Source organism: Variovorax sp. AC103, from assembly GCF_979254005.1.
In genome coordinates this window covers 1-55,316 of the sequence record NZ_CEEDFC010000023.1, presented here as the reverse complement: position 1 = coordinate 55,316, position 55,316 = coordinate 1, and the positions used below count along the sequence as shown (strand labels likewise).

At 68.4% G+C, this 55,316-nt stretch carries 52 protein-coding genes and 1 pseudogene (1 of these 53 running past the window's edge); 22 read left to right on the top strand and 31 right to left on the bottom strand.

Features of this window, described 5'->3' with window-relative positions:
• The 5 genes in view from ccmE to AC0IYU_RS27325 are tightly spaced (each overlapping or abutting the next) and all read left to right on the top strand, a layout consistent with a single transcriptional unit that may run on beyond the window.
• On the top strand, positions 1-108 hold the final stretch of the coding sequence (gene ccmE / locus AC0IYU_RS27345; RefSeq protein ID WP_472123519.1) for a cytochrome c maturation protein CcmE. Its footprint begins 342 nt before the window's first position; 108 of the gene's 450 nt are visible here — the last part of the coding sequence; its start codon lies off the left edge, out of view; its stop codon occupies positions 106-108.
• Complete coding sequence (locus AC0IYU_RS27340) at positions 105-2,174, top strand: heme lyase CcmF/NrfE family subunit (protein ID WP_472123517.1); 2,070 nt, start codon at positions 105-107, stop codon at positions 2,172-2,174. Before ccmE ends, AC0IYU_RS27340 begins: the two co-directional genes overlap by 4 nt.
• Positions 2,171-2,695, top strand: coding sequence for a DsbE family thiol:disulfide interchange protein (locus AC0IYU_RS27335; protein WP_472123514.1), 525 nt, complete (start codon positions 2,171-2,173; stop codon positions 2,693-2,695). The genes AC0IYU_RS27340 and AC0IYU_RS27335 overlap by 4 nt, the downstream gene beginning before the upstream one ends.
• A complete protein-coding gene (locus tag AC0IYU_RS27330) occupies positions 2,688-3,095 on the top strand; it encodes a cytochrome c-type biogenesis protein (RefSeq protein WP_472123511.1) in 408 nt (135 codons plus the stop codon). The genes AC0IYU_RS27335 and AC0IYU_RS27330 overlap by 8 nt, the downstream gene beginning before the upstream one ends.
• Positions 3,092-3,973 (top strand): c-type cytochrome biogenesis protein CcmI/CycH, encoded by an 882-nt coding sequence (locus tag AC0IYU_RS27325; protein ID WP_472123508.1) that lies wholly within the window; start codon positions 3,092-3,094, stop codon positions 3,971-3,973. The genes AC0IYU_RS27330 and AC0IYU_RS27325 overlap by 4 nt, the downstream gene beginning before the upstream one ends.
• A gap of 214 nt (positions 3,974-4,187) precedes the next feature.
• Here the strand turns inward: AC0IYU_RS27325 and AC0IYU_RS27320 are convergent, their stop codons facing one another.
• From AC0IYU_RS27320 to AC0IYU_RS27270, 11 genes and pseudogenes are all read right to left on the bottom strand, one after another.
• Positions 4,188-4,757 carry a hypothetical protein gene (locus AC0IYU_RS27320; protein ID WP_472123505.1) on the bottom strand — a complete coding sequence of 190 codons (570 nt, stop codon included), beginning with the start codon at positions 4,755-4,757 and terminating at the stop codon, positions 4,188-4,190.
• A gap of 161 nt (positions 4,758-4,918) precedes the next feature.
• Positions 4,919-5,068 (bottom strand): annotated as a pseudogene (locus tag AC0IYU_RS27315) (response regulator); the annotation flags it as partial.
• 12 nt (positions 5,069-5,080) lie between these two features.
• Positions 5,081-6,694, bottom strand: coding sequence for an AMP-binding protein (locus AC0IYU_RS27310; protein ID WP_472123502.1), 1,614 nt, complete (start codon positions 6,692-6,694; stop codon positions 5,081-5,083).
• Between the two features lie 39 nt (positions 6,695-6,733).
• Complete coding sequence (locus AC0IYU_RS27305) at positions 6,734-7,936, bottom strand: acyl-CoA dehydrogenase family protein (protein WP_472123499.1); 1,203 nt, start codon at positions 7,934-7,936, stop codon at positions 6,734-6,736.
• 15 nt (positions 7,937-7,951) lie between these two features.
• Positions 7,952-9,082 (bottom strand): acyl-CoA dehydrogenase family protein, encoded by a 1,131-nt coding sequence (locus AC0IYU_RS27300; protein WP_472123497.1) that lies wholly within the window; start codon positions 9,080-9,082, stop codon positions 7,952-7,954.
• Positions 9,083-9,129: 47 nt separating this feature from the next.
• A complete protein-coding gene (locus AC0IYU_RS27295) occupies positions 9,130-9,834 on the bottom strand; it encodes an ABC transporter ATP-binding protein (RefSeq protein ID WP_472123494.1) in 705 nt (234 codons plus the stop codon).
• Complete coding sequence (locus AC0IYU_RS27290; RefSeq protein WP_472123491.1) at positions 9,827-10,600, bottom strand: ABC transporter ATP-binding protein; 774 nt, start codon at positions 10,598-10,600, stop codon at positions 9,827-9,829. Before AC0IYU_RS27290 ends, AC0IYU_RS27295 begins: the two co-directional genes overlap by 8 nt.
• Positions 10,597-12,564 (bottom strand): ABC transporter permease, encoded by a 1,968-nt coding sequence (locus tag AC0IYU_RS27285; protein WP_472123488.1) that lies wholly within the window; start codon positions 12,562-12,564, stop codon positions 10,597-10,599. The genes AC0IYU_RS27290 and AC0IYU_RS27285 overlap by 4 nt, the downstream gene beginning before the upstream one ends.
• 2 nt (positions 12,565-12,566) lie before the next feature.
• Positions 12,567-13,820, bottom strand: a complete 1,254-nt coding sequence (locus AC0IYU_RS27280) for an ABC transporter substrate-binding protein (RefSeq protein ID WP_472123485.1) — start codon at positions 13,818-13,820, stop codon at positions 12,567-12,569.
• 19 nt (positions 13,821-13,839) lie between these two features.
• Positions 13,840-15,099 carry an ABC transporter substrate-binding protein gene (locus AC0IYU_RS27275; protein ID WP_472123483.1) on the bottom strand — a complete coding sequence of 420 codons (1,260 nt, stop codon included), beginning with the start codon at positions 15,097-15,099 and terminating at the stop codon, positions 13,840-13,842.
• 203 nt (positions 15,100-15,302) lie between these two features.
• Entirely contained in the window at positions 15,303-16,205 is a 903-nt protein-coding gene (locus AC0IYU_RS27270; RefSeq protein WP_472123480.1) for a LysR family transcriptional regulator, read from the bottom strand.
• 131 nt (positions 16,206-16,336) lie between these two features.
• Between AC0IYU_RS27270 and AC0IYU_RS27265 the strand changes: the two genes are divergently transcribed.
• On the top strand, positions 16,337-17,407 hold the full coding sequence (locus AC0IYU_RS27265) for a phosphotransferase (protein ID WP_472123477.1): 1,071 nt from the start codon (positions 16,337-16,339) through the stop codon (positions 17,405-17,407).
• A 4-nt stretch (positions 17,408-17,411) separates the two neighbouring features.
• Complete coding sequence (locus AC0IYU_RS27260) at positions 17,412-18,170, top strand: hypothetical protein (RefSeq protein WP_472123474.1); 759 nt, start codon at positions 17,412-17,414, stop codon at positions 18,168-18,170.
• 5 nt (positions 18,171-18,175) lie between these two features.
• Here the strand turns inward: AC0IYU_RS27260 and AC0IYU_RS27255 are convergent, their stop codons facing one another.
• Positions 18,176-19,495, bottom strand: a complete 1,320-nt coding sequence (locus tag AC0IYU_RS27255; protein ID WP_472123472.1) for an enoyl-CoA hydratase-related protein — start codon at positions 19,493-19,495, stop codon at positions 18,176-18,178.
• Between the two features lie 159 nt (positions 19,496-19,654).
• Between AC0IYU_RS27255 and AC0IYU_RS27250 the strand changes: the two genes are divergently transcribed.
• Both AC0IYU_RS27250 and AC0IYU_RS27245 read left to right on the top strand, forming a co-directional pair.
• The gene (locus AC0IYU_RS27250; RefSeq protein WP_472123469.1) at positions 19,655-20,113 is read left to right on the top strand and encodes a MaoC family dehydratase; all 459 of its coding nucleotides are present in this window, start codon (positions 19,655-19,657) and stop codon (positions 20,111-20,113) included.
• Positions 20,114-20,155: 42 nt separating this feature from the next.
• A complete protein-coding gene (locus tag AC0IYU_RS27245; protein WP_472123466.1) occupies positions 20,156-21,400 on the top strand; it encodes an acyl-CoA dehydrogenase family protein in 1,245 nt (414 codons plus the stop codon).
• Between the two features lie 40 nt (positions 21,401-21,440).
• Here the strand turns inward: AC0IYU_RS27245 and AC0IYU_RS27240 are convergent, their stop codons facing one another.
• The 6 genes from AC0IYU_RS27240 to AC0IYU_RS27215 form a co-directional block, all read right to left on the bottom strand.
• Positions 21,441-23,102: an AMP-binding protein gene (locus AC0IYU_RS27240; protein WP_472123463.1), complete on the bottom strand. Its 1,662-nt coding sequence runs from the start codon at positions 23,100-23,102 to the stop codon at positions 21,441-21,443.
• Positions 23,103-23,290: 188 nt separating this feature from the next.
• Positions 23,291-24,070, bottom strand: coding sequence for a GntR family transcriptional regulator (locus AC0IYU_RS27235; RefSeq protein ID WP_472123460.1), 780 nt, complete (start codon positions 24,068-24,070; stop codon positions 23,291-23,293).
• A 102-nt stretch (positions 24,071-24,172) separates the two neighbouring features.
• The gene (locus AC0IYU_RS27230; RefSeq protein ID WP_472123457.1) at positions 24,173-24,994 is read right to left on the bottom strand and encodes an enoyl-CoA hydratase; all 822 of its coding nucleotides are present in this window, start codon (positions 24,992-24,994) and stop codon (positions 24,173-24,175) included.
• A 55-nt stretch (positions 24,995-25,049) separates the two neighbouring features.
• Positions 25,050-25,820: an SDR family NAD(P)-dependent oxidoreductase gene (locus tag AC0IYU_RS27225; RefSeq protein ID WP_472123454.1), complete on the bottom strand. Its 771-nt coding sequence runs from the start codon at positions 25,818-25,820 to the stop codon at positions 25,050-25,052.
• 15 nt (positions 25,821-25,835) lie between these two features.
• Positions 25,836-26,645 (bottom strand): enoyl-CoA hydratase-related protein, encoded by an 810-nt coding sequence (locus AC0IYU_RS27220; protein ID WP_472123451.1) that lies wholly within the window; start codon positions 26,643-26,645, stop codon positions 25,836-25,838.
• A 40-nt stretch (positions 26,646-26,685) separates the two neighbouring features.
• Complete coding sequence (locus tag AC0IYU_RS27215; RefSeq protein ID WP_472123448.1) at positions 26,686-27,870, bottom strand: CaiB/BaiF CoA transferase family protein; 1,185 nt, start codon at positions 27,868-27,870, stop codon at positions 26,686-26,688.
• A gap of 90 nt (positions 27,871-27,960) precedes the next feature.
• Between AC0IYU_RS27215 and AC0IYU_RS27210 the strand changes: the two genes are divergently transcribed.
• Together AC0IYU_RS27210 and AC0IYU_RS27205 are read left to right on the top strand one after the other, a co-directional pair.
• The gene (locus AC0IYU_RS27210; protein ID WP_472123445.1) at positions 27,961-28,797 is read left to right on the top strand and encodes a VOC family protein; all 837 of its coding nucleotides are present in this window, start codon (positions 27,961-27,963) and stop codon (positions 28,795-28,797) included.
• A gap of 18 nt (positions 28,798-28,815) precedes the next feature.
• The gene (locus tag AC0IYU_RS27205) at positions 28,816-30,012 is read left to right on the top strand and encodes an acyl-CoA dehydrogenase family protein (protein ID WP_472123443.1); all 1,197 of its coding nucleotides are present in this window, start codon (positions 28,816-28,818) and stop codon (positions 30,010-30,012) included.
• Positions 30,013-30,150: 138 nt separating this feature from the next.
• Here the strand turns inward: AC0IYU_RS27205 and AC0IYU_RS27200 are convergent, their stop codons facing one another.
• Complete coding sequence (locus AC0IYU_RS27200) at positions 30,151-31,812, bottom strand: FAD-dependent oxidoreductase (RefSeq protein ID WP_472123440.1); 1,662 nt, start codon at positions 31,810-31,812, stop codon at positions 30,151-30,153.
• 13 nt (positions 31,813-31,825) lie between these two features.
• Positions 31,826-32,830, bottom strand: a complete 1,005-nt coding sequence (locus tag AC0IYU_RS27195; RefSeq protein ID WP_472123437.1) for a Bug family tripartite tricarboxylate transporter substrate binding protein — start codon at positions 32,828-32,830, stop codon at positions 31,826-31,828.
• Positions 32,831-32,922: 92 nt separating this feature from the next.
• On the opposite strand from AC0IYU_RS27195, the gene AC0IYU_RS27190 reads away from it, so the two are divergent.
• Positions 32,923-33,837, top strand: a complete 915-nt coding sequence (locus tag AC0IYU_RS27190) for a LysR family transcriptional regulator (RefSeq protein ID WP_472123434.1) — start codon at positions 32,923-32,925, stop codon at positions 33,835-33,837.
• Between the two features lie 83 nt (positions 33,838-33,920).
• Here the strand turns inward: AC0IYU_RS27190 and AC0IYU_RS27185 are convergent, their stop codons facing one another.
• From AC0IYU_RS27185 to metC, 4 genes are all read right to left on the bottom strand, one after another.
• Positions 33,921-34,271, bottom strand: a complete 351-nt coding sequence (locus AC0IYU_RS27185) for a hypothetical protein (RefSeq protein ID WP_472123431.1) — start codon at positions 34,269-34,271, stop codon at positions 33,921-33,923.
• Between the two features lie 526 nt (positions 34,272-34,797).
• Positions 34,798-35,568, bottom strand: coding sequence for an amino acid ABC transporter ATP-binding protein (locus AC0IYU_RS27180; RefSeq protein WP_472123428.1), 771 nt, complete (start codon positions 35,566-35,568; stop codon positions 34,798-34,800).
• Positions 35,565-36,215: an amino acid ABC transporter permease gene (locus AC0IYU_RS27175; protein WP_472123425.1), complete on the bottom strand. Its 651-nt coding sequence runs from the start codon at positions 36,213-36,215 to the stop codon at positions 35,565-35,567. The genes AC0IYU_RS27180 and AC0IYU_RS27175 overlap by 4 nt, the downstream gene beginning before the upstream one ends.
• A 10-nt stretch (positions 36,216-36,225) precedes the next feature.
• Positions 36,226-37,383: a cystathionine beta-lyase gene (metC, locus tag AC0IYU_RS27170; RefSeq protein ID WP_472123422.1), complete on the bottom strand. Its 1,158-nt coding sequence runs from the start codon at positions 37,381-37,383 to the stop codon at positions 36,226-36,228.
• 109 nt (positions 37,384-37,492) lie between these two features.
• Between metC and AC0IYU_RS27165 the strand changes: the two genes are divergently transcribed.
• The 8 genes from AC0IYU_RS27165 to AC0IYU_RS27130 all read left to right on the top strand — a co-directional run bounded on the left by AC0IYU_RS27165 (position 37,493) and on the right by AC0IYU_RS27130 (position 44,913).
• Entirely contained in the window at positions 37,493-38,446 is a 954-nt protein-coding gene (locus AC0IYU_RS27165) for a LysR substrate-binding domain-containing protein (RefSeq protein WP_472123419.1), read from the top strand.
• 122 nt (positions 38,447-38,568) lie between these two features.
• Complete coding sequence (locus tag AC0IYU_RS27160; protein WP_472123416.1) at positions 38,569-39,405, top strand: transporter substrate-binding domain-containing protein; 837 nt, start codon at positions 38,569-38,571, stop codon at positions 39,403-39,405.
• On the top strand, positions 39,402-40,226 hold the full coding sequence (locus AC0IYU_RS27155; protein WP_472123413.1) for a transporter substrate-binding domain-containing protein: 825 nt from the start codon (positions 39,402-39,404) through the stop codon (positions 40,224-40,226). Before AC0IYU_RS27160 ends, AC0IYU_RS27155 begins: the two co-directional genes overlap by 4 nt.
• A complete protein-coding gene (locus tag AC0IYU_RS27150) occupies positions 40,223-41,236 on the top strand; it encodes a succinylglutamate desuccinylase/aspartoacylase family protein (RefSeq protein WP_472123410.1) in 1,014 nt (337 codons plus the stop codon). Before AC0IYU_RS27155 ends, AC0IYU_RS27150 begins: the two co-directional genes overlap by 4 nt.
• A gap of 148 nt (positions 41,237-41,384) precedes the next feature.
• Positions 41,385-42,281 (top strand): SDR family oxidoreductase, encoded by an 897-nt coding sequence (locus AC0IYU_RS27145; protein ID WP_472123407.1) that lies wholly within the window; start codon positions 41,385-41,387, stop codon positions 42,279-42,281.
• A 61-nt stretch (positions 42,282-42,342) separates the two neighbouring features.
• Positions 42,343-43,140, top strand: a complete 798-nt coding sequence (locus AC0IYU_RS27140; protein ID WP_472123734.1) for a LysR substrate-binding domain-containing protein — start codon at positions 42,343-42,345, stop codon at positions 43,138-43,140.
• A gap of 124 nt (positions 43,141-43,264) precedes the next feature.
• Positions 43,265-43,570, top strand: a complete 306-nt coding sequence (locus tag AC0IYU_RS27135) for a helix-turn-helix domain-containing protein (RefSeq protein WP_472123404.1) — start codon at positions 43,265-43,267, stop codon at positions 43,568-43,570.
• 2 nt (positions 43,571-43,572) lie between these two features.
• Entirely contained in the window at positions 43,573-44,913 is a 1,341-nt protein-coding gene (locus tag AC0IYU_RS27130; RefSeq protein ID WP_472123401.1) for a type II toxin-antitoxin system HipA family toxin, read from the top strand.
• Positions 44,914-44,952: 39 nt separating this feature from the next.
• Here AC0IYU_RS27130 and AC0IYU_RS27125 read toward each other — a convergent pair whose 3' ends face one another.
• From AC0IYU_RS27125 to iaaH, 5 genes are read right to left on the bottom strand one after another with little or no spacing between them, the layout of a single operon-like run.
• On the bottom strand, positions 44,953-45,648 hold the full coding sequence (locus tag AC0IYU_RS27125; RefSeq protein WP_472123398.1) for an ABC transporter ATP-binding protein: 696 nt from the start codon (positions 45,646-45,648) through the stop codon (positions 44,953-44,955).
• Positions 45,645-47,453 carry a branched-chain amino acid ABC transporter ATP-binding protein/permease gene (locus AC0IYU_RS27120; RefSeq protein WP_472123395.1) on the bottom strand — a complete coding sequence of 603 codons (1,809 nt, stop codon included), beginning with the start codon at positions 47,451-47,453 and terminating at the stop codon, positions 45,645-45,647. The genes AC0IYU_RS27125 and AC0IYU_RS27120 overlap by 4 nt, the downstream gene beginning before the upstream one ends.
• Entirely contained in the window at positions 47,431-48,285 is an 855-nt protein-coding gene (locus AC0IYU_RS27115) for a branched-chain amino acid ABC transporter permease (protein ID WP_435439585.1), read from the bottom strand. The genes AC0IYU_RS27120 and AC0IYU_RS27115 overlap by 23 nt, the downstream gene beginning before the upstream one ends.
• A gap of 7 nt (positions 48,286-48,292) precedes the next feature.
• Entirely contained in the window at positions 48,293-49,441 is a 1,149-nt protein-coding gene (locus AC0IYU_RS27110) for a substrate-binding domain-containing protein (protein WP_472123392.1), read from the bottom strand.
• 48 nt (positions 49,442-49,489) lie between these two features.
• Positions 49,490-50,896, bottom strand: a complete 1,407-nt coding sequence (gene iaaH, locus AC0IYU_RS27105) for an indoleacetamide hydrolase (protein WP_472123389.1) — start codon at positions 50,894-50,896, stop codon at positions 49,490-49,492.
• 161 nt (positions 50,897-51,057) lie between these two features.
• Here iaaH and AC0IYU_RS27100 point away from each other — a divergent pair, with 161 nt between their 5' ends.
• A complete protein-coding gene (locus AC0IYU_RS27100) occupies positions 51,058-51,846 on the top strand; it encodes a helix-turn-helix transcriptional regulator (RefSeq protein ID WP_472123386.1) in 789 nt (262 codons plus the stop codon).
• Positions 51,847-51,886: 40 nt separating this feature from the next.
• Here the strand turns inward: AC0IYU_RS27100 and AC0IYU_RS27095 are convergent, their stop codons facing one another.
• Together AC0IYU_RS27095 and AC0IYU_RS27090 are read right to left on the bottom strand one after the other, a co-directional pair.
• On the bottom strand, positions 51,887-52,999 hold the full coding sequence (locus AC0IYU_RS27095; RefSeq protein WP_472123383.1) for a BMP family ABC transporter substrate-binding protein: 1,113 nt from the start codon (positions 52,997-52,999) through the stop codon (positions 51,887-51,889).
• A 107-nt stretch (positions 53,000-53,106) separates the two neighbouring features.
• Positions 53,107-54,666: a sensor domain-containing diguanylate cyclase gene (locus AC0IYU_RS27090; RefSeq protein ID WP_472123380.1), complete on the bottom strand. Its 1,560-nt coding sequence runs from the start codon at positions 54,664-54,666 to the stop codon at positions 53,107-53,109.
• Between the two features lie 260 nt (positions 54,667-54,926).
• Here AC0IYU_RS27090 and AC0IYU_RS27085 point away from each other — a divergent pair, with 260 nt between their 5' ends.
• Positions 54,927-55,214, top strand: coding sequence for a hypothetical protein (locus AC0IYU_RS27085; protein WP_472123377.1), 288 nt, complete (start codon positions 54,927-54,929; stop codon positions 55,212-55,214).
• Positions 55,215-55,316 lie beyond the last annotated feature (102 nt).

The window sequence follows — 55,316 nt, the reverse complement described above, 5'->3', positions numbered from 1 at the left end:
CGGGCCGACCAGGTGCTGGCCAAGCACGACGAGAACTACATGCCGCCCGAGGCCGCCCACGCGCTGGAGACAGCGCGCCAGGGCAAGCTGGAGGTGGCCGAGCCGTGATCCCCGAACTCGGCCACTTCGCGCTGGTGCTCGCGCTCGCGATGGCGCTGGTGCAGGCATCGCTGCCGCTGGCCGGCGCGGCGCGCGGCCATGCGGCCTGGATGGCGCTCGCCGGCCCGGCGGCGCTGGCCCAGTTCGTCTTCATCGCCCTGGCCTACCTCGCGCTCACCCGGGCCTTCGCGCTGAACGACTTCTCGGTGCTCTATGTGGCACAGCATTCGAACTCGGCCTTGCCCATGGTCTACCGCATCACCGCCGTCTGGGGCGGGCACGAAGGCTCGATCCTGCTGTGGACGCTGATCCTCTCGGGCTGGACGCTGGCCGTGACGCTGTTCGCGCGCGGCGTGGACCCGGCGATGCGCGCCCGCGTGCTGGGCGTGATGGGCTTCGTGAGCTGCGGCTTCCTGCTGTTCACGCTGTTCACCTCCAACCCTTTCGAGCGCCTGCTGCCCGCGGCGGCCGAAGGGCAAGACCTCACGCCGCTGCTGCAGGACCCGGGCATGGTCATTCATCCGCCCATGCTCTATATGGGCTATGTCGGCTTCGTGGTCGCCTTCGCCTTCGCGGTGGCCGCCTTGATGTCGGGCAGGCTCGACGCGGCCTGGGCGCGTGCCTCGCGCCCGTGGACCACCGCGGCCTGGTGCTTTCTCACCTGCGGGATCGCGCTGGGCAGCTTCTGGGCCTACTACGAGCTCGGCTGGGGCGGCTGGTGGTTCTGGGACCCGGTGGAAAACGCGTCGCTGATGCCGTGGATGGCCGGCACCGCGCTCATCCATTCGCTGGCCGTCACCGAAAAGCGCGGCGCCTTCCGCGCCTGGACCGCGCTGCTCGCGATCATGGCGTTCTCGCTCTCGCTGCTGGGCACCTTCCTGGTCCGATCGGGCGTGCTCAGCTCGGTGCACGCCTTCGCGTCCGACCCGACGCGCGGCGTGTTCATCCTGGTGTTCCTGGCGGTGGTGGTCTGCGGATCGCTCGCGATCTTTGCCTGGCGCGCGCCCAGGCTGGAGGCCTCGGTGCGCTTCGAACTGGTCTCGCGCGAGTCGATGCTGCTGGCCAACAACGCGCTGCTGCTGGTGGCCTGCGCGGCGGTGGCGCTGGGCACGCTGTACCCGCTGGCCGTCGATGCGCTGGGCCTGGGCAAGCTGTCGGTCGGCCCGCCCTACTTCGAAGCGGTTTTCGTGCCGCTGATGGCACCGGCCCTGTTCCTCATGGGCGTCGGCCCGCTGGCGCAATGGCGCCAGGCGCGGGTGGGCGACCTGGCGCGGCGGCTTCGCTGGGCCATGGGCGTGAGCGCGGCCAGTGCCGTGGTCGCGCCGCTGGCGCTGGGCCGCTGGACGCCGATGATCGGCTTCGGCCTGATGCTGGCCGTGTGGATCGCCAGCACCTGCGCGCTCAACCTCGCGGGCAAGCTGCGCGGCCATGCGCCCGGCGCATGGGGCGCTCGGCTGGCGGCGCAAAGCGGCAGCTACTACGGCATGCTCTGCGCGCATTTCGGGGTGGCGGTGTTCGTGGTGGGCGTGACCATCGTCGGCGGCTACTCGGTGGAGCGCGACGTGCGCATGGGACCGGGTGACACCGCCACGCTGGGCGCCTACGTCTTCCGCTTCCAGGGCGTGAACGAACAGCGCGGCCCCAACTACATCGCCGCGCGCGCCACGCTCGCGGTGACGCGCGACGGCGAGCCTCTGGCCATGATGGCGCCCGAACGGCGGCTGTACATCGCGACCCGCACGCCCATGACCGAGACGGCGATCCACCGCCATTTCACGCGCGACCTGTACGTGTCGCTCGGCGAGCCGATCGGCCCGATGCAGTGGAGCGTGCGCATCCACTACAAGCCCTTCGTCGGCTGGATCTGGGGCGGTTGCCTGCTGATGGCGATCGGCGGGCTGATGGCGATACCTGCGCGGCGGCGGCGGCGCGCAGAGGACTCTGCGGGTGCGGCGCACGCGGACGCACCACCGCAACCGCAACCGCAGCCGCAGCCGCAGCCGTTGCCTGGTTTGACGGCCCAGCCCATCATGAAAGGGGTGGCGACCTTCATGACCGAAACGAGGCATCCATGAGACGCGCCGCGATTCCTCTGCTGGCCGCCGGCGTGCTGGTCGCCTTCATGGCGGCCGGCCTCACGCTCAAGCCGCGCGAGGTGCCCTCGCCGCTGATCGGCAAGCCGGCGCCGGGTTTCACGCTGCCGGTGCTGGAACAGCCCGGCCGCACCCTGTCCGTGCAGGACATGCGCGGCAAGGTCTGGCTGCTGAACGTCTGGGCCTCGTGGTGCGTGGCCTGCCGGCTGGAGCATCCGCTGGTGCTCGATGCATCCCGCACCGGCGAGGTGCCGATCTACGGCCTGAACTACAAGGACGCGCCGGCCGACGCGCAGCGCTGGCTCGATCGCTACGGCAACCCCTATGCGGCCTCGCTGTCGGACCGCGAGGGGCTGGTGGGCATCGACTTCGGCGTGTACGGCGTGCCCGAGACCTTCGTGATCGACAAGCAGGGCGTGATCCGCCACAAGGTGATCGGCCCGCTCACGCCCGAGATCCTGCGCGACACGGTGATGCCGCTCGTGAGGAAGCTCGATGGCTAGGCGCACCCTCCTCGGCTGCGCGTGGGCGCTCGCCGCCTCTGCCGCGTTGGCCGGCGAAGCGCAGCCGCTGGCCGCCGACCCGCAGCTCGACGCGCGCGTGCAGGCGATCGCGGCCGAGCTGCGCTGCCTGGTGTGCCAGAACGAGACGCTCGCCGCGTCGCAGTCGGCCCTGGCGATCGACCTGCGCGCGCAGATCGGCCAGCAGCTCGCGCAGGGGCGCAGCGCAGACGAGGTCAAGGGTTACATGGTCGAGCGCTACGGCGACTTCGTGCTGTACCGGCCGGCCTTCAACGCCACCACCGCGCTGCTGTGGATCGGGCCCTTCGCGCTCCTGGCCGGCGCCTTGCTCGCGCTGGTGCGCATCGTTCGCCGCCATGGGCGCGGCGCACCCGCGTCATGACGGCCTTCTGGATCGCCGCCGCCGGGCTCGTGGGCCTCGCCTGGCTGATGTTGTCGGGGTCGGGAGCGGGGCTGCAGGCCGCCGCAGGCCCGGCCGTCGCGCTGTCGCGGCGCGCGCGCACGGGGCTCGCCGCCGCGATCGCGGTCTTCGCGTTCGGCGTCTACGGCTTCATCGGCAACATCGACGCGCTGCAGATGACGCCTTCGCCGGCGGGCGCGTCCGTTGCCGCCGGTGCGCCCGCCCGGGCATCGGCCACCGACAACGCGACCGAGCCTTCGGCCGAAGCGGTGCAGGAGATGCTCGACAGCATGGTCGTGCGCATGCAGGGCCAGGCGCCCGGCACCATCGATGTGGCGGGCTGGACGCTGGTGGCGCGCTCGTACGCATCGATACAGCGTTTCGACAGCGCGAACCGCGCCTATGCGCTGGCGCTCGCCCTGGCGCCGGACGACGCGGTGCTGAAGGCCGAGCAGGCCCAGGTCCAGAAGTCCCTGCTGGCCAGCCAAGCGCCCCGCGCCGGCGCGCCGCGGTTCGCAGACACGGTGAGCGGCACCATCGGCCTCTCACCCGAACTGGCCGCCGCGGTGCGGCCGACCGACACGGTCTTCGTCTTCGCGCGAGAAGTGGGCGGCGTCGGCATGCCGATTGCGGCCGCGCGCTACAGCGCAGCGCAATTTCCGCTGCGCTTCAAGCTGGACGACACCTCGCCGATGAACGGCGGCAAGACGCTGTCGCAGGTGGCGCGGCTGATCGTCACCGCGCGCGTGTCGCGCAACGGCGAGGCGATGCCCCAGCCGGGGGACCTTCGCGGCGAGTCGGTGCCGGTGGAGGCCGCGCGCGACGACGTCCAGGTGCAGATCTCGTCGACGCAGCCGTAGCGAGCGCTCAGCGCTCAGCGCTTGGGCGTGCGCATCCAGTCGAAGATCAGCCAGATGAAGGGTGCGCCGATGATCCAGATGGGCAGAAGTGCTTTCATTGCTTGCTCCTTGGGGAGTAAAGGAATTGCGGAGTGTCTGCCTGTACCGGATGCCGGGCGTACGCACGGCTGCAAAAATCCTGTAGGCGGGTGGCGCGGTCTGCGCCCCGTCGCAGTCAATGACGCTGGAACAACTGCTGCGTGCAGGCCGAGAAGCCGTCGACGGTCGCATGGCTGCGCATGCGCACCATGCCGTCGCCCGAGATCCGCGCGCTGGTCACCATGAGGTCGATCACAGCGAAGAGGGGGTCCGCGCCGGCGCGCCGGTTGAAGCGAAGGGTCAGCCTGTACTTTCCGACGATGTCGCCGTAGGCGGCGGCCATGTCGTCGTCGAAGTCGCCCAGGTAGAGCGCAAAGCCCGGCGCCGACTCTTTTCGGATCGGCGGAGAAGGCGCCCGTCCATCGGGTGCCAGCACCAGCGCCTCGGTGGGCGCCAAAGGCACCTCCCGGCCGCTCACCTCATCGACGAGGCCCAGCTTCAATGCATAGAACACCATGCCGTCGGTGGCTCTGCGCAAGACAAAGGTGCCGCCGATCTTGACCAGCGCATCGTCGCTGCCGGGGACGTCGCGCACCAGCGCCAGGAAGCTCAGTTCACACGACGCCAGCGCGCCGCCCGAAAGCGTCTTCGACGATCCGGCAAAGAGCGTGCCTTCCAGCGCTTCTTCGGGTGCAGGCGGTCGCACGGCGGCCAGGCAAGACCCGGACAAAGCGCCGGTTGCCAACATGACCAGACATGCCTGCAGAAGCTTGAACACGGTTGACTCATGGAGGGTGTGCCGCTGAATCAGGTCATGTTTCGTGCACGATGTCAATTGTCTAGCCGCAGCCCACGAGCCGTTCCTTCTCACGCTGTAGGCATGATCACCGGCACCGCATGGTGCTGCTGAATCCGACGGCAGAGGTCGAGGCCGCTTTCGTCTGGCCGCATCAGGTCGCGCACCACCACGTCGAAGGTCGCGCCCGCCATGCAGGCACGCACCTCGCGGCCATCGGCAGCCGCCGAGACCTAGCCCGTTGCCGCGTCCCGCAGCAGCCGCCGCAGCACCTTGCCTGTGCCGCTTGCGGGCAGCGATTCCCGTAGCTCGACCTGTCGGGGCACCTTGTAGTGCGACATGTTCTCGCGCGCCCAGCGCAGCAACGCTTCCTGGTCGAGCACGCCGTTGCGAGGCACGACAAAGGCCTTGATGACCTCTCCCTTGTCGGCGTCGGCCACACCGATCACAGCCACCTGCTGCACGTCGGGGTGCAGGATGAGAATGGCCTCCACCTCCTCCGGGAACACGCTGAAGCCCGACACCTTGATCATTTCCTTCACCCGGCCGATGAAGGTCAGGTAGCCCTGGTCGTCCATGCGGCCGATGTCGCCGGTGTGCACCCATCCGTCGTGCAGCACCTCGGCGGTGGCGTCGGGCCGGTTCCAGTAGCCATGGAACACACCACGGCTGCGCACCGCGATTTCGCCGCTCTCGCCGGCGGGCACGATGCAGCCGTCGCCGTCGATGATCTTCAGCTCCACCCCCCGCCCGGGGATGCCGTTGGTGCCCCAGCGCACGGCGTCGCGCGGCATCAGCACGTCGTTGGTGTGCGTCTCCGACAGGCCATAGCCGGCTTCGTACACGAGGCAGCCATTGGCGAAGGCGCTCCAGCGCGCGGCCAGTTCCTCGGTCAGTTTGATGCCGAAGCTGGTGCCCATGGTGGTGTGCAGCGACGACAGATCGAATCGCCCGGCGTCCGGCTCGTTCATGGCCGCCACCAGCATCGGCGCCATGGCGTACCACCAGCTCACGCGGTTGCGCTCTATCGACTGCAGCACGGCCAGCGCGTCCATGCGATTGAGCAGCACCACCGTCGCGCCGGTGTAGGCCAACATGGTCACGCCGCAAATCATGCCGGCGATGTGGTACAGCGGCGCCACCGCCAGCAGCACGTCTTCGCCGCGGATGCGGAACATCTCCTGCCCCACCGCCGTCTTGTACAGCGCGTTGCGGTAGCTCAGCATCGCGCCCTTGGGCATGCCGGTGGTGCCCGAGGTGTAGGTCATGAGCGACACGTCGTCCATCGACAGCGCGACAGTGGGCGCGACAACATCGGCGCGCTTCACGATGGCATGGAAGTCGAGCGTGCCCTCGGGCAGCGGCCGGCGCGCGGCCACCTCGTCGGGCACGCGCACGTCGGGCTCGGCCGGCAGGAAGTCTGCGTAGCGCACGCTGAACACGTGCGGCACCTGCACCCGCTCGGCCACCGACTGCACGATGGGCACCAGGTGGTCGGCCACCACCAGCGCCTTGGCGCCCAGGTCGCCGACCTGGTAGGCGAACTCGTGCGACTTGAACATGGGGCTGCACGGGCTGACGATGGCGCCGATCTTCTGGATGCCGAAGTGCGCGATGAGGTACTGCGGGCAGTTCTGCATGAACAGCGCCACGCGGTCGCCCTTGCCCACGCCGCGTTCGTGCAGTGCCTGCGCGAAGGCGTCGCTGCAGCGGTCGAGCTCGGCGTAGCTGATGGCGCGGCCGTACCAGACCAGCGCAGCCTTGCCGGGGTGGTTTCTTGCGTGGCCGCGCAGGTACTCGTGCAGCGGCTTCTCGCCCTGCAGGTAGTCGATGTCGTCGTCGTTCATGGTCGGAAGGGGGTGGAGCGTGAAGTTGTCTGGTTTTGCCTAGAGGCCGAGCACGTGCTTGGCCATGATGTTTTTCTGTACTTCGGTGCTGCCGCCGTAGATGGTCATGGCGCGGCAGAACAGGTAGCTGGCCACCGGGCCCAGCGCGTGCTCGGGGCCGAGCAGCGCTTCTTCACGCCCCTGGCCGAACAGCAGTCCGGGCTGGTAGCGCAAGGCATCGGGCCCGCTCGCCTGCACCAGCAGCTCGGTGATGCGCTGCGCAATCTCGGTGCCGCGTATCTTGATGAACGACGACTTGCCCGCCCCCACCGGCGCGCCGGCCTGCATGTCCGACAGGGTGCGCAGCAGCCCGACCTCCAGCGCCTTGAACTGCACCTCGACCGACGCGAGCTCTGCCATGAAGCCCGGGTCGTCCGCCAGGCGGTGGCCGCCGCTGCGCACTTCGCCGGCCACGCGGCGCAGCTTGCGCAGCTCCTGGGTGATGAAGCGCAGGTTGGCGTTTTCCACTCGCTCGTGTTCGAGCAGGAACTTGGCGTAGGTCCAGCCGCGCCCCTCCTCGCCGATGAGGTTGCGCTTTGGCACCCTGGCGTTGTTGAAGAACACGGCGTTGAGGTAGTGGCGCCCGTCCATCATGCGAATGGGCTGCACCTCGACGCCGGGCGTCTTCATGTCGATCAGCAGGAACGAGATGCCCTGCTGCCGCTTGCCCTCGCGGCCGGTGCGCACCAGGCAGAACATCCAGTCGGCATGGTGGGCGAACGAGGTCCAGATCTTCTGGCCATTCACCAGGTAGTGGTCGCCATCGTCTTCGGCGGCCGTCTGCAGTGCCGCCAGGTCGGAACCCGCGCCGGGCTCCGAATAGCCCTGGCACCACCACACCGACGAGTCGCGGATGGCCGGCAGGTGCTGCGCCTTCTGCGCCTCGGTGCCGAAGGTGTAGATCACCGGTCCCACCATCGCCGGGCCGAACACCTGCAGCTCGGGGCCGTGCAGCTCGCCGGCCACGCGGTTGAAGATGATGGTCTGCATCGGCGTCCACGCGTGGCCGCCGTGCGCGCGCGGCCAGGCGCCGGTGAACCAGCCCTTGCGCCCGAGGATCTGCTGCCAGCGCATGTAGTCCTCTCGGCCCAGGTGATGGTCGAGCCGCACCTTCTCGCGGATGTCGTGCGGCAGCTCGCGCGCGATGAACTCGCGCACCTGCGACTCGAAGGCCTGCTCGTCGGCGGAAAGATCGAGGTTCATTGCCCTGCCCCGCCTTCAGGACTGCGCGTGGCGCTGCAGGTGCCAGCTGCTGTCGCCAAAGCTCACGCCGATCATCGAAAGGCGCTTGAAGTAGTGACCCACGGCCAGCTCCTCGGTCACGCCCATGGCGCCGTGCAACTGCACGGCCTCCTGGCCCACGCGGCGCGCCGTGCGGTCGATCTCGATCTTGGTGGCCGACAGCGCCTTGCGCCGCACTGCGGCATCGGGTTCGGCGAGCATCAGCGCGCCGTACAGCGCCATCGAGCGCGCCTCGTCCAGCGCGATGTACATGTCGACCATGCGGTGCTGCAGCGCCTGGTTGGTGCCGATGGGGCGGCCGAACTGCTGGCGCGTCTTGAGGTAGTCGAGCGTCATGTCGACCAGCGTGGCCATCGCGCCCACGGCCTCGGAAGCGACGGCGGCAATGGCCTGGTCGATGACGCGTTCCAGCGCGGGCAGCGCGCCGCCCTCGGAGCCCAGCAGATTCGCCGCGCCCACGCGCACGCCGTCGAAGTGCAGGTCCGCCGCGCGGCTGCCGTCGTGCGTCGCGTAGCCCCACACGCCGAGCCCGGCGGTCCTGGCATCGACCACGAAGGCGCCGAGCCCGTCCGCGTCAGCCACTTTGCCCGACGTGCGCGCCACCACCACGACGAAGTCCGCCGCCGCGCCGCCGTGCACCAGCACCTTCTGTCCGTCGATCACCCAGCCTTCCGCGTCGCGGCGCGCGGTCGTGGCGCACTGCGCGATGTCGTAGCGCGCACCCGGCTGCGCATAGGCCAGTGCCAGCTTGTGCGTGCCGGCCATCATCGGCTGCAGCCACTGCGCTTTCTGCTGCGCGCTGCCCAGCGCGGCGAGCATGCCGCCGGCGAGCACCACGTTGGCCAGGTAGGGCTCCAGCAGCAGGCCGCGGCCCACGCCTTCCATCACGATGCCGGTGTCGGTGGCGTCGCCGCCGATGCCGCCGTCTTCCTCGCTGAAGGGCACAGCGAGCCAGCCGAAGTCGGCGTAGCTGCGCCAGTGGCGCTCGTCGTGGCCGCGGTCGCTGGCCACGAGCCTGCGACGGTGCGCGAAGTCGTATTCCTCGCGCACGAAGCGCTCCACGCTTTCGCGCAGCTGGTTCTGTTCGGGGGTGTACTGGAGGTCCATGGGAGGTCCGCGAAAAATGGGCAGTTGAAAGAAGGAGGGGATGCGCGTCAGAGCGCGAGGTAGCGCTGCTGCACTTCGGGCTGGCTGTCGAACTGCGCCCAGTCACCCTCGAACACGATGCGGCCGGTGTCGATCACGTACACGTGCTGCGTGCAGCGCCGGGCGAACCAGATGTTCTGCTCGCACAGCAGCAGCGCCACGTTGCCCTCGGTGCAGGTGCGCACCACGTCGCGCGCCATCTCCTCGACGATGATCGGCGCCAGGCCCTCGGTGGGCTCGTCGAGCAGCAATAGGCTGGGGTTGGCCGCCATGGCGCGCGCCACGGCCAGCAGCTGCTGCTGCCCGCCGCTGAGCTGGCCGCCGTAGCGCTGCAGAAGCGGCGCGAGCATGGGAAAGCGCGCCACGATGTCGGGCACCGGCACGGCCGCTCGCGTGGGCGAGGCCCCGTAGCGCGCCATGGCGATGTTCTCGGCCACCGTCAGGTGCGTGAAGATGCGCCGGTCTTCAGGAACCAGCGACAGGCCCATGCGGGTGCGCTGGTGGGTGGGCATGTCGCGCAGGTCGCGCCCGTCGAAGCGCAGCGTGCCGCGCACGCGCGGCCCGGCGTTCATCACGCTCTTGAGCAGCGTCGACTTGCCCGCCCCGTTGCGCCCGAGCAGCGCCACGCGCTGGCCGGGTTGCACCGAGACCTGCGCGCCGAGCAGGATGTGGCTGTCGCCGTAGAAGGCGTCGAGTTCGCGGACTTCAAGCACCGACCATCTCCTTGCCGAGGTAGACCTCGCGCACCTTCGGGTCGCGGCGCACCTCGTCGACGCTGCCCGTGGACACCACCTCGCCGTAGTTCATCACCATGATGCGGTCGGCCAGGCCGAAGACCACGTCCATGTCGTGCTCGGTCATCACCACCGTGATGCCGCGCTCGCGGCGCGTGCGCGCCACCAGCTGTGCGATGTCCGCGCGGTCGCTGGGCGACATGCCCGCGGTGGGCTCGTCGAGCATCAGGATGCTCGGGCGCCCGGCCAGCGCGATGACGAATTCCAGCCGCTTCTTGTCGCCATGCGACAGAAAGCGCGCGGCCTCGCGCGCCATGGGGTGCAGCCGCACGTCTTCCAGCAGCGCCATCGCCTCGTCGCGGGTGTCGGCCGAGGGCGCGCAGCGCCAGCGCGAACCCAGCGGTTCGCGCTTGCAGGCGCGGCGCGCCTCCACCGCGGCGATCACGTTGTCGAGCACGGTGAAATCGTGGAACACGCGCGCCACCTGAAAGGTGCGACCGAAGCCCTCGCGCACGCGCTCGTAGGCCGGCATGCGCGTGACGTCCTTGCCGTCGAAGCGGATGGTGCCGCCGTTGGACGGCACCTCGCCGGTCATCACCTTGAACATGGTCGTCTTGCCGGCGCCGTTGGGCCCGATGATGGCGAACACCTCGCCGCGCCCCACCGACAGGCTCACGCCGTGCAGCACCTCGATGGGGCCGTAGTTCTTGCGCACGCCGTCCACGCGCAGCAGTTCGGCGCTCATCGTGCGCCTCCGGCTTCGAGCTTGACACCGGCGGGCGGCATGCGCGCGTCCTTTGACGGGTTTGCAGGCGGTGCGGCCCTGCGTCCCCAGACGCGCTCCTCCAGGTTGCGCCACAGCCCGACCGCGCCGTTGGGCGCCAGCAGGATGATGGCGAGCAGCCCCGTGCCCACGATGAGCTCCGACAGGCCCACCAGCGTGCGCGTGGCGTACGTGATGGCCGCGAACAGCCCCGCCCCCACCACCGGCCCCCAGAACGAACTGACACCGCCCAGCAGCGTGTTCAGCATCGGCTGCGCCGAGGCGAGCCAGTGCACCTCTTCGACCGTGACGATGCGCGACCACGGCGCATACAGCGCGCCCGCCACCGCCGCCACCGCACCCGAGATGACGAAGGCCGCCAACCGGTAGCGCGCCACGTTCGTGCCCATGAAGGCGGCGCGCTCCGCGTCTTGCCGCACCGTCTGCAGCGTCCGGCCGAAGCGGCTGTGCAGCAACCACCACAGGAAGGCGGTGATCAGCAACGTTGCCACCAGCAAGAACCAGTAGTAGGCGTTGGAGCTCGACAGGTCGATGCGCAGCACGCCGAAGTCCAGCGCGGGGCGCGGAATGTCGGTGATGCCGTCTTCGCGCCCGAGAAAGGTCGAGAAGCCGATCACCAGCCGCAGCGCCTCGGCGAGCGCCACCGTCAGCACCGCCAGGAACACGCCGCTCATGCGCCGCAGCGCCAGCACGCCGATGACCCACGCAGCCACCGCGCCCAGCGCCGCCGCGCCCACCAGCACCCCGAGAAAGGGCACGCCCGCGACGTGCCGCAGCGCCAGGGCCGCCAGGTAGGCGCCGATGGCGAAGAAGCCCGCATGCCCGAACGACACCAGCCCCGTGTAGCCGAACAGCACGTTCCACGACAGCGCGAAGATCACCTGGACCAGCACCGTGCCCACCACGTACAGCGGGCCTGCGTTCACCCACAGCGGCAGCGTCGCCAGCACGCCCACCGTTGCCACGCCCACCACCTGCCACGCAGCGCGCGGAATGCGCGGGCGGTGCAGCGCGCCCGAGCCGTGCGACTCGGCGCCCGCCTCGGCCTGCGCCCCGACCGCCGGAAACAGGCCGCTGGGTTTCCACAGCAAAAAGGCCGCGAGCACCACGTAGATCGCCAGGCCCGGCACCGACGGCAGCAGCACCGTGTTCAGGCTCTGCACCAGCCCCAGCACCAGCGAGCCGATGAAGGCGCCGCGGATGTTGCCCAGCCCGCCGATGATCACCGCGAAGAAGGCGTACATCAGGTACGAGTCGCCCAGCCCGGTCGAGAGGCTCTGGTTGGGCAGCAGCAGCCCGCCGGCCAGCCCCGCGAGGAAGAAGCTCGCCATCACGCTCAGCGCAATGCCGAACGACACGTTCAGCCCGAGCACGCCCGCCATCCAGGGGTCGGCGGCCAGCGCCTGCATCAGCTTGCCGAACCACAGGCGGTGGATGGCCACCTCGAGCACGATGTACACCACCACGCCAGCCGCGATCACGAAGAGCTGGTAGGCCGAGAAGAACAGGCCGAAGGGGTTCAGCGGCTGGTCCAGCCCCGGCGGCGGGTTCACCGAGAAAAAGTCGACGCCCCACACCAGCTTAGTGACGCCGGTGCACACCATCATCAGCGCGAAGGTGGCAATGAGCACGTAGTGCGGGTCCACGTTGCGCAGCCGGCGCAGCACGAGCCGGTCGGTCAGCAGGCCCAGAAGTGCCACCACCACGCCACCGCACAGCGCGGCCAGCAGGAACATCCACAGCGACTGCACGTCGCGGCCCATCACCGAGTAGGCGGTGTACGCGCCGATCATGAAGAAGCCGCCCTGCGCCATGTTCAGCAGGCGCATGAGCCCGAAGATGAGCGTGAGCCCGGCCGCGACCACGAAGATCGCCATGCCGAAGGCGGCGGCGTTGAACACCGCGAACAGGAGTTCGTTGGCCATGCTCAGCCCTCGTACTTCCTGCCGGGCGTGGGCGGCTCGACGATCTCGTTCTCGTCCAGGCGAAACACCTGCTCCAGCCCGTAGCCCGGCGCGGCGTCGCGCGCGCCGATCTTGGCGAAGTAGAACGAGCCGATGCCCTGGTGGTCTTCCTTTCGCACGCGGTAGGGCCCGGCCGCGGTGTCGAACTGCAGGCCCTCGAGCGCGGCGATCACCGCGTCGGTGTCGGTGGAGCCGGCCTTCTTCACCGCGTTGAAGATGCCCAGCGCCGAACGGTGCGAGGCCTGCACGATGCCCGGCACCCACGGCGTGCCCGCCACCTTCAGGATGTATTCGCCGAGCTGGCGGCTCACCGGGAACTGCGTCTTGAACGGCTCCAGCTCGGGCGCCCAGAAGGTCACGCCCCAGAGGTTGGCGGGCGTGGACTTCTGCATGGCCTTGGCGATCATCAGCTCGGTGCCGGCCTCGCCGATGGCCTTGAACTTCTTGTCCAGCCCCACCGCGCGGCCCTGCTGCAGCAAGCTCACGCAGGGCGCGGCCGTGAGGCCGATGAACAGGCCGTCGGCGCCGGAGTTCATCAGGTTGTTGATCTCGATCTTGTAGTCGGCCTTGTTCAGGCTGGCGTACACCGGCTCGGCCACCTTGATCTGGCGGCCGGCCTTGGCCGCCGCGGCCAGCGCGCCGGCCTTGAAGTAGCGCGCCACGTCGCGGCCGTTCTCGCTGTCGGGCGCGATGACGGCCCAGGTGCCCACGTCGGCGAACCGGGTGGTCATCAGGTTGCCGATGCCGCCGTACAGCATCAGCGCGTTGGACGACAGCCTGAAGAAGTTGCGGCTGAAGTTCTCGTGCGTGACCGACATCACCGTGGGCGCCGGCGCCACCACCATGCTCTTGAGCTCGCCAAGAATGGGCGCGATGGCCAGCGCCATGGGCGACTGCCCGGCGCCCACCGACAGGTTGACGCCCTCGCCCGCGAGCTCGCGCACGGCGTTCACCGCGCCCGCGCTGGTGAACTTGTCGTCGCGCACCACGATCTCGATCTGGCGGCCGAGCAGCCCGCCGTTGGCGTTCCACTGCAGCTGCGCGGCCTTGATGCCGTTGAGCCAGGCGGCGCCCGCCTCGGCGCCGATGCCGCTCATGGGCAGCATGGCGCCGATCTTCACGGGCGCGCCCTGCGCGCGCAGCGGGCGTGCGCCGGCGGCGCCCAGCACGGCGGCCGCGCCGGCGGCCTGGAGAAGGGTTCTGCGTGGGAGGGTCATGGCATGGTTCCTTGTGTGCTCACAGCGAAATCGACTTGCCGGGCGACGGTGGTTCCGCCACGTCAGCTTCGTTGTAGGCAATGGCATCGACGATGCCGTAGCCGGGCTCGGCCTCGCGCGTGCCCACCTTCGCGATGTAGGCGGTGCCCAGGCCCTGGTGGTCTTCCTTGCGCACGTGGTAGCTGCCCACCGCGGTGTCGAAGCTCAAGCCCTCGAGCGCGGCGACCACGGCGTCGGTCTCGGTGTTGCCGGCCTTCTGTATGGCGTTGAAGAGCGCCAGCGCGCAGCGGTGACTCGACTGCACGATGCTCGGCGGGTTCTTGTCGCCGGTGAGCTTCACGTAGGCGTCGTACAGCGGCGTGCTCATCGGGTTGCGCTTGCCGGCCTCGGTGCCCGGCACCCAGTAGCTGATGCTCCAGAGGTTGGCCGGCGTGGACTTCTGCATGGCCTTGGCGATCATCAGCTCGGTGCCCGCGTCGCCGATGACCTTGAACTTCTTGTCCATGCCCACCGAGCGGCCCTGCTGCAGCAGGCTGATGCAGGGCGCGGCCGTCAGGCCCACGAACAGCCCCTGCGACGGCGCGTTCATGAGGCTGTTGATCTCGACCTTGTAGTCGGCCTTGTTCAGGCTGGCGAACACCGGCTCCAGCACCTTCACCTGGCGCCCCGCCTTGGCAGCGGCACGCTGCACGCCGGTGGTGAAGAAGCGCGCCATGTCGCGTCCGTTCTCGCTGTCGGGCACGATGCACGACCAGCTCTGCACCTCGCTGAAGCGCTCGGTCAGCATGCCGCCGATGCCGGCGAAGGCGATGTACGCGTTCCACGACAGCCGGAAGAAGTTGCGCTGGAAGTTCTCGTGCGTGAGCGACATCACCGTGGGGCAAGGCGCGACCATCATCGCCTTGAGTTCCGGCAGGATGGGCGCGGTGGCCAGCGCCATCGGCGACTGCGAGCCGCCGATGAGCAGGTTCACGCCGCTGCCCGCCAGCTCGCGCGCGGCGGCCACGGCGCCGGCGCTGGTGAACTTGTCGTCGCGCACCACCAGCTCGACCTGCCGCTTGAGCACGCCGCCCTTGGCGTTCCACTGCTCGGCGGCGACGCGGGCGCCGGCCAGCCATGCGGCGCCGGCCTCTGCGCCGATGCCGCTGAGCGGCAGCATCACGCCGATGCGCACGGGGGCACCCTGCGCGCTGGCGGTGCGCAACGCAGGCCAGCCCAGCACGCCGGCGGCGCTGGCCACGGCGGTGGCCCGAACGAAATGACGCCTGTTGATGGCCATCGATGTCTCCTTCGTTGACGCGCCGGCCGGTGTTTGCTCGTCGCGTTATTTGTTATAACAGATGGCAATTTACGACCTGGCGCGTAGCGCTGCCACTGGCGTAAACCCGAAGGCAGGCGCGTTCCGGCGCGCGGACACGCTGGTGCCGCGAAGGAAGAGGAAGGAAAACGAAGCCGCGCCCAGCGTGGGCGCAGGCGGGCCGCTCAGCGCGCCAGGCAGCGCATCAGCACGCAGCGCAACCAGCGGTTGGCCGCGTCGTTCTCTGCGCTGGCGTGCCAGTACATGTACGCGTCCATCGACGACAGCGGCGCCGGAAACGCCATCACCTGGTTGCCGAACTGCCGGTTGGCCATGTGCGCGTAGCTCTCGGGCATCGTCAGCACCAGATCGGTCTGCGACACGGTGCGGCACGCCGCAAAGTAGAACTGGCAGCGCAGCGCCACCTGGCGCTGCACGCCCATGCGGCGCAGCTCGATGTCCTCGAAGCCCGGGCCCTGGCGGCGCGAGGTCACCAGGATGTGGCGCTGCGCCAGGTAGGTGTCCAGGTCGATCGCGCCGTCGATGGCCGGGTGCCCCTTGCGCGCCACCACGGCCATGCCGTCCACGCTGATGCGCTTGACCTTCACCGCGTCGGACAGCGGCAGCAGCACGTCGATGGCCATGTCGAGCGTGCCGGCCGCGAGTTCGCTCTCCAGGCTGCGGCGGTTGGCGCGCACGCTGGACACCTCGATGCCAGGCGCCTCGGCGGCCAGCGCGCGCATGAGCGGCGGCATCACCGTCGACTCCATGAAGTCGCGCAGCCCGATCACGAAGCGCTTGCTCGCGCTGGCGGGCTCGAAGCTCTGCGTGTCGTTGAGCAGCGAGCCGATGGACTGCAGCGAGCCGCGCAGCGGGTCGATCAGCCGCTTGGTGAGCGCGGTGGGCACCATGCGGTGGCCCTGCCGCTCGAACAGCGGGTCGTTGAACAGGTCGCGCAGGCGCGCCAGCGCATGGCTGATGGCCGGCTGCGTGAGGTGGAGCTTTTCCGCGGCCCTGGTGATGCCGCCTTCGGTGTAGATGGTGTCGAGCACCACGAGCAGGTTCAGGTCGACGCGCGAGATATGCATTTGCTGTATCCAGGTCCATTCCAAGCATTCATTGGCCGCCGTGGCGTGGCTGCCCTTAGGCTGTGGCCAGGAACGCGCGCCATCATGCGCGAGATGGCGCCCGCGCGCATTCACCGAGGAGACAAGCACCCATGAGCACCATCGAGGAGTTCGCCGGCACCACCGAGGTCCAGGAACGGCAGCGCTTCGACGAGACCGCCCTGCGCCACTGGTTCGCCGCGCGCGTGGACCCGGGCGCCAACGCGGGGTTTCGCGTGTCGCAGTTCAAGGGCGGCCAGTCGAACCCCACGTTTCTGGTGGAAACGCCGAAACGGCGCTACGTGGTGCGGCGCAAGCCCTCGGGCGAGCTGCTCCCCTCGGCGCACGCCATCGACCGCGAGTTCCGCGTGATGAAGGCGCTGGCCGACACCGGCGTGCCGGTGCCGCGCGTCCATGCGCTGTGCGAAGACTCCGATGTGATCGGTACCGCCTTCTATGTGATGGACTGCGTCGACGGCCGCATCCTGTGGGACCCGAAGCTGCCCGGCATGGCGCCGGCCGAGCGCGCCGCGGTATGCGACGACATGAACCGCGTGCTGGCCGCCCTGCACGACGTCGATGCGAACGCGGTGGGCCTGCATGACTACGGACGGCCCGGCAACTACATCGAGCGCCAGCTCGCGCGCTGGAGCAGGCAGTACCGCGCCAGCGAGACCGAGCGCATCCAGGCGATGGAACAGTTGATCGACTGGCTGCCACGGCACATGCCGCCGGAGAACGCCGCGCGCATCGTGCACGGCGACTTCCGGCTCGACAACCTGGTGTTCGCGCACGACGCGCCGCGCGTGGTCGCGGTGCTCGACTGGGAGCTGTCGACGCTGGGCGATCCGATGGCCGACTTTGCGTACCACTGCATGGCGTGGCAGCTGCCACCGCCCTTTCGCGGGCTCGGCGACCTCGACGCGAAGGCGCTCGCGCCGCTCGGCCTGCCCGACGAGCACACGTACCTTGCGCGCTACTGCGAGCGACGCGGGCTGGCCCCGGTGCCGGCGCAGACCTGGCGCTTCTACACGGCGTTCAACCTCTTTCGCGCCGCGGCCATCGCCCAGGGCATCATGGGCCGCGCGCTGGCGGGCAATGCCTCGAGCGAACGCGCGCTGGACGCGGGCCGGCAGGCGCGGCAGCTGGCCGAACTCGGCTGGCAACGCATAGACCGGGCCTGACCGCATGACCGCGTCGCCCTACGCCCAGGCTCAGACCCACGCCCAGGCCCACCCTCAGGCACCCTGGCTGCGCGGGCTGCGCGTCGGCGTTGCGGACAGTGCCGCCGCGGCGGCCTGGCTCGCGCAACTGCTCGGCACGCCGCTCGCGCGCGACGACGGCGACCACTGGCCGCGCCTGGGCTTCGCAAGCCGCTGGCTCGAACTGCGCACCGGCTCGGGCGCCACGCTTGAGCTGCACTGCGCGGACCTGTCGCGCCAGCGCACGCACCTGCAGCGCCTGGGCATCGACCCGACGGACGACAGCGCCGTCGGCTGCGCGCCGCGCCTGCGGCTGGACACGATGGACACGGGCGCGTGCACGGTCGATCTGCGCGAAGGCCCTGCATGCGGGCTTGCGCCGGACGAAGCGCCGAAGGCAAACGCACCCGGCGTGGCCAGCGCCCTGTGGTGCGGCCTGGAGCTGGCGGTGCGCTCACCCGAGCGCGTCGCCCTGCACTGGGCACAGCTCTTTCACTCGAACGTCACCCGCGCCGCAGGCGGATTGCCGGCGCTTGCGCTGCAAGGCCTGGACTTGCGCTTCGTGCTCGCCCGCGACGGCCGTGCCCGCGTCAGCGCCATCCACTTCGCGGTACCCGACGTCGCCGCGCTGGCGCGGCGAGCGTCGTCGCAAGGCATGCAAGCGGTGGCAGACAGCGAGGGACGCACCGGCTTCGAGGCCCACGGCCTCCGCGCGAGCCTGCGGCAAGCGAATGAAGCGACTTGAATGGGTCAGGCAAAAGCCCCGGCGTCGGCCGCCAGTCGCAACAACAGCGGCGCGGGCTGCCAGAAGCCCTCGTCCTGCAAAGCAAAGCGGCGCATGGCCGCCACCACGTTGTAGAGCCCTGCCTGCGAAGCGCAATGCATGGGCCCGCCACGCCAGCGGGGAAAGCCCAGCGTGGAAAGAAAGATGAAGTCGATATGCGCGGCGTGTGCCGCTTTGCCTTCCTCGAGCAGCCGAGCGCCCTCGTTGACCATCGCATAGACAAGCCGCTGCACGATCTCTTCGTCGGCAACAGCTGGCGTGGTCGCAGACGCGGAAGCGTTTGTAAGCGGCGCCGCTGAAACCTCCGGCGCAAAGCCGTAGTGCGCCATCGCACGCGAGATCTGCCCCGGCGACACGCCGGCCTGCATCAGCCACGCAGCCTGGCGCCGGTACTGCGCCAGCATCCGCTCGCCAATGACGGCATCGCCCGGCCCGCTCGCCTTCTTCGCCGCACGCTCGGCGAAGAACGCATGGCGAAGCGCGGCGCTCTCTGGCGTCCACACCAACTCCGTCACCGCCTGGCTTTCGTAAGCCACCGCGGCATCGAAGGGCAGCCGCACCGACTGGGCCACGCAGTCCAGGCAGCGCAGCGGTGCCGGGTAGTGCTGCGAGCTCGCGGCCACGGCGTTGCGCGCAAAGTGCAGGTAGCCCTGCGCGTCGGCATGCGCCACGGCCAGTTCGCGCGAGCGCGGCAGCGGCCGTGCATGCGCCTTGTCTCGCGCGAACAAGATGGCCGCCGGCAACACGTCGTGCGCCACCAGCGCATCGAAGAGCCGCTGGCCCGGCAGCGCGAACAGGCGCTCGCTCATCACCGTGTCGCCCGTCACGATCATGTTGAGCGCGGCCTCCAGCCCGATCAGCCGGGGCAGGCGCTGCGTGCCGGTCGCGCCCGGCAGAATGCCGATGCGCACCTCGGGCAGCGCCACCTGCGTTCCCGCCTGCACGATGCGGTAGTGGCAGCCCATCGCCAGCTCCAGCCCGCCGCCCATCACCACGCCGTGAATCGCGGCAACCACGGGCTTGGTGGCGCCCTCCACCAGCGCGATCACGTCGACGAGTCCGGGCGCGGTGGTGGCCTCGGGAAGATTGAATTCGCGGATGTCCGCACCGCCGCAAAAAGCCCGACCCGTGCCGGCGAGCACGATGGCGACCACCGCCGCATCGGCCTGCGCGCGAAGCATCGAATCGGCGACGAACCGGCGGTTGCCCAGCCCGAGGCTGTTGACGGGCGGGTTGTCCATGGTCAGCACGGCAACGCCGTCTTGCACTTCGTAGCTTGCGGTCACGGTGTCCTTTCGGTGCGGGTCGCCGCCATGTTCGGGCACGCGCAGCGCGCGGGCATCAACAAGCCGCATGGGCCCGATGAAAAGCCTGCATGCCGCAAGCCCCTTTCGCGGCCGGCCAGGCGGCACCATTGGCGCATCGCCATTTCAAGCCTTGCCGCCATGCCCTTGCTGAACAAAGACAACCTGCTCGAACACGTCGGGCAATCGATAGGCACGTCGTCGTGGGTGGAGGTGCCGCAGTCGCGCATCGACGCCTTTGCCGACTGCACCGAGGACCGCCAGTGGATCCACATCGACGTGGAGCGCGCCCGGCGCGAAAGCCCCTTCGGCGCGCCCATTGCGCACGGCTTTCTCACGCTGTCGCTGCTCCCCATTACCTCCTACGAACTGCTGGCCGACCTGAAGGCGACGAAGTCGGTCAACTACGGCATGGACAAGCTGCGCTTCATGTCGCCAGTGGCCGCGGGCTCGCGCGTGCGAAACCACATCAAGCTGCTGGCGGCCGAGCCACGCGACGACGGCTGGACGCTCCTTCGCACCGAGAACACGGTGGAGATCGAAGGCCAGGCCAAGCCGGCGCTGGTGGCGGTGTCGCTGGGCCTTTTCTCCTGGGCCTGAGCGGCCGCTATTTTTCAACCCGACGACCGAAACCGAGACACCATGGAATTCGAATACACCCCCAAAGTGCAGGATCTGCGCAAGCGCCTTCTCGCCTTCATGGACGAGCACATCTACCCGAACGAGAAGCGCCGCGAAGAAGAAGCCCACCGCTCCTACCTGAACGCGCAGAACGGTGGCAGCTACACCACGCTGCCGCTGATGGAAGAGCTCAAGCCGAAGGCGCGCGCCGCGGGCCTGTGGAACCTGTTCCTGCCCGAGGCCGGCCACGGCGCGGGGCTGACCAACCTGGAGTACGCGCCGCTGTGCGAGATCATGGGCCGGCGCTACTGGAGCGCGGAGGCCTTCAACTGCAGCGCGCCCGACACCGGCAACACCGAGGTCATTGCGCGCTATGGCTCGCCCGAGCAGCAGGCGCGCTGGCTGCAGCCGCTGCTGGAGGGCGAGATCCGTTCGTCGTTCGCGATGACGGAGCCGGCGGTGGCCTCGTCGGACGCCACCAACATCGAGTGCCGCATTCGCCGCGACGGCAGCGACTACGTGATCGACGGGCGCAAGTGGTACATCACCGGCGCCATGAACGAGCGCTGCAAGCTCTTCATCCTGATGGGCAAGACCGACCCCGACAACGCCGACCGCCACCGGCAGCAGTCGATGATCATCGTGCCGAGCGACACCCCCGGCATCACCGTGGTGCGCGACATGGCACTCATGGGCCACTACGACGCGCCCTTCGGCCACCCCGAGGTGCTGTTCGAGAACGTGCGCGTGCCGGCCTCGAACCTGCTGCTGGGCGAAGGCCGGGGCTTCGAGATCGCGCAGGGCCGCCTCGGGCCGGGGCGAATCCACCACTGCATGCGCATGATCGGCATGGCCGAGTCGGCGCTGGAGATGATGTGCGAGCGCGTGGTCTCGCGCGTGGCCTTCGGCAAGCCGCTGGCCGAGCAGGGCGTGTGGCGCGAGCGCATCGCCAAGGCGCGCATGCTGATCGACCAGACCCGCTGGATGGTGCTCCACGCGGCCTGGCGCATGGACACCGTGGGCAACAAGGTCGCCGCCAAGGAGATCGCGATGATCAAGGTGCTGGCGCCCAACAACTGCGTGCAGGTGATCGACGATGCGATGCAGGCGTTCGGCGCGGCCGGGCTGAGCCAGGACACGCTGCTGACGTCTTTCTACGCCTATGCGCGCCACCTGCGCGTGGCCGACGGGCCCGACGAAGTGCACCGCAACGCGATCGCCAAGCAGGAGCTGGCGAGCTACCGGGTGCCAGTGAACGCACGCTGACCGGAACCTGGCGCGCCGGCGCGCCGTGCGCACCGGCTGCTCAGTTCACGGCCATCGACGTGGCCGGCTCCCGCAGCATGCGGCGCAGCAGCTTGCCGTTCTCCGAAGACGGCAGGCCGTTGCGGAAGATGACGGTGCGCGGCACCTTGTAGTGCGACATATGCTGCAGGCACCACTCGATGATCTTCTGGTCGGCGCGGTCCTTGGTCTGGCCGGCGTGCACGCGGGCCGCGGCCTCGTCCTTGAGCACCACATAGGCCTGCACGGCCTCGCCCCGGTCGGGGTCGGGCAGCCCGACCACCGCCGCCTGGCGCACGTCGGGGTGCATGCCCAGGATGGCCTCGACCTCTTCGGGAAACACGCTGTAGCTCCAGACCTTGATCATTTCCTTGGTGCGCCCGAGGAAGGTGAGGTAACCCTGCGCATCGACCACGCCGACGTCGCCGGTGCGCAGCCAGCCGTCCAGCAGCATGGCCTCGGTGGCTTCACGCTGCAGCCAGTAGCCCTTGTAGCGGATGGGCCCACGCAGCAGGATCTCGCCGCGCTGGCCCGCAGGCAGGTCGCACCCGGTCTCGGGGTCGACGATGCGCAGTTCCACGCCCGGCGCCGGCTTGCCGTTGGTGCCCCACCGGATGGCGTCGGGCGGCATCAGCGTGTCGCAGGTGTGGGTTTCGCTCAGTCCGTAGCCGGCCTCGTACACCAGGCAGCCGTTGGCAAAGCGGCTCCAGCGCGCGGCCAGCGCCTCGGTCAGCGGCACGCCGAAGCTGGTGCCGACCGTGGTGCGCAGCGACGACAGGTCGAAGCTCGCCGCATCGTCGCAGGCCATGGCCGAAGGCAGCGACGGCGCCATCGTGTACCACCACGTGACCCTGAAGGCCTCGATGGCCTGCAGCACGGCGGTGGCGTCGAAGCGGTTGAGCAGCACCACCGTGGCGCCGCAGTACACGGGCAGCGCTAGCCCGGTCATCATTCCGGAGATGTGGTGCAGCGCCACGTCGGCCAGCATGACGTCGTCGGCACCGATGCGAAAGCTGTCGGCGCTCACCGCCGTCTTGAACAGCGAACACTCGTAGCTGATCATCGCGCCCTTGGGCAGTCCGGTGCTGCCCGAGGTGTAGGCCATGAGCGCCACGTCGTCCATGGCGATCGTGTCCGCCGGCTCGAAGCGCCCGGCCTCGGCCAGCGCGTCGGCGAAGTCGATGGCGCCGGCGGGCAGCGGCGGCGCGCTCTCGTGCGGCAGCCGCAGGCAGGCGGGCACGTCCATGGCAAGCGTGGCGGGCAGCATGTCGCCGCTGCGCACGGCGTACAGGTGCGCCACGGTGCGCATCGCGTGCGAGCCGAGCACCACCTTCAGCAGCGCCTCGCCCGCGACGATGGCGCTGGCGTCGAGCTCGCTGAGCTGGTGCTCCAGCTCGTAGGCCTGCGCGTCGGGGTTGCAGGGGCTCACGATGGCGCCCAGCTTCTGCGCGCCGAAGTGCGCAATGAGGTACTGCGGGCAGTTGTGCAGGAACAGCGCCACCACGTCGCCCTGGCCGATGCCGCGCTCGCGCAGGCTTTGCGCGAAGCGGTCGCTCAGGTCGTCGAGCTCGGCCCACGAAATGCGCCGGCCGTACCAGATGACGGCCGCCTTGTCGGGCGTGTTGCGCGCGTGGAGACGCAGATACTCATGCAGCGGCTGCAGGCCGTGGCGGTAGGCGATCATTCTGGGCTTGTCTCCGAGTCGATCTGCTCGTCCGGGTTGCGCCCGTGTCGCGGCGCCCCGGTTTGTTCGCCATCATGCGGCGAAGCGCCAGCAGCGGCAAGGCATGCCCGATGAATATTCGGCATGCGGGTCCATGTTCGCGGTGCATGGTCGTGCGGCATGCAAGGCCGGCGCTGCGGCGCCCCCGCTCAGGCCAGCTGGCTGCTTGCGCGGCGCGTGGCCGTGGTGGCCATGTTGGCTTTCGCCAGCTTCGTGTCTTTCGAGGCCTTGGCTGCCGTACCCCGCTCGGCCGGCTCCGCCTGCGCCTCGTTGCGCTCGCGCAGGTACGCCAGGATGGGCGCCGTGGTGCGGTCGATCTCGTCCTGAATACCGCGCCGCGCCACGTCGCCGTCGTGTTTGCGCAGGCCGCGCAGCACCATCAGGTGCGGGTGCTGCTTGCGTGGCTGGTCGAGCGCGTGGGTCTGCAACGCCTTGAACAGCGGGCCGCATTGCAGCCACAGGCCTTCCACCATGCGAAGCAGCACCGGCATGCCGGCCAGCGCGCACACCTCGATGTGAAAGCGCTCCGACTCGAGCAGCTCGCCGGCCGTGTCGCCGGCCTCGCGCAGCGCGGCCATGCGCTCGTGGATGGCGTCGAGCCGGCGGACGTCCTCGGTGCCTGCGCGCAAGGCCGCGCGCGAAGCCGCCTCGCCTTCGAGCATGAGGCGCAGCGTGCGCACCTCCGCGAAGCGCTCTTCGCTCATCACCGGCACCCGCACCGAATGGTGGCCGACCTGTTCGAGCGCCTGCTCGGAAATCAGCCGCGCCAGCGCCTCGCGCACGGGCGTGGGGCTGATGCCCATCTCGGCCGCGAGGTCGCGCAGCTTGAGCTTTTCGCCCGGGGCGAAGCGGCCGGCCTTGAGGTCGCGGCACAGCCGGTTGTAGGCCTGCGCGTTCAGGCTGTCGCGGGTAAGAAGGTTGTCGTCCATGGCGTGGAGCGGCACGCGGCAGCGTGCACGTTGTTTCTTTGCAAATAGCGTATATGTTATTTCTTTCCGCGGCGAGCCCTGCGATGCCGTGGCCGGCAAACGTCAGCGCCCGGTGAAGGCCGGTGCGCGCTTTTCAAGGAAATGCGCCACACCTTCACGGAAGTCCTCGCTCGCGAACGAGGCCCGCATCTCTTCGTCGGCACGGCGCCAGGCGGTGTCCAGGTCCTGGAACAGGCTGTCGTACACCTGCTGTTTGATGACGCCGATGGAGCGCGGCGAGGCGCTGCGCGTCATCTCGCGTGCCGTGGCCTGCACCTGGGCAAGAAAACCTTCCGCCGGCAGCGGCTTCACCAGGCCCAGCGCGGCTGCCTCCGCCGTCACCAGCGTGCGCGCCGACAGCAGCAGGTCGAGCGCGTTCGTCGGCCCCACCAGCCGCGGCAGCATCCACGAGATGCCGTGCTCGGCGATGAGCCCGCGCTTGGCGAAGGCGGTGGTCAGCTTCTGTCCCTCGGCCATGTAGCGGAAGTCGCAGAACACCGCCATGCACAGGCCGATGCCGGCAATGGGCCCGTTGATGGCCGCGAACACCGGCTTGCGCACGCGCAGCAGGTAGCTGAAGCGCCAGGCGTAGTTGGCCTCGATGCCGGTGCCGGCGCCCGGCGCCGGGGCGGATTCGGTCGTGTCCTGCGATGCCGCGCCGGCGGCACCCGCCTCCAGGATGTCCATGTCCGCCCCCGCGCAAAAGCCCCGCCCCGCGCCGGTCACCACGATGGCGCGCACTGCTTCGTCGGCCTGCGCCGCCTCCACGGCCTGGCGAAACTCGCTTTCCATTCGGTGGGTCCAGGCGTTGAGCCGCTCGGGGCGGTTCAGCGTCAGGGTGAGCACGTGCCCGTCGATGGCGGTGGTGATGTCCTGGTAGCTCATGGATGCGTGTCCTCTGCTTTTTTCTTCAGTGCAATTGCCGTGCGTACTTTGGCCTTCAGGCCTCGCCGCCGATGGTGGCGCCGCCGTCGATCACGAGCGTGGTGCCGGTGATGAAGCGCCCCGCGTCCGAGCCCAGCAGCAGCGCCGCCCCGGCAATGTCCTCGGGGTCGCCGATGGCGTTCAGCGGGCTCGACGCGAGCGCGGCGGCCAGGGTCTGCGGGTTGTCCCACAGCGCCTTCGCAAAGTCGGTCTTGATGAGTCCGGGCGCAATGCAGTTGGTGCGAACGCCCTGCTTGCCCCACTCCAGCGCAAGGTTGCGCGCCAGCTGCATGTCGGCCGCCTTGGAGATGGCGTACGCGCCGAGCACGCGCGAGCCGGTCAACCCTGCAATCGAGCTGATGATGACGATCGAGCCGCCGCCTCGCTCGGCCATGCCGGGCGCCACGCGGTTCACCAGCCACAGGTTGGAGCGGATGTTCACATCCATCACCTTGGAGAAGGCCTCGTCGCTGATGCCCAGCATCGGGCCGTAGTACGGGTTGACGGCCGCGTTGCACACCAGCACGTCGACGGTCCCGTAGACCTCCTCGGTGCGCTCGACCAGCGCGGCCACCTGCTCCTTGTTCGAAATGTTGCAGGGCACGGCAGCAGCCTCCAGCCCCTCGCCGCGCAGCTGTGCCACCACCGCCTCGCAGGCGTCGGCCTTGCGGCTGGTGACAATCACGCGGGCGCCCGCGCGGGCATAGGCGATGGCAATGGCGCGGCCGATGCCGCGCGACGAGCCGGTGACGATGGCGGTCTTGCCCTTGAGAGAAAAGCGGTCCATTCGGGGGTGCTCCGTTCAGCGGTTGACGAACTTGGGGGCGCGCTTTTCCACGAACGCGCGCGCTGCTTCCTGGTGGTCTTCGGTCATGCCGCAGCGAATGTGGCGGATGGCCTCGTGGTCCAGTGCCTGCGCCAGCGTGGCGCCCTGCTCCGCCGCGTTGAGGTTGGCCTTGATGTGGCCCAGCGTGATCGACGGGCCGTCGGCCAGTTGACGCGCCAGCGCGCGGCCTTCGGCATCGAGCTCGGCGTCGGGCACCACCCGCGTCACCAGGCCCAGCTGAAGCGCTTCGTCGGCCTTGAGCACCGGCGACAGCAGCGCGAAAGCGCGCGCCCGTGGGCCCAGCAGCTTGGTCAGGAAGTAGGTGCTGCCGAAATCCCCCGACAGCCCGACCTTGGCAAAGGCCGAGGTGAGCTTGACGGTGTCGCTGGCCAGCAGCAGGTCGCAGGCCAGCGCCAGCGACAACCCCGCGCCGGCGACCGCGCCGCGCGCCACGGCGATGGTCGGCTTGGCCATTTCGTGCAGCAGGCGCGCGCACTCCATGTGCTCGCGCAGCTGCAGCGTGCGCGACTCGAGCGTATGGCGGCTGGCGTCATCGTCGGCCATGGCCTTCACGTCGCCGCCCGCGCAGAAGCCGCGGCCCGCGCCGGTGAGCACCACCGCGCGCACACGGGTGTCGACGGCCGCGCGGCGCAGCGCCGCAAGCAGCGCCTCGGTCATCGGCACGGTCAGCGCGTTCAGCCGCTCGGGCCGATTCAGCGTGAGCGTGAGCACGCCGTGGTCGAAGTGCTCTACGAGTTCGTCGAAGTGCTGGGTGGAAGTCGTCATCCGCTTGTCTCCTGCAAAGGTTGTCGTGGAAATCTCGAAGTCAAAGCGCACCCGAGGCGCGCAGGGCGTCGACGCGCGCGTGCGCATAGCCGAGCCATTGCGCAAGCACCTCGCCGCTGTGCGCGCCCACGTCGGGCATGGCGCCGCGAATGGACAGCGGCGTGTCCGACAGGTGAATGGTCACGCCCTGCACCGGCACCGCGGTGTCGCCGAAGGCGATGTCGGCAATGGCGCCGCGGTGGCGCAGCTGCGGGTTGTCGACCACCTCGTCGACGGTCGCGATCTTGGCGCAGGGCACGCCTTCGGCCTCCAGGCGCGCGACGATGTCGTCGGCGTCGTGCGCGCGCATCCATTCGGCGACGATGCCCTCGACCGCGTCGCGGTGTTCGAGGCGCAACGCCATGGAGGCGAAGCGCGGGTCGTCCAGCAGCGCGGGCTGCTTCATGGCGCGCACCACGCGCGGAAACATGTTGTCGTCGCCGCCCACCATCAGCACATAGCGGGCGTCGCCGGTGGCGAAGGTGTTGGAGGGGGCTACAAAGCGGTCCCGGCTGCCCACGCGCGTCATGGTGGTGCCGAAGAGCTTCTGCTGCGGGATGGCCGTCATCAGCATCGAGGTGGCGCTTTCCAGCAGCGACACGTCCACCAGCTGGCCCTTGCCCGAGGCATGGCGCGCATTCAGCGCGGCCAGGATGCCGAGCGCGGCGTACATGCCGGTGGTGTAGTCGCACATGAACGAGCCGATCATGGTGGGCGGGCCGTCTTGCGCGCCGGTCATGTCCATGAGCCCGCTCATGGCCTGTGCCACGCCGTCGAAGCACTGCTTGCCGGCCAGCGGCCCGTCCTGCCCGAAGCCGGAGATGCGCGCCATGACCAGCCGGGGGTTGAGCTTGTGCACCGCGTCCCAGCCCAGGCCCATGCGCTCCATGGTGCCGGGGCGAAAGTTTTCCACCAGCACGTCGGCCTGCGCCACCAGCTCGTGCAGCACCCGCAGGCCGTCTGCATGGCGCAGGTCGATGGCCAGGCTCTTCTTGTTGCGGTTGACCACGAAGGTGTACAGGCTCTGGCCGTTCACGGCGGGCAGCGCGCGCCGCGCGTACTCGCCCTCGCCGGGCGGTTCGATCTTGACCACCTCGGCGCCCATGTCGCCGAGCATCATGGCGCAGTAGGGCCCGGCGATGAAGCGCGAGAGATCGAGCACGCGCACTCCGGCAAGCGATGTCATGGGTCGGCCTTGTCTCTTTGATTTCGTAATTTGTTATATCATATTCAAAATTAAACGAATTCGGCAACCCATGAATTCAAGGAGACACGCTTGACGACGACCACATCCGCGCCCGGGGCCCGCCCTGCGCACTACCTCCGCCTGCGCCAGCTTTGCCTGGTTGCACGCGAACTCGCCCCGGTGGAGGAAGACCTGTGCGCCGTGTTCGGCGTGCGCGTGTGCCACCGCGACCCCGAGGTGGGCCAGTTCGGCCTGCACAACGCGCTCATGCCCTTCGGCACCAGCTTCGTCGAGGTGGTGGCACCGCTGCAAGCGGGCACCGCGGCGGGCCGCTACCTGGAGCGGCGCGGGGGCGACGGCGGCTACATGGTGATCCTCGACAGCGAATCGCTGCCGCGCTGGCGCGCCCACGTGGCGCGCATCGGCGTGCGCATTGCCGCGCCGCTGGCCCTGGGCGACTACGAGGGCATGCAGTTGCACCCGCGCGACACCGGCGGTGCGCTGCTCGAGATCAATACCACCCGCAACGGCGCGGACCTGCACGGCCCCTACTGGCCCGCCGGCCCGCACTGGCCCGATGCCGTGTCCGACGCACGGGTGCGCGGCATCGCGGGCGCGGTGCTGCAGGGCGACGCCCCCGAGACATTGGCCGAGCGCTGGGGCCGCATCCTGGAGCGCACCGTGCGCCACGGCACACAAGACAGCGAACCCACGGCAGACCCGTTTCTGCCACTCGACAACGCCACGCTGCAGTTCATGCCGCAGCACGACGGCCGGGGCGAAGGGCTGTACGGCATCGTCGTCGATGTGCAGGACGCGCAGGCCGCAAGCGCCATCCACGCCACCGCGCGCGAGCGCGGCCTGAAGACCGACGCCGCGGGCGTGCACGTGGGCGGCGTGCATTTCATGCTGCGCACCCACCACTGAGCCCGAGAGGAAAAATTCATGGACCTGGCTTTCAGCGCCGAAGAGCGCGCCTTCGCCGACGAGGTGCGCGCCTTCATCAAGACCCACCTGCCGCGCGACATTTCACGGCGCGTGGCGCACGACCTGCACCTGCACCGCGAGGACTTCATGCGCTGGCAGCAGATCCTCGGGCGGCGCGGCTGGCACGCCTACACCTGGCCAGTGTCGCAAGGCGGGCCGGGGTGGAGCGCTACGCAGCGCTACATCTTCGAGACCATCAGCGCGGAGCTCGACTGCCCCACCATCCAGCCCTTCGGGCCGCGCATGGTGGGCCCGGTGATCTTCAACTTCGGCAACGAGGCGCAGAAGGCCCAGCATCTGCCAGGCATTCGCGACTCGACCACATGGTGGTGCCAGGGCTATTCGGAGCCGGCCTCGGGCTCCGACCTGGCTTCGCTGGCCACGCGCGCCGAAGACCGCGGCGACCACTACCTGGTGAACGGCCAGAAGATCTGGACCTCGTACGCGCACTACGCCGACTGGATGTTCTGCCTGGTGCGCACCAGCCGCAACGCCAAGGCGCAGCACGGCATCTCGTTCGTGCTCATCGACATGAAGTCGCCCGGCATCGTGGTGCAGCCGATTCCCATGCTCGAGGGCACGCACTCGTTCAACGCCGTGTTCCTCACCGACGTGAAGGTGCCAAAGGCCAACCTGGTGGGCGAAGAAGGCCAGGGCTGGAGCTACGCCAAGTTCCTGCTGGAACACGAGCGCGTGGAAAACTCCAACATCGGCTTCTCGACCTTCGCCATGCGGCGTCTGCACCGCGTCGCATCGAGCGTGACGCAGCGCGGCAAGCCGCTGATGGAAGACCCTGTGTTCCGTGCCAAGGTGTCGGGCGTCGAAGCGCAGCTGAAGGCGCTCGAAGTGACCACGCTGCGTGCACTGTCCAGCATGGGCAACGGCAGTTCGCCGGGCGCGGGCCTGGCGTCGGCATTGAAGATCCGCGGCACGGAAATCGGCCAGCGCATCACCGAGCTCATCTTCGAGGCTGCGGGCCCCGAAGGCCAGGTGCTGGACCCCGCCCTCATGCGCGGCGAAGGCGAGCTCGACGGCATCGAGGCCAGCGTGCAGGGCGCGGCGCCCAACTATTTCTGGCGCCGCGCGATGTCGATCTACGGCGGAAGCAACGAGATCCAGCGCAACATCATCGCGAAGCGCGAGTTGGGGCTCTAGGTGATCGCCGACGAACACGTCGATAGGCGCTCCTGTCGCGATCGTGAGCTCCGCGGGGGCGGTTTTCAGCCGTACTCCGAAACATGGGGCGTGATCGCGCAGACCCCGTCGCACGTGCCGTGGGTTGCCATCTCAGAATCAGGTCGACAGCGCAGCCAGCACGCGCCCGCACAGTTTCGCGACCAGCGACTCGGGCTGCGAAGGCAGCTTGTCGCCACGCCACACGACGTGCTGATCCGCTCGGCAGAGCACCAGCTTGTGGACGTACGCGGCGGGCAGCGTCTCGGTTGTCACGTCGATCAAGGCGAGCGGCATCCCCGCGCCTCGGGCTGCGGCTTGCAGCGCGTCGACGTCGACCGTCGGGTCACTCCGAAGCAGTGTGTAGCCAGCACCGAAGGCATCGTAGAGCGAGCGCCCGTCGGCCAGCCAGAAATGCGGCGCGCGGCACCCTGGAACGGTCGAGGGCGTGAAGCTTCCCATCGCATAGCCTGGTGGCTGCTCTTCGTCGGTGGCGATGATGGGCGAACCGGTGTAGTAGTAGCCAAAGTTCAGTCCGGCACAGCAGAACTGCTGCACGTTGAGCTCGTAGGCTTCGCGTCCCAACTCTGCGCGCAGTGCGTCGCCTGCGGGTCCAGGTGCCTCGATGTCCTGCGGCACCGCGCGGCGAGCACGGATCATCTTCTGCGCATGGTCCATGGCAAACCGTGACACCTGCTCGGTGATCGGTCGGCGCTCGGCCTCGTAGGCGTCGAGAATGGCTTCGTCCGCCCAGCCTTGAACTGCCGCGGCCATCAGCCAGCCCAGATTGATGGCGTCTGCGATGCCGGCATTCATGCCATACCCTGCGTAGGGAACCCACAGGTGCGCCGCATCGCCCGCGAGGAACACGCGCCCCTCGCGGAAGCGGTCAGCCACGAGACGCCGTCCGACCCAGTCTTCCTTGCTGATCACTTCGTAGCTGAAGTCGTCACCGACGCCGAGAATCTCACGGATCGATCGGTCGCGATCGACCGAATCGAACTCGGGCTCGTCGGCGTTGAGATGGTTGTGCACCAGCCAGGTGTCCTGCCCGTCGATTGCGAACATGGTGCCGCATCGCCGCGGATTCATCGAATAGTAGGACCATGCCGGCTTGCCCGGCAGCAGCGCGCGCAGCTGCGGAGCCCGGATGCAGGTCGATTGCACACGCTGGATCACGGGTGTGCCTTCCAGCTTTGCGCCCATCTGCTTGCGCACCCCCGAGCTGCCGCCATCGCATCCGGCCAGGTAGCGACTGTGCACGGTGCGGGTCGCACCCGTGTCGAGATCAACCAGGGCAGCCGTCACGCCCTGGTCGTCCTGAGCGAAAGATGTGACCTGCGTGCGATTGAGCAGCGTCACGCCAGGCAGCGCCGCCGCATGCTCGAGCAGGATCGGCTCGAGATATATCTGATTGATGCGATGCGGCGGCTCCGAGGTCGGCCACCAGCCGTCGGGGCCTTCGGTTTCGGTGTAGCGGTCGCGCCGGCAGGGGATCGGAATTCGCGTCAATTCAAGGCCGGTGGCGCTGGTGCGAAATACGACATCGTTCGGGTAGTCCGCCGGCAGACCCGCGTCGCGCAGCTTCTGCGCAACGCCGAGCCTGCGGAACTGCTCCATGGTGCGTGACGCGACGTGGTTGCACTTCACGTTGGGCGGCTCCGCGTAGTGGCGAATCTCGGCGATGACCACACGCACGCCGCGGGAAGCCAGGTCCATCGCCAGAGTGAGGCCCACGGGGCCAGCACCCACGATCAACACGTCGGTATTCAATGTTTCCATGTCCAGGGTGTCCTCAATCGAGCTTGATGTGGGCGGTGCGGATGACCTTGGCCCATTTCGTGGTTTCCGACGCTATGTAGGCGCCGAAGGCGGCAGGCGTGCCCGGCGACGGCTCCACGCCAAGGTTGCGCATGGCAGCCTGTATCTGCGGGTCGGACAGCGCGGCGTTGAGCTCGGCGTTGAGCCGCGCCACGATGGCATCGGGCGTGCCCGCGGGCGCGACCAAGCCGAACCAGCCGGTCGAGTCGTACCCTGACAGGCCGGACTCCGACACGGTCGGCACGTCGGGCAGCATCGGCAGGCGCTGCGGGCTGGTCACGGCATAGGCGATCAGCTTGCCGGCCTTGATCTGCTGGAGAGCGGAAGGCAGGTCAACCATCGCCAGCGGAATCTGGCCACCCAGCGTGTCGAGCGCGGCAGGCCCGGAGCCGCGGTAAGGCACCTCGATGAATCGCGCGTCTGGCATCTGGCCGAACAGCGCAACCGACAGATGCATGGCTGTGCCGTTGCCGCCATGCCCGATGGACAACTTGCCCGGCTCCTTGCGTGCGAGAGCGATCAGTTCGGACTGCGTGCGCGCCGTCATCGAAGGGTGACCGATGAGGACGAACGGAATGGCGGCCACCATGCCGACCGGCTTGAAGTCCTTCGCCGGGTCGAAGGGCATCTGCGCATAGAGGCTTACGTTGGCCGACAGTCCGCCTGCAGCGCCCAGGCCGAGGGTGTAGCCGTCACCTGGTGATTTGGCAACCAGCGACAAGCCGACGTTGCCGCCAGCGCCCGGACGGTTGTCGACGATCACTGGTTGGCCCAGTTTCTCGTTGAGGCGGGGCGTGAGCATCCGTACAACCGCGTCGGTGCTGCCACCCGGCGGAAAGGTCACGACCACGCGGATCGGCTTCGCCGGAAAGGCCGTGGGCGCCTGCGCCGCAGCGGGACCGGCGACCCAGGGCGCAAACAGGGCGGCGACCAGAAGCGCGGCAAAGAGCCCTGTGCGGCGACGTTGGAAGTGATGCATGCGATGTCTCCTTGCTTGTAGTTGCACCTATTGAACACCGCAGCGATTCATTCGTAAATCAACAAATTCAGAAGCAAATATGATGTTCTCTGATGAATCCGACCTTCACCCCCAGCATTCGACAGCTGCGCGCTTTCGTGGAGGTGCATCGCCTGCGCAAGCTGAGCGCCGCTGCGGAAAGGCTCTTTGTGACTCAGTCTGCCGTGAGCATGCTGATCCGCCAGCTCGAGGAAGGGCTGGGCACCCGGCTGTTCGATCGGACGACGCGCTCGCTGCAGCCGACCGCCGCGGCGGCCGACATGCTCCCGATAGCGGAGCGCATCTTGCGCGATGTCGACGCGCTGTCCGGTGGCTTTCGCGAGCTGTCGACGCTCAAGCGCGGGCGCATCTGCGTGGCGATTACACCGACCCTGGCGTCATTCCTGATGCCCTCCGCGATCCGCAGCTTCATGCAGAGCCATCCGCAGGTGCGCATCGTCGTCGACGACTGTGCACCCGATCAGTTCATCGCGCGGATCATCGCCGAGCAGGTCGACTTCGGCATCGGCACGCCGGAGCGGCCAGGTGCCGAAGTCGAGACGCAGACCCTCTTGCGCGATCACCTGGCGTTGGTTTGCCTACGGGATCATCCGCTGGCGCAGGCCCGCGCGGTGCGCTGGGCGGACCTGGCAAATCACCAAGTCATCACGGTACGGCCCGGCTATGGCATTCGTCCTTTGATCGACGCCACCGCGGCGCGCGCCGGCGTCGAGTTGAAGGTGATGAACGAAGTGTCGTTCCTGTCGACAGCGCTGTGGATGACGGCCAGCGGCATGGGCGCGTCGATCATGCCCTCGGCCTACGCGATGGCCGCGAGCGACGACTCGCTCGTGATCCGCCCGATCAGCGCGCCGCGCGTGTCGCGCGACGTCTTTGTGGTCCAAAAGCGGGGCCGTTCGCTGTCGGCCGCCAGCGAAAGCTTCATTGCGACGCTTCGTCGGGTCCGCTCCAAGGAAGGTCTCATATAGGCGTCGGCGCGCGTGGCCCAGCAAGATGCTTCGACTGCGCGCCCCGAAGAGATGCTTGCGGAGGACTCTCGGCACCCGGCTCCCTAAGCTGGAAGCGGCTGCCCTCGAGTCGCCGCAACCTCGTGAAGCCTGAACCGAAAGGTCTGCTCCAGGGGATTGCTGAGCCACGACCGTCCAGCGCTTTGTGCCGTGCCATGTGCCTTTTGCCATCTGAGCGAACGCTCGGAGTCGGCATGCGAACAGCCGTCTCGATCCGGGCTGTCTTCCAGTTGCCAGGCGCTGAAACATGCGATCAGCTCGGCCGCGTCGGGAAACGCTTCCTCCAGATGCCCCACATAAACACTGGTGGCCACCATCGTGTCTTGCAGGGTCGGACGTGCCCCTTCAATCGTTGCGGAGAAGACGCGTCCGCTGCCAGTCTGAATATTGCGCATCACGCTGCCCTTGCACTTCCGGTCATGCACATCGACTAGGGACGGTGTGCGATAGAAGGTGAGATGCCGCTCGAAATGAGAATCGAGGTACGAACACGGTGCTCATGAAAACGGCATAGACCGTCAATAAGCAGCATCTCGGAGCTGACCCTAGTTGTTTCAGCTTGTTGCAAATGTAGGTGAAAACGCCTCAAAGCCCTAATTGTCGAAAACGAGACCTTGAAACGCTACCGGTCGCGCCCGCCACTTCGGACTTCGCACAGGACCGAACCCGACTTCAGAACCAAGGCCGTCCTAGATGGGAGGCTCAATGAGATGGCTCAGGTCGAGCGCCGGCCCCGCAGGGTCGCAGGCCCCGCCTTCCCGCAAGGCTTCATTGGCGATGCCTCGAATTCGTGAGCCGTACTCCTTCGCCGTCGACAGCACGACGGCAAGCCCTACAGCCCGTTGAAAGAAGCCATGCTCGAGGCGGCAGGCGCGCGCTCGCCGAACGGGCCTGGAAGTGGAAGCAGCACGTCCGCCGCGCTCAGTCCCGAATGAGGCCCAGGAAATCCTTCGCGCGCTGACTCGCGGCCGGCCCGAAGAAGTGATCGGGCGATGCGTCCTCCACGATCACGCCGCCTTCCATGAACACGATGCGGTCGGCGACGTCTTTCGCGAAGCGCGTCTCGTGGGTGACGACCAGCATGGTCATGCCCTTGTCGGCAAGGTCGCGCATCACCTTGAGCACTTCGCCGCGCAGTTCGGGGTCCAGCGCGGAGGTCGGCTCATCGAAAAGAATGACCTCGGGGTTCATGGCAAGCGCGCGTGCGATGGCCACGCGCTGCTTCTGCCCACCCGAGAGGCGGCCCGGGTATTCATCGGCCTTCTCCAGCAGGCCCACCTGGGCCAGCAGCTCGCGTCCGCGCGGCAGGGCCACCGCCTTGCGGATGCCCTGCACCGACACCATGCCTTCGATCACGTTCTCCACGGCCGTCATGTGCGCGAAGAGGTTGAACGACTGGAACACCATGGCGGTCTTCTTGCGGATGTCGCGCATCTTGCGGCGTGTGTCGCTCGAAGGCTTCGGCCCCGCATCGGCGATCTCGATGCCGCACATGCGGACCGTTCCGCGGTCGGGCATCTCCAGGAAGTTGAGCGAGCGGATCAGCGTGGTCTTGCCCGAGCCCGAAGGGCCCATGATGACCACGACCTCGCCGCGCGCCACCGTGAGGTCGATCTGCCGGAGCACGTGGTTCGCGCCGAAGCTCTTGGCCAGGCCCTCGACGTGCACTGGAGGAATATGGGATTCGGTCATGCGTAGCGCTTCGAGAGGTGGCTTTCGAGCCAGGTCTGCAGGATGGTGAGCACCTGGTTGATGAACCAGTAGATGGCACCGACGATGAGGAACATCTCCATGTAGCGGAAGGTCGTGGCGCCCATCTGCTCGGCCACGCGGGTGAGCTCCACCACCGTGACGGTCGACGCGAGCGACGTGTCCTTCATCAGCCCGATGAGCCGGCTGCCCACCGGGGGCAGCGCGATGCGGAAGGCCTGGGGCAGCACGATGCGAAACAGCGTCTTCCAGTAGCCCATGCCCATGGCCCAGGCGGCCTCCCACTGGCCCTTGTCCACAGCCATGATGCCGGAGCGGAAGTTCTCGCTCAGGTAGGCGGCGGCGAACAGGCTCAGCGCGAGCAGCGCCGAGGGAATCGGCGAGATCACGATGCCGTAGCTCGGCAGGCCGAAATAGATCAGCAGGATCTGTATCAGGAGCGGCGTGCCACGAAAGACCGACACGTACGAAAAGGCGAACCAACGCAACGGCCGAAATGGCGAGATCCGCGCCAGCGCCACCAGCAGCCCCAGCACGCTACCGAAAAAGAACGCCGAAAAACCCAGGCCGAGCGTGACAAGCACCGCCTTCTCGAGCAAGGGCAGCGCCCTCAAGAACAGATCGAGCATCGTGGTCTCCTCAGCGCGTGGGCAGCAACGCGCTGTAACCCGCCAGGCCGGCCTTCAGGTCGGCGATCAGGTCGTCGGTCGCTTCCAGCCCGATCGACAGGCGAATCACCGGCTGGTCGGTGGCAGGAAACACGCGCTCGGCCTGCAGCGCCGCGGGATAGTAGGCCGCCAGGCTGTGCACGCCGCCCCAGCTCGCGCCGATGACGAACTGCCTGAGCGAATCGAAGAAGCCATGGAAGGCACGCTCGGGCCCCGGCTTGAGCACCAGCGAGAAGAGGCAGCCGTTGGTGCGGAAGTCGCGCTTCCACAGCGCGTGGCCCGGGTCCGACTCCAGCGGCGGGTACAGCAGGCGCTCGACCTCGGGTTGATCTGCCAGCCACCGCGCCACGCGCAGCGTCGACGCACTCTGGGCTTCGAGCCGCAGCTTGAGGGTCTCCAGGCCGCGCAGCACCAGGAAGCAATCGTCCGGGCTCACCTGCTGGCCCAGGATGCTCTGCGTCTCGCGCAGCACCTCGTAGTGCGCATGGTCGTTCATGCTGATGCTGCCCATCAGCAGGTCGGAGTGGCCGCCGAAGAACTTGGTGGCGGCCTCGATGCTGAAGTCCACGCCGTGCTCCAGCGGCCGGAAGCCGAGCGGGCTGGCCCAGGTGTTGTCCATCATCGTGAGCACGCCGCGCCGGCGTGCCACCGCCGCGATGGCGGGCGTGTCCTGCATCTCCATGGTCACGGTGCCGGGCGACTCCATGCAGATCATCCGGGTGTTCGGCCGGATCAGCGATTCGATCTCCGCGCCGATGGCCGCCGGATAGAACTCCACCTCGACGTTCATGCCGGCCAGCCACTTCTGCGCGAAGGTCTTGAGCGCGCCGTAGCAGGCGGCTGACACCAGCAGGTGATCGCCGCCGCGCAGGAAGGCCATCACCGTGGTCATCAGCGCGGACTGGCCCGAGGGCGTGACGACGCAGTGACGGCCGCCTTCGAGCGCCGCGATCTTCTTCTCCAGGCCCCGCGCCGTCGGCGTGCCGGTGATGCCGTAGCTGAAGCCGTCGGGCTGCCGGCTCTTGCGTTGCACGAAGTCGTCGAAGGTCTTGAAGACGACGGTCGATCCACGCACCACGGGGGGTGACAGGCTCTCGAACTGGTCATTAGTTGAGGCAATTGATTGCATTTATGCTATTCGTCCAGGTTAGGTTGTCTTGGCGATGCGTTGAAGTATTTGTCAGGCGTCCTGTCAACTCAACAGCGTGGATGACTCGCTCAATAAGCGGAGGTTATGGATGGAAAAGCGCGACATCGAGGTCTTTCGCGCCGTGATGCGCGCCGGCACCACCAGCCAGGCCGCGAACCTGCTGGGCGTGTCGCAGCCGGCGGTGAGCCAGTCGCTGCGCAAGTTCGAACTGGCCTGCGAGTTGCGCCTGTTCGAGCGGGTGCGCGGGCGCCTGGTGCCGACGCAGGAGGCGGTGGCGCTGATGGTCGAGGTCGACCGCTATTTCACGGGCCTCGAGATGATCGAGCACCGCATTCGCAGCCTCAAGTCTTTCGGCCTCGGGCGCCTGGCCATCGGCTCGCTGCCTGCGCTGGGCACCGGCTTCATGCCGCGGGCCATTGCGGCGTTCGGGCTCGAGCAGCGACAGATCCAGTTGTCGTTCCAGGTCATGAGCTCGCGCGAGGTGTACCAGCAGGTGTCCGCCGGCCAGCTCGATTTCGGCTTGATGGCCGAGGAACTGTCGGTCACCGGCCTCGAGCACTCCCCCTTCGCGGCCGTGTACGGCGTGATCGTCATGAACGCGAAGCACCCGCTGGCGCGAAAGAAGATCCTCGACGCGAACGACCTGGCAAGCCACCCGTTCATCGCGCTCAATCCGGAAGATGTCGGGCGGCGCGCGCTCGACGAGGCGCTGGCGGCCGAGGGCAGGAGCTTGCGGCCGGTGATCGAGACGCCCTACTCCAACTCGGTGTGCGAGTTCGCGCTGCAAGGCGTCGGCATGGGCATGGCCCACCCGGTGATGGCGCTCGACTATGTCTCGCGCGGGTTGCTGCTCAAGCCGATGACGTTCGACATTCCATCGACGTCGCTGCTCGTCTTCAGGCCGGGCGTGCCGCTGTCCGACAACGCGAAGGAACTGCTGCGCGTCATGCGCATCCAACTCGACGCAGACCTCAAGCGCGTGCGGGAGGCCGTGGGTGGCGCGGCCGTCTCGGTTCCGCGGAAGGCACCTAAACGGGGATAGTAGTTTCCCTGATTGGTGCATAAGCTGCGCTTATTGAGCAACTACCGGCGCCGGATTGTGGCAAGGCCATGACGCGCGACAAGATCGCGCTCATTCATCGACCTCCAACCTGCACAAGCGCCATGAACCGAGTTCCTTCCAGACGCCACCTGATCTGCAGCCTGTTCGCCGTGTCGGCCTTCGGCGCACTGCTTGCTCCCAGCGCCGCTGCACAGCAGGCCGATCTCCTTGCGAACGCGCGCGCCAGCGGCGTGATCCGCGTGGCCAACACGCAGGCCAGCCCGCCCTGGAGCATGCTCGACGACAAGAACCAGCCGGCAGGCTACGACGTCGAGGTGGCCAAGGAAGTGGCCAGGCGCATCGGCGTCGCTCGGGTGGAATTCGTTGCCGATCTCTTCAAGAATTTCGTCGAAGGATTGAAGGCCGGCAAGTACGAACTCGTGATGAACGACCTGACTCCCACGCCCGAGCGCGAGAAGCAGGTCGACTTCAGCGTCGCCTACGGCCTGGAAGACTTTCGCATCTTCGTGCGCACGTCCAACACAGACATCAAGGACCGCCCGGACCTCAAGGGCAAGCGCGTCGGCGTCACCGCGGGCACCAGCAACGAATCGTGGTCGCGTGCGAATCTGCCTGGCTCGGAGATCGTGACTTACGACAACGGCGGGCTGGTCTTCAACGACATCGCCATCGGCCGCATCGACGCGCTCATCAGCTCCCACTTCGGCGGCATGCGCTACGCGAGCGTGAACAAGCTGCCGATCAAGGAGGTCGGCCCGATCCTGACGTACCAGCTCTCGGCCGCGGCGATGCCGAAGAACCAGCCCGCGCTGCGCGAAGCGGTGAGCAAGGCGATCCGGGAGATGCGCGCCGACGGCACGATCGACAGGCTTTCGAACCGGCTGCTCGGGGTGAGCTACCAGATGTCGGCGCAGATCGCGCAAGAGGAAAAGCAATGAACCGGGCTCGACGCATCTTCAGCCTCGCGCTGCTTTCGCTGGCAGCGGGCGGTTGGACCCTGGCCGCGGCCCAGGCCGATGAGTCGCTGGCACGCCTTCAGAAGAAGGGTGTGGTGCTCGTCGCGAACACGCAGGAGAGCCCGCCGTGGAGCTACGTGGGCGCCGACAACCAGCCCGCCGGCTACGACGTGGCCGTGGCGCGCGAGATTTTCCGGCGGCTGGGTGTGGCCAAGGTCGAGTTCGTCGCGGACAAATTCAAGCACTTCATCGACGGCGTGAACGCCAAGAAGTACGACGTGGTTGTCAACAGCCTGGCGCGCACCGAGGAGCGCGCGAAGGTGGTCGACTTCACCGTGCCCTACACCGTGCAGGATTTCCGCATCTGGGTGCACGCGAAAAACACCGACATCGTGGACCCCGCCTCCCTGAAGGACAAAAGGGTGGGCGTGAGTGCCGGCACCACAAACGAGATGTGGGCAAGGCGCAACCTGCCGGCCTCCGACATCAAGGCCTACGACGGCGGCGGCTTCGTGTTCAACGACCTGGTCAACGGGCGCATCGATGCCATCGTCGACTCGTACTTCAACGGCTACAAGATGAAGACAGTGAACAACCTGCCGATCAAGTCGGTGGGCGAGCCGGTCGTGTATTCGCTGGGCGCCGCGGTCGTGCCCAGGAATTCTCCCGCGCTGCTCGAGGCCATGAACAAGGCCATCAACGACATGGCGGCCGACGGCACGCTGCAGAAGCTCGCGAACGAGCATGTCGCGCCGGGCTACGACATGGTCGGCAACATGAAGAAAGGCACGGCCTGGAAATGAGCGCTCCCAACCCCATTCGCTGCGACATCGATCTCGATGCCGAGGGCAAGCACATCGGCTTCTTGCGGCTGCCGCATTCGGTGCACCGCTCGGCCTACGGCTGGCTGCCGATCCCGATCGCCTCGATCCGCCGTGGCGAAGGCCCCGTGGTGATCGTGAGCGCGGGCACGCACGGCGACGAGTACGAAGGGCAGATCATCGTGTCGCGGCTGATCCGCGAAATCGACGCGGACATGGTGCAGGGCCAGCTGATCCTGCTGCCGATGGCGAACGCGCCGGCGGCCGAGGCGGGGCTTCGCACCTCGCCGCTCGACGACGGCAACCTCAACCGGCTATACCCCGGCGACCCGCAGGGAACGCCCTCGCAGGTCATTGCGCACTACATCGAGCACACCCTGCTCTCGCGGGCCCAGTACATGGTCGACCTGCACTCGGGCGGCTCCTCGCTCATGTACGACGGCGCCAACATGATGGGACTGGAGCCGCGCGATGCCGACGAAGAGACGCGCGTCACCGGCCTGCTCAACGCCTTCGGCTTGCCACGGGCGTTTCTGTACCAGCCGAACGCGGTCAATGTGACGGCGGCGGCGCGGCGCCAGGGCGCGATCTGCTTCCTGACCGAACTCGGCGGCGGCGGCGCGGTGGATGCATCGCTGGTCGCGCAAGGCAGGCAGGGCCTGCTCCACCTGCTGGGCTTCATCGGCGTGCTGCAGGGCGCCATCGTGCCGCCCAGGCCACCGGCCGTGCCGCGGCTCATGCACATCGACCGCGCGCTGCACTATGTCTATGCAATGGACGAGGGTGTCCACGAACCGCTCGTCGAGCTGGGTGCGGTTGTCAAGAAGGGCCAGCCGGCCGCTCTGGTGCATTTCCCGGCGAGCCCGAAGCGCGAGCCGGAGACGGTGTACTTCCCCGGCGACGGCGAGGTCATCTGCAAGCGGGCGATCGCGATGGTTCGGCGGGGAGATTGCATCTTCCAGCTGGCGAGCGAACGTCGCGCGCGAGTTTGAACCGGCGGCTTGATCGACAAGGCGGTGCCGAAGCTGGGCACCACGCGCTTGTTCATCCTGTTGGTTTTCATACCATGATGCGTTCACTACTTTACCGGGATGAGCGCAGCGCGGACAGTCCGTGCATCGACGTTTTGGAGACTGTTCCATGCAGGTATTTGTCACAGGTGCCACCGGCTTCATCGGCTCGGCGGTGGTGAAGGAATTGATCGCGGCGGGGCACGGCGTGCTGGGCCTCTGCCGCTCGCGGGAGAAGGCCGCCGCACTGGCGGCCGCCGGGGCCGAGGTGCTCAGCGGATCGATCGACGACGCGGAGATCCTCAGGCAGGGCGTGGCCCGTTCGGACGGCGTCATCCACCTCGCGTTCAACCACGACTTCTCGAAGTTCGCGGCGAACTGCGAGGACGACCGGCGCATCATCGGCACGCTCGGCGCAGCCCTGTCGGGCTCGAAACGCCCCTTGCTCGTCACCTCCGGCACGGCCATCGCCAACACCGCGCCCGACCAGCCGGCGACCGAGGACGGCGCGACGGTCAGCTCGCAGACCAACCCGCGCGCCGCATCCGAAGAAGCCGCCGCGGCCCTGGCCACGCACGGCATCAGCGTGTCCGTCGTGCGCCTGCCGCAGGTGCACGACACGCGCCGGCAGGGGCTCATCACGTACGTGATCGAGGCCTACCGCGACAAGGGCGTGTGCGCCTATACCGGGGACGGCAGCATCCGCTGGCCCGCGGCGCACATCCTGGACGTGGCTCGCCTGTACCGGCTGGCGCTCGAGCGGGCCGAGCCCGGGGCCAAGTACCACGCGGTGGCGGAGACGGGCGTGGCGTTTCGCGACATCGCCGAAACGCTGGGCCGCCGACTGGGTCTGCCGACGGCGTCCATCGCCGCCGAAGAGGCTGGCGCCACCTTCGGCTGGCTCGCCATGTTCGCGAACCACGACATGGCGGCGGTGAGCACGCGGACACGCCGGCAGCTGGGCTGGGAGCCGAGCGGCCCGACCATGCTGGCCGACCTGGAGCGGCTCGAGCTCGACGCGCACTGACCGCCGGTATCCGCCACGCCCGCCATGCCCGCCATGCCCGCAGCGGCGCGATGCTCCGAGCCTGCGCAATGCCCTGCACATCGGCCAGCCTACGGTGACCGACCAGGTCAAGGCGTTGGAGACGCGCTTCAGCGTCGAGCTTTTTCTTCGCACGGGCCGCAGCGTGCGGTTGACCTCGGCGGGTGAGCGGCTCTATGCCATCACCCAGGGCCTGTTCGGACAGGAAGAGGAAGCGATGCAGTTCCTGCAGAGCGCGCACAAGCTGAAGGTCGGTCTGGTGCGCGTGGGCGCCGTGTCCCCGCCCATTGCGCTGGAACTGGCGCGCCACTTCCGTCAGGCGCACCCGTCGCTGGAACTCACGGTGTCCATCGGCTCCGAGGCGTCGACGCTGCGCGGCCTGCAGGACTTCGACATCGACGTGGGCATCCTGGCCGAGTCGGCCGCCGTCGAGGGGCTGCATGTGGCGCCCTACCGCGACGAACGCATCGTGGCGGTGGTGCCCGAGAACCATCCGTGGACCCGGCGCGCCTCGATCTCCACCAACGACATCGAGGGCGAGATGGTCATCCTGCGCGAGCCCGGCTCGAAGACCCGCCATCGCGTCGAGCGGGCGTGCCAGGAGAAGAGCGTGCGCCTGAACTGCGTCATGGAGATCAACAGCCGCGAGGCCATCCTGCATGCGGTGGTCAACGGCATGGGCATCGGTTTCGTGACGCAGGTCGAGTTCATTCCGCTGCCGGGCCTCGCCGCTGTGATGATCGACGACGACGAGTTGTCGATCGGCTATTCGCTGTGCTGCTTGTCGGTGCGCCAAGACCGGCCGTTGATTCGCGCGTTGTTCGACGTCGCGCTGGGGTGAGGCGCCGGGGAAGATCAATTTACCCATTTGCTGGGTATTTGTCTTATTACCCATTTGATGGTTATTTTGACAAATACCCATTAAATCGATAATCTTCCGGTTACCCACCTCATCGGTAACCCCCATGCAGCAAGTTCTTTCGGTCCCCTCACAGCTCGGCGTACTGCTCAAGGCCGCTCGCAAGGAGTCGGGCATTTCCCAGGTGAAGCTGGCCGAGCGCCTCGGCATCAGCCAAAGCCGCATGTCCCACATGGAGCTCAACCCCGGCTCGGTGAGCCTGGAGCAACTGCTGGCCCTCTTCAGCGTACTGGGCCTCGAAATTCTGGTCGGCTCGAAGAACCCGGCAAGGCTCTCGACCTACCCGACAGGCGCCGACCATCCAGACCCGAGGCATGTCGCCGACGAGCCTGCGCCTCCTTCAGAGTGGTGAGCGTGGCGCGCGCATCGAACGCCCCCGCGCTTTCCATTTGGGCCAACGGCGAGCGCGTCGGCATCTGGCGCATTCCCGAGCGCGGGGCGGACGAGTTGATCTACGACGAAGCCTGGGTCGGCTCGCCGGCAGGACGCCCCCTCTCGCTGTCATTGCCGCTGGTCGGAGGCTTCACCCACAAGGGCGCAGTCGTCCAGAACTACTTCGACAACCTGCTGCCCGACAGCCAGCCCATTCGCGAGCGCATTGCAAGCCGATTCAGGACGCGCACCACACAGCCGTTCGACCTCTTGCAGGCCATCGGACGCGACTGCGTCGGCGCCATCCAGTTGCTGGGCGAGCACGACGGCCCGGCGCATCCAGAGCACATCGAGGGCGAGCCGATGACCGAGGCCGACGTCGAGAAGCTGCTGCAGCAAACGGTAGACCCCGGCAGGTTCGCAGGGCAATCCGCGCCTGAAGACGAGCTGCGCATCTCCCTGGCCGGTGCGCAGGAAAAGACTGCGCTCCTGTGGCACCAGGGCCAGTGGGTGCGCCCGCACGGCTCGACCCCCACCACGCACATCCTGAAGTTGCCGCTGGGCCTGGTCGGCCATCGCAAGGCCGACTTCAGCACCTCGGTCGAGAACGAGTGGCTCTGCCTGAACATCCTCCAGGAATACGGCATTCCCGTGCCGCTGACGGCCGTGCTGCGCTTCGGGTCGCAAAAGGTGCTGGCCGTCGAGCGCTTCGATCGCCGGCTGCACTCGTCCGGCAACTGGTGGCTGCGCCTGCCGCAGGAAGACTTCTGCCAGGCCCTGGGCAAGCCGTCGCACCTGAAGTACGAGGCCGACGGCGGGCCCGGCCTGATCGACCTGGCGGACGTGCTTCGGAGCTCGGTCGATGCACAGAAAGACCTGGCCACGCTGCTCACCGTGCAGTTGCTCTTCTGGATGCTCGGTGCACCCGACGGCCACGCAAAGAACTTCAGCATCGCGTGGCTCCCGATGGGCCGCTACAGGCTGACGCCCATCTACGACGTGATGTCCATCTGGCCGGTGGAGGGCAACGGGCCCAACCAGTTTTCCAGGCACGAGGCCAAGCTCGCCATGGCCTTGATCGGCAAGAGCAAGCACTATCCCTTCAAGACCGTCCAGCGCCGCCACTTCAACGCCATGGCAAAAAAATGCCACTACGGCCCGGAAGCAGAAAACCTCATCCAGCGCGTGCTCGCTGCAACGCCGGGCGTGATCGACCGGGTCGGCGCGCGCTTGCCGCCGCACTTTCCGGCGGCGGTGTCCGGCAGGATCCTCGAAGGGCTGGCCCGCTCCGCCAAGGCGCTGGGCGCGATGCCTTCTTTCTAGGCCGCCGAACGCTCGCCGCTTGAGCGCGCCTGCGAGAGGTCAAACCACGAGGTGCCGTTCCAGCGTCTCGCGCGGCAGGTCGGCGGTGGCGCCCGCGAGCGAGCATTCGCCGTGGTCGATGGCCAGGATATCGTCGGCCACCTGCAGCAGGAACTCGAGGTTCTGCTCGACGATGACGAACGCGGCGCCCTCGGCCTTGCGCGCGCGCACCAGCGTGGCCATGCGCTCGATGTTCTCGGGCTGCACGCCCTCGGTTGGTTCGTCGAGGATGGCGAGCGGTGCGCGCAACCCGAGGGTTCGGGTGAACGACAGCAGCTTGCGCTCGCCGCCGCTGAGCGAGCCGGCGCGCTGGCCCATGCGCTCGGCCAGCCGCGGAAATGCGGCAAGGCCGTCGGCATAGCGTGCCGGGTCTCGCCCGCGCAGGTGCAGCCACAGGTTCTCGCTCACGCTGAGGTCGCCGAAGACCACGTCCTCCTGCGGCGCGTAGGCCATGCCCGCGGCCAGGCGCTGCTGCGGCGGCAAACGCGCCAGGTCGCGCCCGGCGAGCGCGACGCGGCCCTGCTTCAGCGGCAGGAAGCCGGTGAGCGCGCGCATCAGCGTGGTCTTGCCCACGCCGTTGCGCCCGAGCACGCCCAGCACGCGGCCAGCGCCGACCGCCCCGCCAAGGCCGCGCAGCACCATGGTGTCTCCGTAGCCACAGACCACGTCGGAAAAGTCGAGCAGGTTCGCGCTCATTTGCGTGCTCCCGCATAGACCGCGCGCACGGCCGGGTCGGCCTGGATCTGCGCCAGCGGTCCGCGCGCCAGCAGCTTGCCCTGGTGCAGCACGTACACCTCGCCGCCGATGGAAGCCACCGCGCTGATGTCGTGCTCGATGACCAGCGCGGCCGCACCCAGGCGCCCGGTCGCCGTCTTGATGGCCTCGATCATGTGGTGCGTCTCGCCGGGAGAAAGGCCCGCGCACGGCTCGTCGAGCAGCACGAGGCGCGGCTGCGGCAGCATGGTCATCACGAACTCCAGCGCCTGGCGCTCGCCCTGCGACAGGCTGCCCGCCGGCGCATGCAGTTGCCTGGCAAGCGAGGGAAACAGGTCGAGCAGTTCGCCGCGCAAGGCGCTGTCCCAGGCGAGCGCGCCGCGCTGCAGCGTTGCGGTCGGCCGCAGGCGTCCGGCCCACAACGCGACGTCCAGATTCTGGCTCACGCTCAGGCCGGGGAACACCGACGGAATCTGCAGCTTGCGGCCCACGCCCTGCCGGGCCACGCGCCATGCGGTGGCGCCCGAAATGTCGACGCCGTCGAGCAGGATGCGTCCGGCGCGCAGCGGCAGTCGGCCGGTCATCACGTTGAAGGCAGACGTCTTGCCCGCGCCGTTGGGGCCGATCACGCAGCGCAGGCCGGGGCCCTGCAGGTCGAACGCCAGGCCGTCGAGGATGCGCACGCCACCCTGCGCGCAGGCCACCTGCTCGAACGCGAGGCTCACGCTGCCGCCCTGCGCCTGCACCGGCGGTGCCGGTGTTCTGGGCAGCGCGTGCGCATCGTCGGTGCGCCCGGAGAATCGGCGCCCCATCGCGGCAAGCCCCGCCAGTCCGTCGGGCAGGAAACGCACGACCGCGATGAAGATCGCGCCGACCGCCACTTCCCAGTAGGCGAAGTGGTCGCGCAACTCCGAAGACGCATACCCCACGAACACCGCCCCCAGCAGCGCGCCCAGCGGGCTTGACTTGCCGCCGACCGCCGCCCAGATGACGAACTCCGTCGACAGCACGAACCCCATGGTCAGCGGCGTGACGATGCCCTGGTGCATCGCGAACAGCGCACCGGCCAGCGCGGCCAACATCGCGGAGAACGCGAAGGCCACCGCCTTGATGCGGTCGGTGGCGTAGCCGAAGAGCTGCAGGCGCTCTTCGTTCTGCGCCAGCGCGCTCCACAGCAGGCCCAGCGGCCGACGCAACACGCCGGCCAGCAGCAGCGTGGTGCACAGCGCGCATGCGGCCACCACCCAGTAGAAGGTGCTGTAGCGCTCGGTGCCGGGCATTTCGGGAATGTCGGCCATGCCGTTGAAGCCGCCCGTGACCGCGCTCCACTGCTGCGCCGCCAGGAAGCCGAGCATCGTCATCGCCAGCGTGATGAGCGAGAAGAACGGCCCGCTGCGGTGGCTGCGCGCGAACACCAGCCGCGCCGTCAGGTAGGCCATCGCCGCGGGCAGCAGCAACGCCAGCGGCAGGGCCGCGAACCACGCCGGCTGCTGCTGCGCCGCCTTGAGCGTGCCGCCGGCCAGGTAGGCGCCCAGGCCGAAGAACAGCGCATGCCCCAGCGGCAGGAAGCCCAGCCGTCCCCAGCACAGCGCCACGCCTTGCGTCGCGATGCCGTAGATGAGGAACAGCGCGATCTGGTAGGCGATGAAGTCGTTCGACGCGAACGGCAGCGCCACCAGCCCCGCGCCCAGCAGCCACGGCCCGGGCACCGGCAGGCGCCAGCGCCGCGCGGGCGCGACGAGCGTCCGGGCCGCCAGCGAAGAATCAACGGCGTCCAAAGAGTCCATTCGGTTTCAACCAGAGAAAGAGGATCGACAACACCAGCACCACCGCGTAGCCGCTGGTCTGGCCCGAGAGGCTGCTCACCACGGACTGCGTGCCGCCGATCACGCCCACGCCGCCGCCGAAGCCGCCCAGCGTGCCCAGCCCGCCGACCACCAGCACGAAGAAGGAGTCGAGCAGGTAGTCGACGCCGATGCCGGGCTCGATGCGCACCAGCGGCGCCAGCAGCACGCCTGCCGCGCCGGCCAGCACCACGCCGATGACGAAGGTCTGCGACGCGAGCCGGCGCGTGTCGATGCCCAGCGCCTGCGCGAGCACGGGGTTGCCCGTCATCGCACGCACCCGCAGCCCCATGGTGCTGCGCCGGTACCAGAGCGCCAGCGCAATCATCAGCACCACCGCCAGCGCGATCAGCGCCAGCCGGTAGCCCGGGTACTGCACGCCGCCCAGCGACACCGGCGCGCCCAGCGTGCTTTCGATGTTGCGGTAGCCGCGCCCGTACACTGCCTCGACCGTCTTGCGCATGACCATCGCCAGGCCCCAGGTGGCCAGCAGCGTGTCGAAGGGCCGCGCATACAGCGGGCGGATCAGCCAGCGCTCCACCGCATAGCCCAGCACGCCGCACACCAGCATGGCCAGCGGCATGGCCGTGGCGATCGGCCAGCCCCAGGACTGCACGGTGACGACCGCATAGGCGCCCAGCATCACGAACTCGCCGTGCGCCATGTTCATCACGCCCAGCAGGCCGAACACCACCGCCAGCCCGAGCGTGGTGAGGCCCAGCGTCGCCAGCGCGTAGGCCAGGTTCAGCGCGTGCAGCAACCAGCTGGTGTCCATGGCGGCGTCACACCTTGCAGGTCTGGCCGGACGCGATGTGCGGGAAGGTCTTCACCACGCGAAAGCCCTTCTCACCCACGTCGGCGAGGTAGATGTCCTGGTCGACGTGGCGCGCGTGCATGGTCACTGCGCCCCGCGGGCCGCTGTAGCTCGCGCCTTCGCTCGCTGGCTCCATCTTCGCCACGTCGAGCGACTTGGCGCGCGCGGCCATGGCCTCCAGCATCAGGAAGCCTTCGTACACCGACTCGGCCAGGCCGTTGAGCGCGGGCGCCTGCGCGCCGAAGCGCTTGAAGTACGCGTCCGAAAAGGCCTTGGCCGCGGGCGTCTCGATGTTGGCGAAGTAGCCCGCGCTCGAATACAGGTTGCGCGCATTGGCCGGGCCGATGCCGGCGAGCGTGTTCTCCTCGAGCAGCGAACCCAGGCGGATCGTCTTGTCGGCCAGGCCGAAGCTCGCGAAGGCCTTGTTGAAGGTGACGGAGGCACCGCCCACCAGCGACACCAGCACCGCATCGGCCCCGCTGTCGCGGATGCGCGCGAGGCTGGAGTCGAAGTTGTCGGCGGTGAAAGGCAGGTACTCGTCGCCCACCACCTGTGCGCCCGTCTGTGCGATGTAGCCCTTGGCCGCGGCGTTGGTGTTGCGGCCCCAAACGTAGTCGTTGCCGATCAGGTACCACTTCTTCGGCTTGCGTTCCGCCGCCAGCCAGGGAATGACCGGTGCGAGCTGCTGCGCCGGCGTCTCGCCGTTCACGTAGGTGCCGCGCGCGCACTCGCCGCCTTCGTACACCGGCGTGTAGAAGTACGGCACCTGGCCCTTGAAAAGCCCCACCAGCGCGCCGCGCACCGCGCTGTCGTGCATGCCGATGACCGCCTGCGCGCCCTGCCCCTTCCAGAGCTTCAGCGCGGTCTGCGAGGCCTCGGCGGGCGGCAGCCCCGCATCGCCGAACAGCGGGTTGAGGGTGCGGCCCAGCACGCCGCCGCGCGCGTTGATCGTCTGCACGGCCAGCTCGGCGCAGGCCTTGGCCGAGGGGCCGAAGAGTCCGGCCGGCCCGCTCATCGGCAGCATCACGGCCACGTTGAGCGGCGAGGCCGCGCGCACGCCCGCCGAGCTGACGGCTGCTGCGGCTGCAATGCCGTGGAGAAAGGTACGACGGTCCATGAGAACTCCTGGTTGCAATGAAGAAAGACGGAATCGGGCCGGGCGCGCTCAGCGCATCCAGGGCACGGATGGCAAGGGAGGCAGCACCGCCTCGACGGCGGCGGCCAGCGCCAGCAGGCCACGGTCGCTGCCCGCCGGACCGTCCAGGCCCAGCCCCACCGGCAACCCGCCCGCCAGGCCGGCGGGCAGCGTCACGCCGGGAATGCCGGCGTTGCTGCCCGGGTCGGTGTTGCGGATGAAGGCGGCAAAGGTCGGCAGCGCTTCGCCGTTCAGCTGCACGGTCACGTCGTGGCCCACCGGCGCGGCGGTCAGCGGCGTGGTGGGGAACAGCAGCGCCCGCACGCCATGCGCGGCGAAGGCTTCGGCATAGACGGCCTGCAGCCCGCGCCGCGCCTGCAGTGCCTGCGCATACACGGCCTCGGGCACCGCGCCTTCGCCCAGCAGCGGCTGCACGATGGCCGCCACGTCGGGGCTGCCGATGGCGTCGACCAATTGCCGCAGGCTCACGCCGCGCTGCGCGTACTGCAGGTAGTCGCCCATGTCCCTGACGAATTCGTACAGCGCAATCGGAAAACCCGCCGCCTCGTTGAAGCCCGCCAGCGCGGGCAGAGGCACCTCGACCAGCTGCGCGCCGGCCGTGCGCAGGCGCTCGATGGCCTCCTGCGCGACGCTGTGCACGCCAGGCGCCAGCCCTTCCCAGAAGGCCGGCCCCGGCAGGCCCAGCCGCACGCCTTGCAGCGACACGGGCACCAGCGCTTGCGCATTGCCACTGAGCACGCCGTCGAGCAAGCCGCAGTCTTCGACGCTGCGCGCAAGGGGTCCGGCGGCATCGCGGGTCAGCGAAATGGGCGCGATGCCCCGGCCCGGTACCCGCCCGGTCGTCGGGCGCAGGCCGACCACGCCGCAGAGCGCGGCAGGCACGCGCACGGAACCGCCGGTGTCCGTGCCGATGGCCGCGGGCACCAGGCCGGCCGCCACCACCACGCCCGAGCCCCCGCTGCTGCCACCCGGAATGCGCGATGCATCCCATGGGTTGCGTGCGGCGCCGGTCACGCTGTTGTTGGTGGTGATGCCCATCGCCAGCTCGTGCATGTTCGCCTTGCCGGCGATCAGCGCACCGGCCTTGCGCAGCCGCTGCACCACTTCGGCGTCCTGCGGGGGGTGCAGGCCCAGCAGCGCGCCCGTGCCCGCCGAACTGGGCAGCCCGACCGCGTCGATGTTGTCCTTCAGCGCCACCGGCACGCCCAGCAGCGGCAGGTCTTCGCCTGCCGCGATGCGCGCATCGGCGTCCCTGGCCTGGGTACGCAGGCCCTCGGGGTCGAAGGCGACGTAGCCGTTCAGCGCGGCGTGCGCCTCGGTGCGCGCGATGAGCGCGTCGGCCACGTCGATGCTGCGCACCGCGCCCGACCGCAGTTCGCGCCGCAGTTGCGCGACGCCCAGTTGTGTGAGGTTCATGTGAGTTCCCGTAACGATGACCCGATGCTAGGAATCGCCGCAGCCGCTCACACCTAGCACGATTGATAGGTGGCCTACGGGTCGGCCCCGATACCCGCGGCGATTGCCGGGGCTAGCATCGCCAGCACTGAAGTTCGCACGGTCTTTGCTTGACCCCTGCCATGCACCTCTCCACGACACAGACGCGCGCCCTGGGCGACGTCATGCGGCTGCTGGCCGAAGCGACCGACCCCGACGCCCTGCGCGCCGACCTGGCCTTGCCCATGCTCGACCTGCTGCACGCGGACACCTACGTGTCCTTCACCTGGGACGCCGCCGCGCAGTGCTTCGCGCGCGTGAAGGCGCTGAACATGTCGGTGGAAAACCTGCGCAGCTGGGACGAGTACTACCGCTTCGTCGACCCGCTGACCTTTCCGATGATGGAACGCCGCCACCCCACGCTGGCCACGCAGATCCTCTGCCAGCAGGACCTGTCGCGCACCGAGTTCTTCAACGACTTCCTGAAACGCGACCGCATGCACTGGGGCGTGAACGTGTATGTCTTCGCCGACGGCGAATGCACCGGCGACATGCGCATCTGGCGCCACCGCGAACGCGGCAACTTCGACGCGAACGAGATCGAGGCGCTGCGCCTGGTCGAGCCCGCGTTCGCGGGCGCGCTGGCACGCTTCAAATGGCAGGCTGGGCCGACCTCGTCGATGCGCGCGCACGAGGGCGTCAGCGAGCTGCTGCAGCGCAAGTCCGCGTTGAGCCAGCGCGAGGCCGAGGCGGCGGCGCTAGTGGTCTCGGGATGCCCCGACAAGCTCATCGCCAAGCGCATGGCCGTGGGGCTGCCCACCGTGCGCTTCCACCTAGGCAATGCGTTTCGCAAGCTGCATGTCGAAAACCGCACGCAGCTTGCCGCCCGGGTGCAGTCCATGATCGGCGCCGAGGCCTTCGCCGACGGCTAGACGCGGTCGTGCATGCGCCCGGCGCTAAAGGCACGCCCGCTTACCTGGTCGGGCCGGACACCCGCCCCTGCACGCCTTGCACGAGCCAGTTCATCTTCAGGATCTGCTCGTCGCCCAGCTGCGTGCCCTTGGCGATCGTGACGCGGCCTTCGTTGTCGCGCACGTCGCCGTTCACCGCCCGGAACGGCTGCAGCTTGCCGGTGGCGATGTCCTGCTGCCGCGCGAGCACCTCGTCCTGCACCGCCTTCGGCACGCGGGTGCCGAAGTCGCCGACGCGGATCATTCCTTCCTTCACGCCGCCCCAGACGTTGCCGCTCTTCCAGCCGCCGTCGAGCACGGCCCTGGCACGCTGCGTGTAGTAGCCGCCCCATTGGTGGGTGACGGCGACGAGCTGCGCGTCGGGCGCGATCTTTCGCATGTCGGAGTGGTAGGCGATGGCCATCTTGCCGCGCTCCTGCGCCGCCGCCATCACGGCCGTGGAGCCGGTGTGGAAGGCGACCACGTCGGCGTTCTGGTTGAACAGCGCCATCGTCGCGTCGCGCTCCTTCGGCGGATCGAACCATTCGTTGAGCCACACCACGATCACCTTCGCGTCGGGGTTCACCGAGCGCATGCCGAGCGTGAACGCGTTGATGCCCTGCAGCACCTCGGGAATCGGGAAGCCCGCCGCATAGCCGGCCACGTTGCTCTTCGTCATGCGGCCGGCCGCGATGCCCGCGAGGTAGCGGCCTTCGTAGTAGCGCGCGTTCGCGGTCGCCACATTGGGCGCGGTCTTGTAGCCGGTGACGGATTCGAACTTCACGTCGGGAAAGTCCTTCGCCACTTTCAGCGTCGGCTCCATGTAGCCGAAGCTCGGCGTGAAGATGAGGGTGTTGCCCTGCTGCGCGAGGTCGCGAATGACGCGCTCGGCATCGGCGCCCTCGGCCACGTTCTCGACATAGGTGGTCTTCACCCTGTCGCCCAGCGCCGTTGCGACGGCCTGGCGGCCCTCTTCATGCTGGCGCACCCAGCCGGCATCGGTGACGGGCGTGACGTAGACGAAGCCGATCTTCAGCGGCACCTTCGGCGGCTGCGGCGTCTGGGAAAAAGCGGGAGACAAACAGCAAGCGGCAACCCACGCCAGAACGGCGCGGCCCGCGAGGTTTTTGTACATGGTGGTCCTCTACATGGCCCCGGAAAAGCAAAAACCCGCAGCCGGCCGGGACGCCCTGCTGCGGGGGAACGATTTTAAGCGGGCCGTTTCGACCCTCGACGCCCGGGCTACTCGGTTTCCGGCGACTGCAGGCTCGCGGAGATCTGGTATTCCACCCAGCCCCAGTAGTGGTCGAAGGTCGCGCCGTCCTCCATGGCCTTTTTCCAGCTGGAGCGGGCAAAGACGGGATGCTCGTTCGCGGTGCCGTACTTGTCGCCCAGGTCGGCCGCGCTCAGGTCGATGTCGCCCGCGAAGGCGTCCAGCAAAACAAGCGTTTCGCTGGGCGCCGGGGTTTCGGCGGGCGTGGTGTCCAGCGGAATGGCGGCGTTGCGGCCCGCGAGCACCACGCAGTCACGGCCCCTTGCCTTGGCGCGCAGGAGCGCCATGTCCGCCTCCTTGAGCGACGTGCTCGCGTCGCGCGTGGCCGTCAATGGTGCGATGCCGATCGACAAGGTGAGCGGGATCGTTTCCGAATCGATGGAGAACAAATGGTCGGAGAAGGCCGCGCGGATGGCTTCGGTGCAGGCATGCGCCTGCGCCAATGGCATCGCCTCGAAGACCAACCCGAACTCCTCGCCTCCCAGCCGCGCGATGGAGGCCGTGCCCGGGACCAGCGCGCTCAGCCGCCTGGCGACCTCCACCAGCGCGACGTCGCCCGCGTCGTGGCCGAAGCGGTCGTTGACCGATTTGAAATAGTCCAGGTCGACGATGGCCACGGCCCCTTGCGAGCCGCCCTGCACGGCCGCCTGCGCCGCCTGCAGCACGTCGTTGAAACGGCGGCGATTGGGCAGCCCGGTCAGGGGATCCGTCTCGGACAGGTCGACCAAGCGCCGGTTGAGCAGCGAGAGTTCGCGGTGCGCGGCGAGCAGGGCGTTCTCGCGCTGGACCAGCTCGGTCACGTGGGTCCACACGCAGGCGATGCCGCCCATGTCCCAGGCTTGCTCCTGGACCCGGTAGAAGCGCCCGGTGCGCGCGCGCATCGTGAGCAGGGCCTGGAGCGGGCCGGCGTCGGTGCTGCGGCACAGCTCCGCAAAGGCGTCGTCGCCACCGAAGATGTCCTCGAACTTCCGCCAGTAGGCGCCCTGCCCGGAGTCGCGCCGGTCGATGGACGGCACCCGCTCGATGAGGCCGAGGAAATGCTCCGAGAAGAACCGGGAGTTGACGTAGCGCAGGCTCCCCGCCGCGTCGTGAACGATCAGGCCCACATTGGCGACCTCCATCAGCCCCTGCAGCAGGTTGCCCTGCGTGCCGGGCGCCTTCTGCGCGGACACGTCGGTCCACATCTTGAGGCGGCCGCCCCCGGGCCGGGGAAACATGCGCATTTCGAGCCAGCGGCCGTCGGCGCGCTGGTACTGGAGCGGGCCCTCCTCGTGGGATTGCAGGTGCAGCGCGTTGCGCACGGCGTCGGCGCGCTCCTGCGGGGAGGCCTGGGGGTGCTGCACCGCCAGGAAGGGCTCCAGCGTCTCGAGGTAGGTGGTTCCGACCCGCAGAAACGGCACCACCTCCGGAAAGAAGGCCAGGTAGCGCTCGTTCCAGAAGGTGACCTGCTCCGAAGCGTCGTAGCCGCACACGGCGCATCCGCCGTGCGCCATCAACGCCTGTGCAAGAAACTCTGAGTCGGAAACCATCTGATTTGTCAACGCCTGCCTGATTGAGTCTTGAGTGTGGCGAGATACGCCGCACCCGCCCGGTGAGGCGGCCGAATTGTTCCATGAATTTGCAAAATTGCTTACAAAGTGAGGCGTTTGATTGCATCGCGGCGGCCCGGCGGCGAGGCTGGGGCATCGACCTACTTCAATGTTGGCGCTTCGCTGTATGCGGCGGGCGCGGGGCCGCGCCAGTCTTGAAGGCCAGATCATTCCCTCAGAGAAAAAAGAAAGGCCAGCCCATGACCGCTGCTTCCACCGCCCTGCCTGCATCGATTGCCGACGACTCGATGACTCCGCTCGACATCTCCCAAGCCGTGCTGGAGGGTGAGGAAAACCCTAACGTCGCGCGACCGCTCAGCCTGAAGGAACAGGCCGCGCAGAGCGCGGCGAACGCCGACGATGGCGCCTTGGGCACGCGCGCTCGCCTGATGCGCGCGCTTCGCAGCCCCGCCGCGGCCTGGGGCGGTGCAGCGGTGACAGGGATTGCGCTGGCGCTGTTCTACGCGCGGCGCACCAACCGGATCTGAACCGGATCTACGAAGCTGCCGGGTCGTGCGCGGCGTCGCCGTGCACGCCCTGTCTCTTATACACATCTCCGAGCCCACGAGACGAGTCATAGGATCGCGGAT

Bases quoted from the DNA above. Each gene is read 5' to 3' on its own strand.
- AC0IYU_RS27335 (WP_472123514.1), top strand. From the start codon at position 2,171: ATGAGACGCGCCGCGATTCCTCTGCTGGCCGCCGGCGTGCTGGTCGCC.
- AC0IYU_RS27330 (WP_472123511.1), top strand. From the start codon at position 2,688: ATGGCTAGGCGCACCCTCCTCGGCTGCGCGTGGGCGCTCGCCGCCTCT.
- AC0IYU_RS27325 (WP_472123508.1), top strand. From the start codon at position 3,092: ATGACGGCCTTCTGGATCGCCGCCGCCGGGCTCGTGGGCCTCGCCTGG.
- AC0IYU_RS27310 (WP_472123502.1), bottom strand. From the start codon at position 6,694: ATGAACGACGACGACATCGACTACCTGCAGGGCGAGAAGCCGCTGCAC.
- AC0IYU_RS27305 (WP_472123499.1), bottom strand. From the start codon at position 7,936: ATGAACCTCGATCTTTCCGCCGACGAGCAGGCCTTCGAGTCGCAGGTG.
- AC0IYU_RS27300 (WP_472123497.1), bottom strand. From the start codon at position 9,082: ATGGACCTCCAGTACACCCCCGAACAGAACCAGCTGCGCGAAAGCGTG.
- AC0IYU_RS27290 (WP_472123491.1), bottom strand. From the start codon at position 10,600: ATGAGCGCCGAACTGCTGCGCGTGGACGGCGTGCGCAAGAACTACGGC.
- AC0IYU_RS27285 (WP_472123488.1), bottom strand. From the start codon at position 12,564: ATGGCCAACGAACTCCTGTTCGCGGTGTTCAACGCCGCCGCCTTCGGC.
- AC0IYU_RS27280 (WP_472123485.1), bottom strand. From the start codon at position 13,820: ATGACCCTCCCACGCAGAACCCTTCTCCAGGCCGCCGGCGCGGCCGCC.
- AC0IYU_RS27275 (WP_472123483.1), bottom strand. From the start codon at position 15,099: ATGGCCATCAACAGGCGTCATTTCGTTCGGGCCACCGCCGTGGCCAGC.
- AC0IYU_RS27270 (WP_472123480.1), bottom strand. From the start codon at position 16,205: ATGCATATCTCGCGCGTCGACCTGAACCTGCTCGTGGTGCTCGACACC.
- AC0IYU_RS27265 (WP_472123477.1), top strand. From the start codon at position 16,337: ATGAGCACCATCGAGGAGTTCGCCGGCACCACCGAGGTCCAGGAACGG.
- AC0IYU_RS27260 (WP_472123474.1), top strand. From the start codon at position 17,412: ATGACCGCGTCGCCCTACGCCCAGGCTCAGACCCACGCCCAGGCCCAC.
- AC0IYU_RS27250 (WP_472123469.1), top strand. From the start codon at position 19,655: ATGCCCTTGCTGAACAAAGACAACCTGCTCGAACACGTCGGGCAATCG.
- AC0IYU_RS27245 (WP_472123466.1), top strand. From the start codon at position 20,156: ATGGAATTCGAATACACCCCCAAAGTGCAGGATCTGCGCAAGCGCCTT.
- AC0IYU_RS27240 (WP_472123463.1), bottom strand. From the start codon at position 23,102: ATGATCGCCTACCGCCACGGCCTGCAGCCGCTGCATGAGTATCTGCGT.
- AC0IYU_RS27235 (WP_472123460.1), bottom strand. From the start codon at position 24,070: ATGGACGACAACCTTCTTACCCGCGACAGCCTGAACGCGCAGGCCTAC.
- AC0IYU_RS27230 (WP_472123457.1), bottom strand. From the start codon at position 24,994: ATGAGCTACCAGGACATCACCACCGCCATCGACGGGCACGTGCTCACC.
- AC0IYU_RS27225 (WP_472123454.1), bottom strand. From the start codon at position 25,820: ATGGACCGCTTTTCTCTCAAGGGCAAGACCGCCATCGTCACCGGCTCG.
- AC0IYU_RS27220 (WP_472123451.1), bottom strand. From the start codon at position 26,645: ATGACGACTTCCACCCAGCACTTCGACGAACTCGTAGAGCACTTCGAC.
- AC0IYU_RS27215 (WP_472123448.1), bottom strand. From the start codon at position 27,870: ATGACATCGCTTGCCGGAGTGCGCGTGCTCGATCTCTCGCGCTTCATC.
- AC0IYU_RS27205 (WP_472123443.1), top strand. From the start codon at position 28,816: ATGGACCTGGCTTTCAGCGCCGAAGAGCGCGCCTTCGCCGACGAGGTG.
- AC0IYU_RS27200 (WP_472123440.1), bottom strand. From the start codon at position 31,812: ATGGAAACATTGAATACCGACGTGTTGATCGTGGGTGCTGGCCCCGTG.
- AC0IYU_RS27195 (WP_472123437.1), bottom strand. From the start codon at position 32,830: ATGCATCACTTCCAACGTCGCCGCACAGGGCTCTTTGCCGCGCTTCTG.
- AC0IYU_RS27190 (WP_472123434.1), top strand. From the start codon at position 32,923: ATGAATCCGACCTTCACCCCCAGCATTCGACAGCTGCGCGCTTTCGTG.
- AC0IYU_RS27185 (WP_472123431.1), bottom strand. From the start codon at position 34,271: ATGCGCAATATTCAGACTGGCAGCGGACGCGTCTTCTCCGCAACGATT.
- AC0IYU_RS27180 (WP_472123428.1), bottom strand. From the start codon at position 35,568: ATGACCGAATCCCATATTCCTCCAGTGCACGTCGAGGGCCTGGCCAAG.
- AC0IYU_RS27175 (WP_472123425.1), bottom strand. From the start codon at position 36,215: ATGCTCGATCTGTTCTTGAGGGCGCTGCCCTTGCTCGAGAAGGCGGTG.
- metC (WP_472123422.1), bottom strand. From the start codon at position 37,383: ATGCAATCAATTGCCTCAACTAATGACCAGTTCGAGAGCCTGTCACCC.
- AC0IYU_RS27165 (WP_472123419.1), top strand. From the start codon at position 37,493: ATGGAAAAGCGCGACATCGAGGTCTTTCGCGCCGTGATGCGCGCCGGC.
- AC0IYU_RS27160 (WP_472123416.1), top strand. From the start codon at position 38,569: ATGAACCGAGTTCCTTCCAGACGCCACCTGATCTGCAGCCTGTTCGCC.
- AC0IYU_RS27155 (WP_472123413.1), top strand. From the start codon at position 39,402: ATGAACCGGGCTCGACGCATCTTCAGCCTCGCGCTGCTTTCGCTGGCA.
- AC0IYU_RS27150 (WP_472123410.1), top strand. From the start codon at position 40,223: ATGAGCGCTCCCAACCCCATTCGCTGCGACATCGATCTCGATGCCGAG.
- AC0IYU_RS27145 (WP_472123407.1), top strand. From the start codon at position 41,385: ATGCAGGTATTTGTCACAGGTGCCACCGGCTTCATCGGCTCGGCGGTG.
- AC0IYU_RS27135 (WP_472123404.1), top strand. From the start codon at position 43,265: ATGCAGCAAGTTCTTTCGGTCCCCTCACAGCTCGGCGTACTGCTCAAG.
- AC0IYU_RS27125 (WP_472123398.1), bottom strand. From the start codon at position 45,648: ATGAGCGCGAACCTGCTCGACTTTTCCGACGTGGTCTGTGGCTACGGA.
- AC0IYU_RS27120 (WP_472123395.1), bottom strand. From the start codon at position 47,453: ATGGACTCTTTGGACGCCGTTGATTCTTCGCTGGCGGCCCGGACGCTC.
- AC0IYU_RS27115 (WP_435439585.1), bottom strand. From the start codon at position 48,285: ATGGACACCAGCTGGTTGCTGCACGCGCTGAACCTGGCCTACGCGCTG.
- AC0IYU_RS27110 (WP_472123392.1), bottom strand. From the start codon at position 49,441: ATGGACCGTCGTACCTTTCTCCACGGCATTGCAGCCGCAGCAGCCGTC.
- iaaH (WP_472123389.1), bottom strand. From the start codon at position 50,896: ATGAACCTCACACAACTGGGCGTCGCGCAACTGCGGCGCGAACTGCGG.
- AC0IYU_RS27100 (WP_472123386.1), top strand. From the start codon at position 51,058: ATGCACCTCTCCACGACACAGACGCGCGCCCTGGGCGACGTCATGCGG.
- AC0IYU_RS27095 (WP_472123383.1), bottom strand. From the start codon at position 52,999: ATGTACAAAAACCTCGCGGGCCGCGCCGTTCTGGCGTGGGTTGCCGCT.
- AC0IYU_RS27090 (WP_472123380.1), bottom strand. From the start codon at position 54,666: ATGGTTTCCGACTCAGAGTTTCTTGCACAGGCGTTGATGGCGCACGGC.
- AC0IYU_RS27085 (WP_472123377.1), top strand. From the start codon at position 54,927: ATGACCGCTGCTTCCACCGCCCTGCCTGCATCGATTGCCGACGACTCG.